Below are 57,064 nucleotides of genomic sequence, written 5' to 3'. Positions count from 1 at the left end.
ACGAAGGCGAGCACCTGTCCGTCTGCCTCGTGCGGACGCGCAAGACCGTTCGCGAGTACTTCGCTTTCCTTCTGTTCGAAGAGCGGCTTCGTCACGGCGAAGCTGTCCTGCATCAGCACGCGGCGACCGACATCGAAGCCGAACGTCTTGGCCGCATCGGGATGAACGAGAAAGTCGCCCCATTCGTTCGCGAGATAAACCTGATAATCGCTCGGCAAATCGCTTTGCAAACGCTTGAGCAGATTCGAGAGATTCACGTCGATCACCACGACGCCGACCACCGCGCCCTGCGCGTTCGCTACCGGCGTGCCGACCCGCAGCGTCGGCTTGCCCTGTGCCGCGTGCGCGCCGTATTCATGATTGACGGAAATCGGCGACGTATAGAGGCGTCCCGGCGAAAAGGCGAGCGGCTCGAACACATACGGAAACTGGCCTTTTTCCTGCAGACTGCCGCCTTGCACGCGTATCAGTCCGTCGGCGTCGCGGTCGAAACGAATGATTTCCAGCCCATGATTCGCGCGGCTGATCAGGCGGATCTGCAGATATTCGGCATGGTGAATCATGAAGCTCGAGTACACCTGCGCGAGCCGTTCGCGGGGCAAGCTCGAGCTTAAACCGTCGTCGGCCGCGACGACTTCCGCCGACGAAGGCAAGCTCGCGAGCACGAGCGCGTCGGCGCCGACGTCGTCGATGGAGGCGGAAAAGCGCTCGCCGAGCAACTCAGTCGACGTCAGCAAGCTGCGCCCCGCTTCCTTCACAAGCATCGTGCGGTTCGAGTGATACGCGTAATAGCCGGTCGCGCCCGAAGCCAGCACGCCGATGCACGCGAGCAGCACAGAGAGTTTGAACGTGAGGCCTGGGCGGATCATCAGAAGCGCTCCGAGCGGTCGCCGGACGCGATTCGGGCCCACAGGTCCTCGCGCTTTTGAATGTTCTCGACCGGCCCGATCCACAGAATGCGGGCGTTGTCGCTATTCGCCGCGGGCGCGGTCAATGTATTGGCAAGCCCCTGACGTTGCGTCAGCAGGCGGCTCACGTCCGGCTCGAGCATGTAATTGATCCAGGCGAGCGCGAGCTGCGGCTCGGCGGCCACGCGCGTCATGGACCAGCAATCGAGCCACGCGAGCACGCCTTCGTCGGGAATCACGTAACCGACGTCGGCGCCCGCGCGGCGCAGCAATTCCACTTGCTGCGTGCCGTAGTTGCCGAACATCAACGCGACGTTATGCTGGACAAAAAATGCGGTGGCCTCTTCGGGCAACGTGTAATAGGTCAGTAAATTGCGGCGCAGTTCGACGAGCTTGTGAGCGATCGCGCGCATCTGCGTGTCGTTCAGATTGAACGGATCGCGATAACCCAATGCAAGCGCGGTAAACGAAAAGTTGTGCTGCGCGCTGTTGAAGTCGAGCACCTTGCCGCGGTATCGCGGGTTCCAGAGTTCGCGCATCGAGCGCGGTGCAACCGGAATCTGCTTGCGGTCGTAAATGAGGCCCATCGACGAATAGGTAAACGGAATTCCGTAGACCTTGCCGTCCGAGACGATTCCTTCAATCGATGCGCGCGCCTGGAACCGCGGCAATTGTCGCGCGGTGTTGGGCAGGCTTTGCAGATCGAGCGGCGCGAGGAGATGGGCGCGCGAATAACGCTGTATCTCCGCGGTGTTCGCGGCGAGCACGTCGAAAGGCGGCGCATTTTTCGCGTGCATTTGCGCCCACAACGCTTCGTCGGAATCGACGAGCGTCACTTCCACCTTCACGTCGTAGCGCAATTCGAAAGTCTTCACGACGTCGGCATCGGCGTAACCAGGCCACGCGAGCACATGCAGGACTTTTTTCGCGGCCTCGGCCGATGCACCCGACAGCATCCCGACGCACAGAAACACGCTCAGCGCGACGCGCAGCAAGACGCCGCAATAGCCGCGCGCAGCTAACCGCGCGCGTGGCAAAGCCGCTGAAATTCGCCGCTGGCCACGCCGCTCGTCATGGCGCTTTTCATCTGCCGTCGAAATCATGTGCATACAACACCGTTAAGCAGAAGGCAGTTCCGGCGAGCCTATGCCCGCGTAATCAATCGCGAATTAAACCGGAGAACATTTCCTCAGACAGGACTGCTCTTTTGGCGCTACATGGCGAGCGAGAGGAGCAACGATGATAGCGCCAAGCAATATCTTTTTGGTTTCCTTACTGCGTAAATGCCGAGAAATAACTCACACTCGGCGGGACACGACGGGCAATCATCCCGTGATAACGGCATATGGCTGACTTTCTTTAATCCTGCGACGAATTAAATTGCCGTGCGATTGACAAATGTCAATTAACGATTCGCATTACCACCGCATTACAGCGACACTACGGCGGTACTACTTCGGCACTCCGCATTCGGCCGCAACGCGGAAATTCCGATGCGGTGTGCATCGTTTTATGATGCAGCGCGGTCCGGAGCGCTTTTATTTTCGGGGCATGCGCGATGCGCTATCCGGTGTTTCACTAACTACCCAATATTTTTGAACTGATAAGCTTGGCGCGCGCTGCTGGCCGCCCCGGCCGGCGGCTTCAACCCAGGCCCGGTCGTAAGTCGCGCCGGGTTTCCCGCGAGCGGCACAACCGCATGCGGGAGTATTTGAACTACACCGAGGAGTTAAACAGTGAAAAAACTGCTAGCGGCATTGACGGTTGCTCTGCTTGCCACCGTCTCGATCGGCGCACACGCTAAAGATTGGACCACCATCCGTTTCGGCGTCGATGCCAGCTATCCCCCGTTCGAGTCCAAGGGCTCCGACGGCAAGCTCGTCGGCTTCGACATCGACCTCGGCAATGAAATCTGCGCGCGCCTGAAGGCCAAGTGCGTGTGGGTCGAAAACGACTTCGACGGCATGATTCCGGCGCTGAAAGCGAAGAAGTTCGACGGCGTGCTGTCGTCGATGTCCATGACGCCGCAACGCGCCGAACAGGTCGCGTTCTCGTCGAAGCTGTTCAACACGCCGACGCGCCTCGTCGCGAAGAAGGGTTCGGGCATCCTGCCGACGGCTGAATCGCTGAAGGGCAAGACGGTCGGCGTCGAACAGGGCACGATCCAGGAAACCTACGCGAAGACGTACTGGGAAGCGAAGGGCACGAAGGTCGTGCCGTATCAGAACCAGGACCAGGTGTACGCCGACTTGCTGTCGGGCCGTCTCGACGCAGCGCTGCAAGATGCCGTGCAAGCTGAAATCGGCTTCCTGAAGACGCCGCGTGGCGCAGGCTTCGACTTCGTCGGCAAGAACCTCGACGATCCGAAGATTCTGGGCAACGGCGCGGGCATCGGCATGCGTAAGGAAGATACGGATCTGAAGGCGAAGGTCGACAAGGCGATTGCCGACATCATCAAGGACGGCACGTACAAGAAGCTCGAGAAGAAGTACTTCGACTTCGACGTGTACGGCAGCTAATACGCGGACTTCCGCGCCGAGGAGCCGCGCCGTGCGCGTTTAGCGGCGCACTCCACGGCTCCGTGAAAACGGGCTCCGCCACACGCGGAGCCCGTTGCGTTTTATGGCAGCAAAACACGCGCGCCGCCGTATCGGCTAAGATCGTGCGATCCGATGCCACCATGCTGGTGCGGCGCGCTTGCCGGATTTGCCGCCAGCAACTGGCCTCATGCAGGCTTCCCCCCTTGTAATCAACGAGATAGCGGTGCGCCGCACTTTCCCCCGCGAATTCGACAACCATGCAAACCCAATCCCATCCGCTGATTGCGCCGACGCTCGGCACCGCCCGCAACCTGACGAGTTTTCATTACGGTCCGAGCGGCGGACAGAAGATTTATATCCAGTCGTCCCTGCATGCCGACGAACTGCCGGGCATGCTCGTCTCCTGGGAATTGCGCCGCAAGCTCGCCGCGCTCGAAGCAGCCGGCAAGCTGCGCGGCGAAGTGGTAATCGTGCCGGTGGCCAATCCCATCGGTCTGAACCAGCACTTCCTCGGCCATCTCACGGGACGCTTCGAAACCAATACCGCGCAGAACTTCAACCGCAATTTCCACGATCTTTCGGCACTCGTGCTGCCGGTCATCGAGGGTCGTCTCAGCGATGACATCGACGCGAATCGCTCCGCCATTCGCAGCGCGATGCGCGAGGCGCTCGACGCGCAACAGCCCGCAACCGAACTCGAATCGCAACGTCTCGCGCTGCAAAAGCTCTCTTACGACGCGGACGTGGTGCTCGATCTGCATTGCGACTGGGAAGCCGCGATGCATCTGTACACGAACCCGGACCTGTGGCCCGACGTCGAGCCGCTGGCGCGTTATCTCGGCGCGAAGGCGTCGCTGCTCGCGCTGAACTCGGTCGGCAATCCGTTCGACGAAATTCACAGCTTCTGCTGGTCCGATCTGCGCGGCCGTTTCGGCGAGCGCTTTCCGATTCCGAACGGCTCCATTTCGGTCACGATCGAATTGCGCGGCCAGCGCGAGGTGTCTTACGAGTACGCGGAGCACGACGCGCAGGCGATCATCGAATATCTGACCGCGCGCGGCGTGATCGCAGGCACGGCGGCCGCGCTGCCGCCGCTCGAATTCGCGGCCACGCCGCTCGCGGGTGCCGAGCCAATCGTGGCGCCGATTAGCGGCGTGCTGGTGTATCGCTGTGAAGTCGGCACGTGGGTCGACGTGGGCCGTGAAATCGCGGACATCGTCGATCCGTTGACAGACCGCGTCGTCACGCTGAAGAGCGGCGTCGCAGGCGTTCTGTATGCGCGGCATTCGACGCGCTTTGCCACCGCGGGCCTCGAATTCGCGCGCATTGCCGGCGCGACAGCGTTTCGAAGCGGCTCGCTGTTGAGTAACTGATTCGCGCGAGCAAAGGCTGAGCGGAAGGCAAACAAAAAGGCGCCGTGAAGGCGCCTTCGCTCCTGGCTTTCCGCTAGAGAACTTTAGAACGCGGGAATAATCGCGCCTTTGAACTGGGTGTCGATGTACTTGCGCACTTCATCGGACTCATACGCCGCAACCAGTTTCTTCACCCAGGGCTGGTTGCGATCCTGCTCGCGCACGGCAATCAGATTCGCGTAAGGGCCTTTCAGATCTTCGATTGCGATGGCGTCTTTAGTCGGCTGCAGGCCGGCCTTCACGGCATAGTCGGTATTGATCGACGCCGCGTCGAGATCGCCCAACGCGCGCGGCAATTGCGCGGCGTCCAGTTCCACCAGTTTGATCTTCTTCGGATTCTCGGCGACGTCGAGCGGCGTTGCATTCACGCCGTTCGTGCCGACGCCCGGCTTCAGTTTGATCACGCCATACTTTTGCAACAGCAGCAACGCGCGATTGCCGTTCGACGGATCGTTCTGAATCCCGACCTTCGCACCTTCCGGCAGATCCTTCAGCGATTTGAGCTTGTTCGAATAGAAGCCCATGGGCGACACATACGTCAGCCCCACGTTGACGATCTTATAGCCGCGCTGCTTGATCTGGCTGTCGAGAAACGGCTGATGCTGAAAACCATTGGCGTCGAGATCGCCGGCATCCAATGCGGCATTCGGCTGCACGTAGTCGTTGAATTCGATCACTTTCACATTCAGCCCCTCGCGCGCCGCTACTTTCGTGACCACCGTCCAGATTTGCGCGTCGGGGCCGCTCATCGTGCCGACCTTGAGTTGCTTGCCGTCGGCGTGCGCAAACGTTGCCGTGAACGAAAGAGCCGCGGCGCTCGCCACAGCAAGCAGATTTTTGATGACGATGCGGCGTTGCATGCAGTTCCCCATAAGCGGTTTGATTGGTAGGCGCGCATCGTCGCATGCGACGGCGGCGGCCTGAAACCAATCGTTTTTCACACGCTTATATCGGCGAACTGGAAAATGCTTATGCCCGCGACGCGTTCCGCCATGCGTCGCTTAATGCTCGACTCTGTCGACTGTGGCGTATGCGCGACAAATTCCAAAATCGATGCACCTGTCACATACCTTACTCAGCGTTCCCTTAAATTTCGGGCCATCGCACGACCTTACCCAAGAAGCAGGGCGTCGCGATCGCTCAATTTTTAATCGGAGAACGTTTTGAACAAAAAACTATTGACCGCCGCTACCCTCGCCGTTTTCGCCAGCGCAGCACACGCACAAAGCAGCGTCACGCTGTATGGCGTGATCGATGCCGGCATCAGCTATGTGAACAACTCGAAGACCGCCACCGGTCACGACAATCTCTTCAAGTACGACGACGGCGTTGCTCAAGGCAGCCGTTGGGGCCTGCGCGGCACCGAAGATCTGGGCAACGGCCTGAAGGCGATCTTCGTGCTCGAAAACGGCTTTAACAGCGGCAACGGCACGCTCGGCCAGGGCGGCGCGATGTTCGGCCGTCAGGCGTATGTCGGTCTGTCGCAGAACAATGTCGGCTCGCTGACGTTCGGTCGCCAGTACTCGTTCTCGACCGATTACCTCGGCGGCAATTACTCGACCGGCGGACAAACGGTTGCAGGCAACTACGCGTATCACATCAACGACGTGGACCAGCTTACGTCGAGCCGTATCAACAACGCGGTCAAGTTCAGCAGCGCGAATTTCGCGGGCCTGACGTTCGGCGCGATGTATGGCTTCTCGAACCAGGCGGGCGCATTCGCAGGCGCGCCGGCAACCGGCACGGCCGCAGCGCCGGTCGCGGGTTCGTCGCGTGCTTACAGCTTCGGCGTGAACTACGCGAACGGTCCGTTCGGCATCGGTGCGGCTTACACGGACATCCGTTATCCGGGCCAGTCGACGCCGTCGTTCTCGACGACGATCGCCAACGTCGCGACCGGCAACGTCCGCGATCTGCGCACGTTCGGCGTGGGCGGCCGTTATTCGATCGGCGCAGCCACGCTGTGGGCGTTGTACACGAACACGCGCTTCGAGCCGATTTCGGGCGGCACGACGACGTTCGCCGCGTATGAGGCAGGCGCGAAGTACGCGTTCACGCCGGCATTGACGGCAGGCGCGGGCTACACGTACATGCACCTGAGCAACGCGAATCGCGGTCACTGGAATCAGGTCGATCTGAGCGTCGACTACGCGCTGAGCAAGCGTACCGACGTGTATGCGCTCGGTATCTATCAGATCGCGGCGGGCCGCAACGGCACGCAGGATCTGCAAGCGCAGATTGGTTCGAGCACGAGCTACTTCAACACGTCGGGCACGGGCGCGGACAACCAGTTGGCGTTCCGCGTGGGCGTTCGCCACAAGTTCTAAAGCGATTTGTACCGTGCGATGAGTTGTTGCTTCGCCGGTGTGAATGTGAAGAAACGCCCCTGTTTTCAGGGGCGTTTCTGTTTGCGACGTGTTTTTCAGCGCACTGAGCGCAGCGTCACACAGCCGGCTCGCGTCTTGCCGAGCGCTGCGGCAACAACACGATACACGCGATGATAAACGCAAGCAGAATGCCGGAGGCGTATAAGCGGCTGATGTGCAATCCGCCTTCCGCAACCGGCTTGTCGAGCAGATCGCCGAGCGTCGCGCCGAGCGGACGCGTGAGGATGAACGCGGCCCAGAAGAGCGCCGTGTGCGATACGCGCGACCAGAAATACAAGGCGGCCACGACGAGCAAGCCCGCGCCGAAGATCATCGCGCCATATTCGTAGCCGACACCGAGACCGCCGCGATCCTCGCCCGCGACCCAGTCGCCGAGAGCCGTGCCGAGTGTCTGCGAGAACAGGATCGTGATCCAGTAGAACCATTCCGCTTTTGCAGTGACGATACTCTGCACGGAGACGGTTCCTTCCGAGCGATACCAGATTGCGAGGCTCGCGGCCAGCAATGCAACGACCAGCGCAACACCGCCTGGATAGCCGATGCCGAGCGACCTGTCCGCGAAATCGGCCATCGTGGTGCCAAGCGTCGTAGTCGCGATGATGGTCGCCCAATAAAGGAACGGACGAAAGTTGCGCGCCTTGATTTGCGCTGAAACGAGCGCGATAAAGAACACCAGAAAAATCGCCGAACCGATCAGGTAGCCGAGCTTCAGCGACATGGACACCCAGTCGCCACCCGTTTCGCCGAGCGTGGTCGCCGCGACCTTGATGATCCAGAAACCCAAGGTCACTTGCGGTACTTTGCTGACAGCCTCTTCGGTAAAGCTGGCGGCGTCGTCTTTCATAACTTGCTCCTTCCTGAGTAGCCTGAACGACCCGCCAATTTAACCTTCGGAGGTTAACGCTTGCTTAAGCGTCGAATAGTGCGTTGCATACATGCCGCATCGGCGCGCTTCAATAAAGCCCCGCGATCACCTTCTCCGGCATTTCCTTGTCGTATTGCGCGCCGTCGAAAGTACCGCCGCTCAAACGCCTATGCATATCTCCCGCGCTCGGCAAACTTGCGCGGTCCACCTGCTTTGCCGGGTCCCAAAGACTCGAGCGCACCAGCGCTTTCGAGCAATGAAAATACGCCGCCTCGACGTGCACGATAATCACTGTGCGCGGCAGTTTCCCGCGAACCTCGAAGCGCGCGAGCAAGTCGGGATCGACGGAAATCTCGGCGCGCCCGTTCACCCGCAACGTTTCGCCGACGCCCGGCACGAGAAACAGCAACGACACGCGCGGGTCGGCCACAATGTTTCTTAGGCTGTCGATGCGGTTATTGCCCGGCCTGTCCGGCAACGCCAATGTGCGCTCGTCGAGTATCTGAACGAATCCGGCGGCGTCGCCTTTCGGCGAGCAGTCCGCTCCGCCCTCACCGACAGAAGACAACACCGCGAACGGAGAAGCGCGCACGAACGCCTGATAGTCGCTATTCAGGCAATCAAGTTCTTTCCACAATGCGCGCTCGTGCGGCGCGCCGTAAATCTGTTCGAGCTGCTCGACGCTTTTAACGGTATGTGTCATGGCGGACGCTCTGCAAGAGAACAATCGGTAGAAATCGGAACATGCAGTATAGGCATTCGGCGCATGTCCGGTAAATCGCTTGCTGCTGTTCCGAGGTCGCGGGAATAAGAAAGCCAGTTCGCCGGTTTAACGATGCAGAGCGCGTCATATCGAACGCAAACCGCTTTCGGACGATCCGCTCGCACATCGAGGAGCAAGCCATGAAAGACCACCATGCACATCGCGCGACAGCCCGCGCGCTATTCGCCATTATTTCCGCCACTGCGCTGGTGGCCACGTCGACATGGGCACGCGCGCAGGCATCGCCCGACGCCGGCCATCCTCTCACGCGCGCCGAAGTCATGCATGAACTCGAAGAACTCGAGGCCGCCGGCTACACGCCGTCGCTCGGCGACGACAGTCAGTATCCATCCGACATTCAGGAAGCCGAAAGAAAAGTGGCCGCGATGCACGCGGCTCAAAAAAGCGCGCAGATGGATCAAGATCCGGCAATGCAAGCCATGCCGATGCAGAAATAACGACTCACGCTCGGCTCATACGTCATACGCTACGGGAAATTCAACAACCGACGCCTCATTCCCCCAACTCGCGCGCGATGAAATCCACGAACGCGCGAATGCGGTTCGACATCTGATGCCGCTGCGAGTACACGGCGAAGATGTCGGCGTTCGGCGTGTCATAACCGGGCAGCACGACCACGAGCGAGCCATCGGCGAGGTACTGCTTGATGTCCCACTCCGCGCGCATCAGAATGCCGTGCCCCTCGAGCGCCCACTTCACCGCGATCTCGCCGTCGTTCGTGGTCAGCGTGCCCTTGATGCGGACGGCTTCCGTCTTCAGCGACGCGCCCTTGCCCGAACTCAAGCGCCACACGCCATAGGCTTCGTCGCCTTGGCGAATGCCGATGCAGTTATGCCGCGTTAGATCATGCGGCGTCATCGGCATGCCGTGCGACGCGATATACGAGGGCGCCGCGCACAGCAGGCGCCGGTTCGCCGCGAGGCGCCGCGCGATCACGCGCGTATCGGGCGGCTCGCCAAAGCGGATGCAGACGTCGAACGTATCGTCGGTGAGCGGCGGCGGCGTGACCGACAACTGAAGCTGCACCGACACCTGCGGATACTTCGCGACAAAGTGGGAGATTGCGGGCGCGACGTGGCTGCGGCCAAACCCAAGCGTCGCATTGACACGCAACAGTCCCTTCGGGCTCTTCTTCGCTGAACCGAGCAACTCGGCGAGTTCGTCGATTTCGTCGAGAATCCTGCGCGCATGCTCCAAGTACAGCTCGCCTTCGGGCGTGAGCATCATCCGGCGCGTGGTGCGGTTGACGAGCGCGACGCCCGCGCGGCTCTCCATCTGCGTGAGCCGCTTGCTGACGGCCGCCGCCGTCAAGCCCAGCTCTCGCGCCGCCGCGCTCAGGCTGCCCGACGCCGCGAGCGTCGAGAAAAAGCTCAGATCGGCTGGCTGAACGGTATCGCGCATCGCTTCCACTTGTGAATTGAAGTTAAAGATGCTTTGAGTTTAGCACCGGTTTTTTCGTGCAGATGTCGATAGAGTCACTGCAACCAACCCAATCAATCAATCATTCGGAGACGCAGCATGAAGACCTATCGCATCGCGACCATTCCCGGCGACGGCATCGGCAAGGAGGTCGTACCGGCCGGCGCCGAGGTGCTCGAAGCGCTCGCCAGAACCACGCAGTCGTTTGCATTCGAGTTCGAAAATTTCGACTGGGGCGGCGACTATCACCGCAAGCATGGCGTGATGATGCCGGCGGACGGACTCGATGCGATCCGCGACAAGGACGCGATTCTGTTCGGTTCCGCAGGCGACCCGGACATTCCCGATCACATCACGCTGTGGGGTCTGCGTCTGAAAATCTGCCAGGGCTTCGACCAGTACGCGAACGTTCGCCCCACGCGCATCCTGCCCGGCATCGACGCACCGTTGAAGCGCTGCAAGCCCGAGGACCTCAACTGGGTGATCGTGCGCGAAAACTCCGAAGGCGAATACTCCGGCGTGGGCGGCCGCGTTCATCAGGGTCATCCGATCGAAGCCGCGACGGACGTGTCGATCATGACGCGCGCCGGCGTTGAGCGCATCATGCGCTTCGCGTTCCGCCTCGCGCAGTCGCGTCCGCGCAAGCTGCTGACCGTCATCACGAAGAGCAACGCGCAACGTCACGCGATGGTGATGTGGGACGAAATCGCGCTGCAGGTCTCGAAGGAATTCCCCGATGTGACGTGGGACAAGGAACTGGTCGACGCGTCGACCGCGCGCATGATCAATCGCCCGGCGAGCCTCGACACGATTGTCGCGACGAACCTGCACGCCGACATTCTCAGCGACCTGGCCGCCGCGCTTGCCGGCAGCCTGGGCATTGCGCCGACCGGCAACATCGACCCCGAACGGCGCTTTCCGTCGATGTTCGAACCGATCCACGGCTCCGCATTCGACATCATGGGCAAGGGTCTCGCGAATCCGGTCGGCACCTTCTGGTCGGTCGTGATGCTGCTCGAACATCTCGGCGAACTCGACGCGGCAAAGCGCGTGATGCAGGCCGTCGAAGCCGTGACTGCGGACAAGTCACTGCACACGGGCGACCTCGGCGGCACGGCGACGACTGCGCAGGTGACGGCCGCGGTGTGCGCGTTCATCGAGCGAGCCGCAAGGCCGGCGGCGAACGCCGCATAAGCCGTGTCAGCCACATAAACCCCCATCGCGCGACAGTTCGCGCCTCACGACGCGCCCACGGACAACAGCCGCATTCGACGGCTGCCGCGCGCCTCGCACCCTGCTGCCTTCGCAGCAGGACACCGCTCAAGCCTCCAAAGGAGGAGACAATGACGACCGACCTCGAAAGCCGGGTGTCCCGCAAGCTGATGCTGCGGATCATCCCGTTCGTGATGCTGCTGTATTTCGTGAGTTTTCTCGACCGCGTCAACGTGGGCTTCGCCGCGCTGACGATGAACAAGGCCATTGGCCTGTCGCCGACCGCGTTCGGATTCGGCGGCGGCCTGTTCTTTATCGGCTATTTTCTGTTCGAAGTTCCGTCGAACCTGATTCTTCACAAGGTCGGCGCGCGCCGCTGGATTGCCCGCGTGATGGTCTCGTGGGGCATCGTCTCGCTGGCCTCCGCGTTCGTCGTCGGGCCAAACAGTTTTTACGCGCTGCGCTTTCTGCTCGGCGTCGCGGAAGCGGGCTTCTTTCCCGGCATCATCCTGTATCTGAGCTTGTGGTTTCCGACCCGTCAGCGCGCCGTGGCCGCCGCGTGGTTCATGGCGGCCGCGCCGATTTCCACCGCGATCGGCTCGCCGATTTCCGGCGCGATCATGAAGCTGCCGCCGATCGCCGGTCTCGCCGACTGGCAAATGCTCTACATTCTCGAAGCGCTGCCCGCGGTCGTACTCGGCTTCTTCGTCCTGAAGTATCTGACCGACACACCGTCGAAAGCGCACTGGCTTGCGCCCGAAGAACGCGAATGGCTGATCGCGAAACTGAAGACGGAAGCCGACGCGCGGCAGTCGCATGCGGGCCACACGGCCGGCGCGTTGAGTGCGCTGCGCGATCCGCGCGTTCTCGCACTGGCGCTGATTTACTTCGGCACGTCCGCGGGTTTGTACACGCTCGGCCTGTGGGCGCCGCTCATCATCAGGCAATACGGCTTCGGCTCGTTTGAGACGGGTCTGCTCGCGGGCATACCGAGCATCGTCGCGGTGATCGCGATGATTCTGTGGGCGAGGCATTCGGATCGCACCGAAGAACGCACGTGGCACGTCGTCATTCCGTGCGCGCTGGCCTGTCTCGGCTTCGTGTTCGCAGGCAACGCGGCGACCGCGCTCATGATCGTGCTGGCGCTCGTGGTCGTGAACGTCGGCATCAGCGCGGCCAAGGCGCCGTTGTGGGCGATGCCGAGCATGTTCCTGTCGGGCGCGGGCGCGGCCGCGGGCATCGCAATGATCAACTCCATCGGCAACCTCGGCGGCTTCGTCGGTCCATTCGCGATCGGCTGGCTCAAGAACGTGACGGGCGGCTATTCGGCGGGGCTGTATGTGGTCGGCGCGACGCTGGCCGTATCGGCGGTCGTCACGCTGATGCTCAGCCGGCAATCCAGGCAGACGCCGGTCGCAGCGGGCGAGCGGCACGGTCACTGAAGCAACGCGCGTCGCGCATCAACTGGGAACAGGATTCTCCGTCGTGACATCCAACGCCGTATGCAACGCAACGTTGGCTAAACGGGAGAATCCGTATGAAACTGATCCGTCCACAATGGTTAGGCGCGCTCGCGCTCGTGAGTCTCGCTAGCTGGGCGCAAAGCGCCGGGCCGAGCGATCCGCAAATCGCGGCTATCGTCGTCACCGCGAACCAGGTCGACATCGACGCGGGCAAACTCGCCGAGTCGCGCTCGAAGTCGGGCGACGTCAAGGCGTTCGCGAAGCAGATGGTCACCGACCACAGCGCCGTCAATCAATCGGCGAGCGACCTCGTGCACAAACTCAACGTCACGCCCGAGGACAACGCGACAAGCCAAAGCCTCAAGCAAGGCGGCGATGCAAACCTCGCGGCGCTCAAGAAACTGAACGGCGCAGCATTCGACCGTGCGTATATCGATCACGAAGTGACCTACCATGAGAATGTGCTCGACGCGCTCGATAAAACGCTGATTCCGTCAGCGAAGAACGATGAGCTGAAAGCGCTGCTCGTGAAGGTCCGGCCGGCTTTCGTCGCGCATCTCGAACATGCGAAGCATGTGCAGGCGTCGCTGGAGAAAAGCAGTGGTTAAGCGGCGGCATGCGTCGGGGAAGAGCACGCGTGCGTGCGCCGCGCTGGTCTGTGCGATGCTCGCGGCAACGTTGAGCGCAGTACCGGCAAGCGCGGCGGCGCCGACAAGCCATGTCGTCACGATCGAGAACATGCAATTCAATCCGCCGAGCTTGACCGTGAAGCGAGGAGACCGCATCGTATGGATCAACAAGGATCTCTTTCCTCATACGGTGACCGGCAACACGCATGCATTCGATTCGCGCAGCATTGCCGCCAACGCGTCATGGTCTTACGCGCCCGCGAAGGCCGGCAGTTATCCGTACGGCTGCACTTTTCATCCGACGATGCACGGCGCGCTAACCGTTCAATGAGAGCCCGCACGCGATGACCGAGACAGCGAAACTGCCGTCCATGTCCGCCGCCGACCACGCCGACAACGCCGACGACGATCATGCGATCGTCCGGCGCATCGTCGCGGGCGATCGTGCAGCGTTCGAGGTGCTGATGCGCCGCCATAACCGGCGCCTGTACCGGCTCGCGCGCGCGACGCTGCGTGACGACGCCGAAGCCGAAGACGCGCTTCAGGACGCGTACCTCCGCGCCTATCGTTCGCTCAGCCAGTTTCGCGGCGACGCCGCTTTGTCGACGTGGCTCTCGCGGCTCGTGCTGAACGAATGCTATGGCCGGCTGCGCCGCCATGCTCGCCGCGAGAACGTCGTGCCGATAGTCAGTTCCAACACCGCCGACATCGATATTGAAGCCATGCACCCGTCCGACTCCGAGCCGCCCGACAGCGCAGTAGCGCGCGCGGAAATGCGCGCGCTAATCGAGCGCAAGCTCGACGAATTGCCGGCATCGTTCCGCACGGTGTTCATTCTGCGATCGGTCGAAGAACTCAGTGTCGAGGAAACCGCGCAATGCCTGGAGATTGCCGAAGCCACCGTGCGTAGCCGGCATTTCCGCGCGAAGAGTCTGTTGCGCGAGTCGCTCGCGCGAGAGATCGACGTCGCCGGAAGCGAACTGTTCGGATTCGCCGGTGCGCGCTGCGACCGCATCGTTGCGAACGTGATGTCGCGAATCGGCAAACGCGACGGGACGGATCGAAGCGATTGAAGCCGTCAAAGCACTGCGCGTAACGAAGACAACCCAGGCCTCAACGGTCTGACATAACATCATGTCATGGCCGCTCCAACAATTGCGGCGTTGCTCCGGTCAAATTGGCTCACTATATTTCCATTCAAGCCTGTGCTGTTTGCCGCTTCGGCTCCGAGCCGCAGCGGCACATAGCGCCGACCTGGATGATGTCTTTTCGCTTCAACCGTATCGAGGAGAAGTCGTGATCAGCATGCCAAGGTTGCGCCCGTTTGCCATGACTCTGCTGTTGAGCGCCGCGAGCATGGCGCCCGCTCTCGCCGCGGGAAAAATCACTTTCGTGTCGCAAGGCGGCACGTATCAGGAGGCTCAGACCAAAGCCATCCTCGACCCGGCGGCGAAGGAGCTGGGCATCACCATCAATCAGGACAGCATTCCCGATGCGTGGCCGCAGATCAAGGCGCAGGCCGCGACCGGCAAGCCGATCTGGGACGTGGTGGACACGCCCACATCGAACTGTCTGCGAGGCGGCCGCGAAGGGCTGCTGGAAAAGCTAGACTTCGCGAAGCTCCCGAACGCCGCGGCGATGCCGGAAAAGTACCGCACGCCCTACTCGGTCGCGTACGAGTTCTATTCGACCGTGATCGGCTACAACAAGAAGACGCTGAAGAAGACGCCGCAAAGCTGGGCCGACTTCTGGAACGTGAAAGCCTTCCCCGGCACGCGTGCATTGCGCAACGATCCGCAAACGGTATTGGAAGCCGCGCTGCTCGCCGACGGCGTGTCGCGCGACAAGCTCTATCCGCTCGACGTCGATCGCGCCTTCAAGAAGTTGCAGCAGATCAAGCCCGACATCACCGTGTGGTGGACTTCGGGTGGCCAGTCCGCGCAATTGCTGCATGACGGCGAAGTCGACATGACGATGATCTGGAACGGCCGCGCAAGCGCCGTGCGCAAGGACAACCCCGACGTCGATTTCACTTTCAACGACGGCATTCTGCAAAACACGCAGCTATGCGTGCTGAAGAACGCGCCGAATCTGAACGACGCTATGCGCTTCCTGAACACCGCGGTCTCGCCCGAGTTGCAAGCGAATCTGCCGCTTTATATCGACTACGGTCCGGGCAATCCGGCTGCGTTCAAGACCGGCAAGATCGCGGCGAAGCGCGCGAGCGAACTGCCGAGTTCGCCCGAGAATGCCGCGAAGCAGGCATTGATGTCCGAAGACTGGTGGGCATCGGATGCAGGCATTCAGGCGAAAGCGCGCTGGCTCAAGTTCATGCAATAACGGGCGGCGTTCGCACTGCCATTCACGCGCCCGCGGGACCACGGTTCATCGCGGGCGTTCTGTTTTCTGGTTTGCGTTGTGCCGCGCGCAGGGCGATGCGGCGCGCGGTCTTCATCCATCCAACGTGATCGACTATCTGATTCTTGGCGGCGGATCGGCCGGCTGCGTGCTTGCCGCGCGGCTCTCCGAAGACGCCGGCAACAACGTGTGTCTCGTCGAGGCAGGCCGCGACATCTCGCAGGCGACCATGCCCGCCGACATCCGCAGCCGCTATCCTGGCCGCGCTTATCTCGACACGGCGAACCTCTGGCGGCAACTGAAAGCGCGCATGAGCGCGCCCGCCGCGCTGCGCCGCTATGAACAGGCGCGGCTTCTCGGCGGCGGCTCGGCGATCAATGCGCTAATGGCCAACCGCGGCTCGCCCGCCGATTACGACGAATGGCAAGCACTCGGCGCACAAGGCTGGAACTGGCAAGCGTGTCTGCCCTACTTCCGCAAGCTCGAAACCGATTGCGACTTCAACGGCCCGGACGATAGCGGCCTGCATGGCGCGCATGGCCCGCTGCGTATCCAGCGAACCGGACCGCAACGCATCTCCCCATTCGTAAAGGCCGTGCTCAATACGTTGAAGCACGACTATCCGCTGCACGCGGATCAAAATGGTCTGTGGCAAGACGGCACTTTCATCGGCGCGATTGCGGTGAGCGCCCAGGGCGAGCGCATCCCCACATCCGTTTGTTATCTCGACGAGGCCGTGCGGGCGCGGCCCAACCTCACGATTCGCACGAACGAGATCGCTGAGCGCATTCTGTTCGACGCAAAGCGCGCAATCGGCGCGCGCGTGATCCGGCCCGACGGCACCCGTGATGACTTGCGGGCGCGCTGCGTGATCGTCTGCTCAGGGGCGATCCACTCGCCCGCGCTGCTGCTGAGAAGCGGCATTGGCCCCGCGAATGAACTTGCCGCGCTCGGCATCGACGTGCTCGCGGATCGCCAGGGCGTAGGCCGCAATCTGATGGAGCATCCGTCTATCGCGGTGTCCGCGTTTCTGCCTCGCGCCGCGCGCACGCCGTTTCCCGACGAGCATCACGAGCAGGCCATCGTGCGCTTTTCGTCGGGCCTGGCCGGCACGGTGCCGGGCGACATGCACGGCGCGATACTGTCGCGCTCGGGCTGGCATTCGGTCGGCTATCGTCTCGGCACGATGTTCTTCTGGGTCAACAAATCGTATTCGCGCGGACGTCTCACACTCAAATCCGCTAGCGCATTGGATGAACCCAACGTCGATTTTGCAATGCTCTCCGACGCGCGCGATCTCGAACGGCTGAAGCTCGCGCTGCGCTTCGGCGCGCAGACACTCGCCGCACCGGCGATGGCCGCGCATCGCGGCACGGTGTTTCCGTCGAGCTATTCGCCGCGCGTCGCGGCCGTCGCGGTGCCTGGCGCATGGAACGGGCTGCAGCGCGGTGCGCTCGCCGCGCTGCTGGACATCGCGGGGCCGTTGCGGGCATCACTGGTGCGCCGCGTCATCACGCAAGGCGCGACACTCGACGAACTGCTCGCCGACGATGCCGCGCTCACGCAGTTCGTCACACGTTCGGTGGGCGGTACGTGGCACCCGTCGGGCACCTGCCGCATGGGCGCCGCCGACGACCCGCTCGCGGTCACCGATGCGCGCGGCGCCGTGTATGGCGTCGAAGGACTGCATGTGTGCGATGCGTCGTTGATGCCGTCGATTCCATGCGCGAATACGAATGTGCCGACCATCATGATCGCCGAGCGCATTGCCGATCTGCTGCGTGGGCGTTCGAGCGTGGCTTAATCGTGCCCTGATCGCAACCTACTCGCCGTACCCAACAATACCCTTCACTTCGAGAAACGCTTCGAGTCCCCACTCGCCGTATTCGCGTCCGTTGCCTGACTGCTTGTAGCCGCCGAACGGCGAGCCCGCGTCCCAGGCCGGATAGTTCAGATACACGCTGCCCGCGCGCAAGCGCAATGCAATGCGCCTCGCGCGCGCCTGATCCGCGGACTGAACATATGCGGCAAGTCCAAACGGTGTGTCGTTAGCAATGGCGATGGCGTCTTCTTCGTCGCGATACGGCATGATCGCTAGCACCGGGCCGAAGATTTCTTCGCGCGCGATCGTCATCGACGGAGCGACGTTTGCGAATACCGTGGGCCGCACGTAATAGCCGCGCGTCAAACCGTCGGGACGTCCTGGCCCGCCCGCCGCGAGCAGCGCGCCTTCCTCGACGCCCATTTCGATCAGCCGTTGCACGCGTGCGTATTGCACGTCGCTAACGACGGGGCCCATCGTCGTTTCGTCGTCGTCAGCGGGACCGATGCGGTGCGCGGCCGCCGCGCGCTGTGCAATGGCCACGGCCTCGTCGTGCCGCGCTGCCGGCACCAGCATGCGTGTCGGCGCATTGCACGACTGCCCGCTGTTGCTGAAGCACGAGTTCACGCCCGACGTGACCGCGGCTTCTAGGTCCGCGTCGTCGAGAAGAATGTTGGCCGACTTGCCGCCCAGTTCCTGATGCACACGCTTGACGGTCGGCGCGGCCAGCTTCGCGATTTCCACGCCCGCGCGCGTCGATCCGGTGAACGACACCATGTCGACATCCGGATGACTGCATAGCGCGGCGCCGACAGTCGGGCCGTCGCCGTTCAACAGATTGAACACGCCTGGCGGCACGCCCGCCGCGTCGAGAATTTCAGCGAACAGCACAGCGTTCAGCGGAGACACCTCGCTCGGCTTGAGCACCATCGTGCAGCCGGCGGCAATCGCGGGCGCGACCTTGCAGACAATCTGATTGATCGGCCAGTTCCACGGCGTAATCAGCGCGACCACGCCGACGGGCTCATGATTGACGAGCGTCGCGCCCTTCTTGCGCTGCCACGCGAAGCTCTCGCAGGTACGCAGCAGTTCTTCCAGATGACGCTTGCCGAGCGCGGCCTGCCACGCATGCGAGAGCTTTTTCGGCGCGCCGATCTCACGCGAGATCACAGCGGCCATCTCGTCATAGCGCGCCATATAGGCGTCGAGTATGCGGCGGATCAGCGCGATGCGTTCAGCCGGCTGCGTCAGCGAGAACGACGCGAACGCGCGTCTCGCCGCGGCGACCGCGCGCTCGACATCTTCCGCATTGCCCAGCGCGATCTCGGCGAACGCTTCTTCGGTGCAGGGATCGACCACGGCAAGGCGCGTGTTGCCGGACGGCGCAACCCATGCGCCGTCGATATAAAACTTCAGTGCATTCGACATCCGCTTCCCAGTCAGAGGAAATGAAAAGGCATCACGCGCGCGCGCCGGCCGAACGCCGGCTCACGACGACGATCATCACGAGACACAAGGTCAACGCCGTGAGCATGGTGCTGATCGCGGCGATGGTCGGATCGATCTCGTCGCGCAGCGTGACGAACATGCGGCGCGTGAGCGTCTGATTCGCTCCGCCCGATATGAACAGCGCGACGACGGTTTCATCGAGCGCCTGAATGAACACGAACACCGCGCCGGAAATCACGCTCGCCTTGATCTGCGGCAGCGTCACCGTGAGAAAGCTGCGCAGCCGATTCATGCCGAGACTGCGCGCGACCATTTCCTGCGTGCGGTCGAACGTGCGCAAATCCGCGCCGACGGAAATCAGCACGTACGGCAGCCCAAGCATCGTATCCGCGACGATCAGCCCGCCGAGCGTATTCACGTAACCCGCCTGCGTGAACACGAAGAACACGCCCACCGCGACGATGATGATCGGCACCATCAGCGGCAACATCAGCAGCGTGCGCAAATAGCGCATCGACCAATGCGTGCCGTGCTGGATCGCGTAGGCCGCGGCAACGCCGAGCGGCGTCGCGACGAGCGCGGCGCAAACGGATGCCGTCAGCGTCACGCGAGCGGCGTCGATCCATGCGGGGTTGTCGAAGAACGCGTGATACCAGCGCAACGAGTACGCGGGCGGCGGGAACGTCATGAAGCGCGTGTCGGAGAACGATAGCGGCACGACGATCAGCACCGGCAGCATCAGGAACACGAGGATCAGCACGACGAACGCGCCGAGCACCACTCTGCCTAACGGAATCCTGTTCATTTTGCGCCCAGGGTCTTTTCAAGTGGAATCACGCGGCTCGCGGCATAGAAGATCGCGAACACGCAAACCAGCAGCACGACGCTGACCGCGCTCGCCGCTCCCCAACTGTTGTAGATTTCCACGTTGCGGCTCACCACCATCGACACCATGATCGACTTGCCGCCGCCCATCAGTTCGGGCGTGATGTAAAAACCGAGGCACAGCACGAAGACGAGCGTGACGCCCGCGACGACACCGCTCATCGACAGCGGCAGAAACACGCGCCAGAAAACATGCAGCGGCGAGCCGCCGAGGCTCGCGCCGGCCTGCGAGAGGTTCGCTGGAATCTTCTGCATGGCCGAATAAAGCGGCAGCACCATGAACGGCAACAGAATATGCACCATCGCGAGGATCGTGCCGAACTGGTTGTAGGCGAGTTGTATCGGCCGATCCACCAGGCCCATTTCGAGCAGCGCCTTGTTGATGAGCCCGGTGCGCTGCAACAGCACGAGCCATGCGTACGTGCGCACGAGCACGCTGGTCCAGAACGGCAATATGACCATGCCGAGTATCAGCGCGCTCCATCGCGGCGACACCGAGGCCGCGAAATACGCCACGGGATACCCGAGCAGAAGCGTGACGCCGGTCACGATCGCGCTGAGCCTGAACGTGAGCAGGAACGTATCCAGATAGGTGCCCGTGAAGATGCGCCGATAGTTGACGAGCGTGAAGCCGCCGTCATGCCAGATGGACTGCCACGAGAGCCACGCGAGCGGCACCACCAGCAGCACGACGACGACGAAAAGCGCGGGCGCGAGCAACAGCAGCATCGCGCGGTCCTCGCGTTGCCGATGGCGCTCCGACGGGTCCATCGCGGTCGTCTGCATCAAGCTGGGTCCCTGAAAAATCCGTTTGGCTGTCGTCATCATGCACCCACGGCGTCAAGAAACTGATACCACGCAGCGACGACGCGAACGCCCGGCGCGCGCAGCGAATGAAACGGCACGGGCCGCAAGCCTTGCTGGCCTAGCAATGCGAGCTCAGGCGTTTCGCCGAGCGCGAGCGCCGCGGCATGCTGGCCGAGCAGGCTCGCCATTGCGACACCTGCTCCGTTATACCCGAGACAAAACGTCGTGACGTCGTCGCTTCGGCCAACATGCGGCAGCGAGTTGAAGGTCATGCCGACATAGCCCGACCATTGGTACTCGATCTGCACGTCCGCGAGATCGGGAAACAGCGCGACCATCGCGCGGCGCAGCGCGTCGAAACCGGTGGACTGCCCTTCCTTGCCGAACGCGTCGCGTCCGCCGAACAGCATGCGGCCGTCAACCTTGCGAAACCACTTCATCATGCGACGCGTTTCCGTATAGCTGCGGCGCTGCACCATCAGGCGCGCGTCGAGTTCCGCGGGCAGACGCTCCGTTGCGATCATCGCGCTGCGAAACGGCACGAGCTCGCGTTGATAGGCGGCGGTCGCGGCCGTGAGGTCGGAATAGGCATTCGTCGCGACGATCACCTGCTTCGCGCGCACCGTGCCGTGAGGCGTGCGCAGCACGGCGCCGCCGGAGCCACCCACGCCGCGCTCAGCACGCGTCATCTCGACGATCGGCGTTGCTTCGTAAATCGGCACGCCGCGCGCGGTCAGTCCGCGCGCGATGCCGTACACGTATTCGAGCGGCAGGATCGTGCCGGCATCGGCGCTCAATACGCCGCCGACAAATTCCGCCGATCCCGTCTCGCGAGTTATTTCCGCGGCCGATTGCACGGTCATCGACGTATCGCCCAGTTGCGTGCGCACCCAGTCCGCTTCGGCACGAATCGCTTCGAACGCTCGCTCGGTATGCGCGCAACGCAGGCTGCCCGTATGCTCGAAACGCGCGCGCTCGAGCTTGAATTCGTCGACGAACGATTCGACCACGCGCACGCCTTCATGTGCGAGCCGGTGCATGCGCTTGGCGGTATCGAGTCCATGCAGCTTGTCGATCTGCGGAAACGACAAGCGGAATTTCGACGACACCACGCCGCCATTGCGCCCACTCGCGCCCCAACCCACCGGGTTTGCATCGAACACCGCGCAGTCGACGCCGCGTTTTTGCAGCGCATACGCGGCGGCGAGGCCCGAGTAGCCCGCGCCGATCACGGCCACATCGACGATGAGATCGCGAGCGAGCGGCGCGCCCGTGCTGACGGGCGCCTGCTTTTCGGCAGTGCGCGCCGCCATCGCGCGCCATAACGAATCGGGCTGCGGGCGTTGCGAGGCGTTGTGAATCGCGGGCGCGAGCATGACTTTAAGCGGCGCGCGCTTCGGCTTCGACCGCGTCGGCGAGCGCGCCGAGCGTCGCGAATTTGAAGGTCGGCGTCGTGACGGCTTCCGGAACCGGCGTCGCGCCGAAACCCTTCATGCCCTGACGGCGCTCGATCCAGCAGGTCGCGTAACCGAGCTTCGTCGCGATGCCGATGTCGTGATACTGGCTCTGCGCGGTGTGCAGGATTTCGTCGAACTTGAAGCCGAACGCGGCCTGACGTCCACGGTTATAGGCGAAGAATTGCGGGTCCGGCTTCGCGACGCCGGTTTCGTCGCAGCACACGGTGTCGTCGAACGGATCGCCGAGGGTGTGCGCGTACGCCGACAACGCGACGCGGTCCGCGTTCGTCATCGCAACGAGCCGGTAGTGTTTGCGCAGGCGCTTCAAGGCTTCCACCGAATCTTCGAACGCGGGCCATTCGAGCACGTCGCGCTGGAATGCGGCGGCGGATTGCGCGTCGTCGGGCAGGCCGAGTTCCTTCGCGAGATACAGATAGACGTTCGCCATCTCGTGACTGGAGCGCCCCGGATATTGCGCGCGTCCGCGCATATACGGTTCGAAGATCTGATCGTCGGTGAGGTCTTTCGCCGCCGCGCCGCCCAGGCGCCGCACGGACGCGAGCACGCCCTGTTCGAAGTTGATCAGCGTGCCGACGACATCGAACGTCAGGACCTTGAAATCGGTGAGCTTCATTGCATCATCCTTTGCGGGTTGTGAGGGTTGCGTGAATTGCGCAAGAGGTAAGCCCGGGCGGGCGCGAGAAGAATCAGGCGGGCACGACGATGGTGTCCTGCGGATCGAGCAACACCGTCATAGGCTCGCCCGGCGATGGAATGCGGCGACGCGCGTCGTGATTGCCGGGTTGGCGCAAGCTGATCGACGTGCCGTCGGCGAGCGCGGCGAACACGCGCAAACTCTCGCCCTGATACAGCACTTCGGTCACGCGGCACGACAGCCGGTTGGCGCCTTCGGCGGAACCGCCGTCGATCACGAGCTTTTCGGTTTGCACGGCAAGCAGCAGACGCTCGCCGCGCGGCAACGGATGCGCGGTGCGCAGCAGCGCGTCGCCGAGCCGCACGGCGTCGTCGCCGGCGCGGCTCACGTCGAGCAGCGTCGCCTCGCCGATGAAGCTCGCGACGAACGCATCGCAAGGCCGGTCGTACAGACGCTCCGGCGTATCGATCTGCACGAGCTTGCCGTTCTTCAGCACCGCGACGCGGTCGCTCATGGTGAGCGCCTCGCGCTGATCGTGCGTCACGTAGACGATCGTCGCGCCGAGCTTGCGGTGCAAACGCCGCAGCTCGATCTGCATCGTCTCGCGCAATTGCTTGTCGAGCGCGGACAGCGGTTCGTCCATCAGGATGAGTTGCGGCTCGAACACCATCGCTCTGGCGAGCGCGACGCGCTGACGCTGGCCGCCCGAAAGCTGGCTGATGTTGCGCGCCTCGAAGCCGCTCAGTTCGACCATCGCGAGTGCGTCGGCTACTTTTTTCGCCCAGCCCGCTTTCGGCTCGCGGCGCGCGCGCAGCGGGAACGCCACGTTCTCGCCGACCGTCATGTGCGGAAACAGCGCGTAGTTCTGGAACACGATGCCGATATTGCGTTTATGCGGCGGCGCAAATGTAATGTCATTCTCGCCGACCCAGACCGCGCCCGAACTCGGCTGAACAAAGCCGCCGAGGATGCCGAGCAGCGTCGTCTTGCCCGAGCCCGACGGCCCTAGCAGCGACACGAACTCGCCGGGCGCGATGTCGAGCGAAACGTCGTCCAGCGCGACCACCGGACCGTAGCGCTTGCCTGCCGACCGGATCGAGACTCCTGTTTTCGCTCGTGCGTCCATTGCGTTTTTTCTCGCTAAAGGGGCTGCGTTAGGGAAAATATAGGTGGCAAACTTTTTGGCGGCAATTCCCAAATTGTTGGATCGGGCATAACATGAAGTCATGCCGAATCTACGCAAGAAATTGCCGAGCGCGAATGCGCTGTTCGTCTTCGAAGCCGCCGCGCGCTGCGGCAACTTCACGCGCGCCGCGCAGGAACTCTATGTGAGCCAACCCGCCGTGAGCCGCATGCTCGCGCGCATGGAAGACCACATCGGAGTGCGCCTTTTCGAGCGCGTACGCGGCGGCATCGAGTTGACGGAGAACGGGCGCATTCTCTATCGCAAGATCTCCGAAGGATTCAATGGCATAGAGAGCGCGATACGCGAAATCGAGGCGCGCGCCACGGGCGTCGAGTCGGTCACACTCTCGGTGTCGACCGGCTTTACGACGCATTGGCTGATGCCGCGCATGAGTCGCCTGAACCAGGCGTTTCCGTCGATTGATCTGAGGTTTCAGCTCATTTCGGGGCGCATCGGCGGGCCGCTGGTCGACGTCGATCTCGGCATGCGGTTCTTGCACGCCGACGAAATCGACGACAACAGCGTGCTCGTCATGCCCGAAACGCTGATGCCCGTATGCAACCCGCGCTACCAGGAAACGGCGCAAACGGAGGCGGGCCGCGAGCATGGCGATACGGTCATCGTGATGGACGACGAGGAGCGCGGCTGGCATCACCGCTTTGGCGCGTTCGAGCAGCATGGCCGGCGCGTCGCGGGCATGCTCAGCTTCAACGACTACGCGATCGTCGTGCAGGCCGCGCTGCTCGGCCAGGGCATCGCGCTTGGCTGGTTGAACGTGGTGTCGCACTGGCTATCGCAGCGCGCGCTGGTCCCCGCCGAGGAGCAGATCATCGTGACGAGTCGGCGCTGCTGCCTGGTGTCGCCGGCGAACCGGCCATTGCGGCCGATTGTTGCGGATGTGCGCGACTGGATCGTCGAAGAGATGCGTGCCGATTTGCGCACGTTGGAGAGTGCGTATCCGCAGTTGGGGTTGCGGGGGGCATTGAAGGAGTGCGGCGTGACTATCGGCTGAGGGCCGCTCGCTCAAAGTCCCTGTTTCATCGTATTGAGCGTGGAGCCGAAAGACTGATGCGCGTTGACCGCATTGATGATATCCGCGAGGAACCACGGGAGAATCAATTGAGTATTGGGATCGGTCACGCCGACGCTTAGTACGGGCGGCTTCGGTTTGGACTTAGACGCGTGCTGATCGGTGCGCGCGGTGGGCGTGGTGGAGGTTGCGGCAGTGGGTGGCACTTGTCGCGTGTCTCGCTCAGCGGACGGCGGCCATGTCGATGAACAGCCGGCCGCGAAGATCGCAGTGATAGCCACAGTAGCGCTGACGTAAAACCGCTTCATGATGTGAACTCCCGCTATATTGCTTCGACAGAAACGGCAGGCGCGAAGTTCGTCGGAAGGCGTTGCAGCGCTCTGGGCCGGGCCTTTTCCGAACCAAGCCAGCATCTCGCGCAAGCCCTGCGCACGCGAACTCTGGTACGCTGCGCCCTTTGCAACAGCTTGCATTCGACTCGATGGAAACTCCTTTCAACGATCGCGGCGTGTCGGTCACCCGCAATGCGCTTTCATCCGCCGGCCAGGTTTTCCCGCTGCGCGACATCGTCAGCGTGAAGGTCGTCACCGTGCAGAAGAATAAGGTATTGCCCATTACGATTTCGGTCGTGGGACTCGTCGGCGCAATTGTCGGCGGCGTGCTTCGCGCGCCGGTGGGAATCGTGTGCGGCGTGATGCTGGCGGTCGTCGGCTGGCTCACGTGGGCGACGCAGGATGTCACGCACCGTCTGATGGTGCAAACGGCCAATGGCGAACGCGAGGCGCTGTCGAGCGTCGATCGCGACTTCGTCGAGCGCGTCGGCGCGGCCGTGAACGAAGCCAAGGGCGCAGCCGCTTCGGCTTCCGCCACGCAGAAAGTTTGAGTAAGCCGATGTTAGGCCCGCGCTCGCGGGCTTGTTAAAGCGGCCGACGGCATAGGTAGATGTGCGCGTCGGCGTCACGCTAAACGCAAATCGCCGCGGCATCGAGCCGCGCTTCCCTTCACACATCTTTGCAAGTGCTCGCCGGTGGCCGGTTAGAGTCGCCGCTCCTGTTATCGCGCGTTCACTTTCGCAGGCCTCGCGATGCGTCGCTCTCTGTGCGTAGCAGCCGCATGCATCGCCTTCGCAAGGGACCGCCTTTTTGCGAGCGTGTCTCATGTCCCTGCTTACTGTCACTGGTTATGCCGCGCGCCGGCATCTGCACCTGCATCTGCATCTTCGTCTGCATCGTCATTGGCGCCGTTTGACGGCCGCCGCGCTGTTTGCGACCGGCGCGCTCACCGCGCTCAGCGGCTGCTCGACCACTTTTCCGACGCCCACGCCGCCCGCCTCGAGCGTTTCGCTGATCAACGGCGGCAAGGACGGCGTGCTGATTCCGCTACACGTCGAACGTGCCGATGAAGACCACGCGCGTCTGGGCCTGCCCGTTCAACTCGACGGCAAGCCGGTCTACGTGGCGCTCGATACGGGCACGCAAGGCGTGCGCGTGTTGAAGTCGGTGCTGCCCGGTTCGGACTATCCGAGCGCCGCGCCGGCGAGCACGCTGCTGCTCGCGAACGGCGCGCAAATTTCGGGCGCCACGGTGAAAGTGCCGATGAGCGTCGCGGGATCGAACGCAGTAAAGGTCGACGCGCAGGCCGTGGACGCCGTCAGTTGCCAGGCCAACGCCAAACGCTGCGTCGCGATGGACGGCTACACCGGCGAATTCGGCTGGGCTTTCTCCGGACTGTTCGGCGTGGGCGCCGCGCAACCGGACGACACCTGTTGCACGCAACCGCTGCGCGCGCTCGTCGGCCACATCGGCGAACGCTATGTGGTGCATGCCAGTTTCGCGAAACCGTACTTGCTGCTGAGCCCGTCGAGCGCGATCACGAAGGACTACACGATGGTGCCGATGACGGTATCGAAGGACGGCGCGTTGCAGTGGCCGCGAGGCTGCGTCAATGTCGGCGACAAGACGACGTTTTGCGCGCCGCTGGTGTTTGCCACGGCAACCACTGGCATGATCCGCGTCGAAACCGATACGGCGCCGAACTGGACCGGCGACGACAGCGCCGGCAAGGTGCTCATTCAAGGCAACTACAACGCGGCCATTGGTTCGGGCAAGTGGGTGCATCGCTACGACGACGCGCAAGTCACCATCGTCAAGGCGCAACCGGGGGCAAACCGCATCGTGATCGGTCTGATGGGCATGCAGAACATCGACGTGCTGTTCGATTTTCCGCACGCTCAGTTGGGGCTTTATGCGCGGGATACGGTTGAGAAGTTGACGCCTTGAGGGTGGTGTTTTAAGTAAAAGAAAGGCCGTGCGTCGGTGGATGTGGTGGGTTGTTATTCACCGACGTAATGCCGTGCGCTCTTTCCATAGCGTCGTAAAAGTAGCGTCGTACTGGCCGCTCCGGCTACGTACTGATTCGCCATCCTTACTTCTAGGTATTGGGTGCGCTTGGTCATGAAAGACACCCCAACGTCGGATCGGTTTCCGACCTTTGGGGAGTACCGCGCGAGCATGGTCAATCAGGGCCAAAACATCGCCCTGTCGTAGCCGGTAGCCGCACGGCCGGCGTCTTCGTTGGTTTCGGATGTATGGGAATGTCGAATCAGGAAGATCGCAAGGGGAACGACGTATGCATTCGCGACGATCGGTGCGCGCACGGAGCGCGGCGGATGCGTTACTAGTGGTTCGGAGGTTTGCATCGACGGCTTTCCGCTAGCGTGCGTTGGCGATGTCGTGACGTATAGCGATGGTAGTCAAGCGGTGATGGACGAGAGAGAGCCAACAACTAGGGCTTGAAGTAGCGCACCGAACAGGAGACAAGCATGTTTGATCGACTTGTAGCAGATGGAGACCGCACCACGACAGGCGGAGAAGTTATTGGCCGTAGTGACTTCTATAACGAACAAGGCAGGATGTACGCGCGCAAGGAAAACCATGCGACGTGCGGAAACTGCAAAGGCGGATGGCCAATCTACGGCACTGCAAGCAACTGGATGGATGACGGCTCCCCATATGTGAAGGACCTGGACCGCGTTCTATGCCCATGCGGTAGGAATTTTGTTCTTGCCGCAGGTTCGTCCAATGCGTTCTATTCCGACAGCAAAGGTGAGGCCCCGGCCGCGCCGACGCTAGCTCCAACGACTTCTATCTATGACCAGCAATACACACTCAGGAATAGCGCCGGTGAACCGTTCGAGAACGTGCCCTATCGCGTCCGTATTGGTTCCGAGGTCATAGCGAGTGGAGTAACGGACTCACGCGGAATGACGCAACGAATCGCCACCGAAGACGCGCGCCGGCTAACACTCGAAATTATCCTGAGCCTCTAACGCGACTTCCGGTCGGTATCCCCGCCCGATTGGGAGCATGCCATATCGGATCGTCGTTGATGGAGACCGCGTCATAGCGGCAACCACGAACCGTAACGGCCAAACGGATCACATAGAAACGCAGAAGATTTCGCCCCGCAATTTCAAGTGGAGAAGCAAGCATGTCCGATGATGCAGAGTGGGTAACGGTCCACGATACAGCAATCGCCAATACGAATCCGGATTCGATGGTTCATGTCACGATCAATACAGTGCCCATATGCTCGAACATGACGAATAAGCAATTCGCCGAAACCGTTATGCGAGCGCGCGATGCAGGGCTCACATTAATCAAGGATCGTATTGCGGCGGTAGCACAATGGGATGCGAACGAGCAGGCCCGCGCTAAAACCTATTTCGGTCGTGCAGACGATGAAATTCGAAGCACCCTGGCCGCCAGACTCCCGCGCTTGCTCGCGGCAATGCAAGAGCTAGTGCCCGAGAAAATTGTCCGCTGGGATGACGCCTCAAACAGAAATCTTACCTGCTCCGTTGTACCTGATAACGGACAGAATCGGGCCGGCGTGTGTAAGCCCGATTCAGAGAAGCGCGTTATTGCGATCTATAGTGCTTTCTGCACGGATTCCAACGGCGAGTTGTGGCACGGTGCGAAGGTCAAGACGCTGATACACGAATGCACGCACTTCACCGACACGTTCAACTCCGACGATATCATGTACGGCAACACTGAAAGCGGGATGCATGCTTTCGCATTGGGGAACCGCGACAAGGCGATACGGAACGCCGATAGTATTGCGGGCTATATTGCGACCTTTGACAAGACAGTAGCGCGATGAAAAAACTAATATCCACATGTTTTATCTCCATTGCAGTGGCTACGACTTTCCTGTCGATGCAAGCACGGGCATGCACGATCAGCGAGTCAATGGAAACACGACTTCCCTTTAACGCCGTCGAGCTAACGAACAGAGATAGATTATCAATTGCCAACATCGTACTGGAAGCAAAAAAATGGCCTGACGTCGACATCCAGGCCGTAATCATTGCGGGTGCATACGTTGGAGAGAAGGATCGCGAAAGATTAAAAAGCGAGCGCGGCGAACTCGTGAAATCTTATTTAGTCCAGTTAGGGATTAATCCACAGAACGTTCTGATTGAGCCAAAGGTCTTTACCAACGAAATGGTAAAAAACGAGGACGGCACTTTGAACCTGCATCAAATCTCAATTGAGCTTGTGCCTTTGTGTAAAGGTGGTTGCGAACGGCTTTGCGACGATCCACGGATCACACCGCATAGCCGATCTATCAAGTAAATGTTGGCCCCGCTTCGGCGGGGCTCTTCACGTGAGCTTCAACCGCGCGTGGTCATGCGTGGTGTCGGTATGCCTTTAGCTGCTCGCTGTGCCTCCTCACGAAAAGCACCCCAAAGCTCAGTTCGCTGTCCAACCTTGGGGGTGCAGTTCAGCCTCGTTCTTTCCCGCACGCGCAACCCACAACCCGCGCCCAACCAACCCCCCCTCACCCCAAACTAAGCGGATTCACCCGCCATATCTCCCGAGCATACTCAGCGATCGTCCGATCCGACGAAAACTGCCCCATGCCCGCGACATTCTCAATCGCGCTTTCCGTCCACGCGCGCTTGTCGACGAAACGCGCGTCCACTTCGTTTTGCGCCTTCGCGAACGCCGCGAAATCGGCGAGCACCATGTAGTGATCGCCCCAATCCACCAGCGTGTGGAAAATATCGGAGAAACGCAGCGGGTCGTCGGGTGAGAAGTAGCCGCCGCGAATCTGGTCGAGCGCCATGCGCAATTCGGCGTTCTGCTCGTACACTTCGCGCGGACGGTAGCCGCTCGCGCGCAGATCGTCCACCTCGTCCGCGGTATGGCCGAAGATGAAAATATTCTCGCGGCCCACCGCATCGCAGATCTCGATGTTCGCGCCATCCATCGTGCCGATCGTCAATGCCCCGTTGAGCGCGAGCTTCATGTTGCCGGTGCCCGATGCTTCCGTGCCGGCCATCGAAATCTGCTCGGACAAATCGGCGGCCGGAATGATCAGTTCCGCCACGCTCACGCCGTAGTTCGGCACGAACACCACCTTGAGACGGTCGCCAATCAGCGGATCGTGATTGACCTTCTGACTCACATCGCCGATCAGTTTGATGATCGTCTTCGCCATCCGGTAAGCGGACGCGGCCTTGCCCGCGAACATCACCACGCGCGGCACCCAGTCGCGCTCCGGGTTCGCGCGAATCTGGTTGTAGCGTACGATCACATGCAGCACGTTCAGCAATTGCCGCTTGTATTCGTGGATGCGCTTCACCTGCAAATCGAACAGCGCGTCGGGATTGAAATGCAGCTTCGTATGATGCGCGAGCCGCTGCACGAGCCGCAACTTGTTCTGCCGCTTGGCCTCGCGAAATGCTTCGATGAACTCACTATCGCTACGCAGTTCGCGCAATTGCGCGAGTTCGAACAGATTGCCGCGCCAATGCGTGCCGATCTTCTGATCGATCAGCGACGACAGCGACGGACTCGCCTGCGATAACCAGCGCCGCGGCGTAATGCCGTTCGTCACATTCGTGAAGCGGTCTGGATAAATGCGCGCGAAGTCGGCGAAGATGTCGCGCGTCATCAGTTGCGAATGCAGCTTCGACACGCCATTCACCTTGTGGCTCGCGACAATCGCCAGATACGCCATGCGCACGCGCCGCTGTCCGTATTCATCGACAAGAGAAATGCGGCGGATCATCTCCGCGTCGTGACCCGACTGCTCGCTCACATGCTTGAGAAAACCGGCATTGATCTCGAAGATGATCTCGAGATGCCGCGGCAACAAACGCGACAGCATTTCGACGTCCCACGTTTCGAGCGCCTCGGGCATCAGCGTGTGATTCGTGTACGAGAAAATCTGCGTGACGTGTTTCCACGCCTTGTCCCACGGCAGATGATGCACGTCCACGAGCAAGCGCATCAGTTCGGGAATCGCCAGCACCGGGTGCGTATCGTTCAGATGCACCGCGACCTTTTCGGAGAAGCGCCCGAACGTGCTGTGCGTGCGCTGATAGCGGCGGATCAGATCCTGCATGGTCGCCGAAACGAAGAAGTACTCCTGCCGCAAACGCAGTTCGCGGCCGGCCGGCGTGGAGTCGTCCGGATACAGCAGCCGCGATACGTTCTCCGACATGTTCTTCGTGTCCACCGCATTGCGATAATCGCCGCGGTTGAACGCGCCGAGATCGAGCTCGTCGGTGGCGCGCGCGGACCACAGGCGCAGCGTGTTGGTCGCGTCGGTCGCGTAGCCTGGAATCACCGTGTCATACGCGGTGGCGTTCACATGCTCGGTGTCGATCCATTCGACCTGATCGCCGCGCTGCACGGTGCGTCCGCCGAAATGCACGGTGTACTTGATCTCGGGCCGCGGAAATTCCCACGGATTGCCTGCGCGCAGCCAGTAATCCGGCGCCTCGACCTGCTCTCCGTCGACGATCTCCTGACGGAACATCCCGTATTCATAACGGATGCCGTAACCGAAGCCCGGAATACCGAGCGTGGCCATCGAATCGAGAAAGCATGCGGCAAGGCGGCCGAGGCCGCCGTTGCCGAGCGCGGCGTCGGGCTCGATGTCGGTCAGCGCGTCCATGTCGACGCCGAGACTCGCGAGCGCTTCCTTCATCTGATCGTGGATGCCGAGCGCGAGCAACGCATTCGTGAAGGTCCGGCCGATCAGGAATTCCATCGACAGGTAGTAGACGCGCTTCACGTCCTGTTCGTATTGCAGGCGCGTGGTTTTCATCCAGCGCGCGACGAGCCGGTCGCGCACGGCAAGCGCCGCGGCATGCAGCCAGTCATGCGGATGCGCGGTGACGGCGTCCTTGCCGACGCCGTACATCATGCGATTGGAAATTGAGCGCCGTAGCGCGTCGACGGTACTGTTGAGCTGGTCGAATTCCAGATCGACGGCTGTCATCGAAGCCTCCGGTAAAAGCGCTGCGACATGCGCGAACCGCACAGATGACGGACGGGAGGCGCGTGCCGGTCAGGCGGGTTAAGAATCAGAGTAGGACATTTTACGACTCCCGGATGCCGGCGAGCGCGGGTGCGGGTCACGCACATGCCATGCCCGCCTGCGCGCGCGGCTATCAGCCGGAACGCCCGCTTGGACGCACGGGCGCGGTGCAACGCGCGCGTGATTGGGCACTGTGCGCGTGCATCGGGCTGTTATCGACGGTGATGTCAAAGTGTGAAGGCGGGCAACGCGAGCGTGACATCATGCGACGTGGATCGCGTGACACTTGCGATTATTTTTTTGGCGCTGGCACGAGGGCGCGAGCACGCGAGGATCCGAAGTGGCAATGTGATCGAATCGCGGCTTCATCTGCCAGGCGATGTGACTGTCAAGCGATCGCGCGCATCAACATTCTTCGCCGTGCGTAACGCGTGAGTGCGAGCGCTCACCGATTCGAAGACGCCCGACGGGGCTGACAGTTAGTTGCGTCCGCACGGGATTTCATACGGCTTACGACCCATGAGCGGCTCTGCACGATTTCCGCGTCTCTGTAACAATCGCTACATTCGCCGCGCGGTGCCTTGGTCCCGTTTGGTCGTTCCTCCGGCCGGCCCGCGCTCCTGCTGTTCACCTGGTCTTGCCCCTCGCGCGCCGCATCGCCGATATGCGGCGCGTCGACGTGCCTATCTCCGACGAGCAACCCGTGTCCGATAGACTCAGCGCCGCATCCGCACCGCCCTTTCCCGCGGATGCCCCCATGTCCGCCGCCAACCGCCGCGCGATGGCCGCGATCATGCTCGCCGTCGCGCTCGCCACGCTCGACACCGCGATCGCCAACACGGCGCTGCCCGCGATCGCCGCGGATCTGCACGCGGCGCCCGCGGCATCGGTGTGGATCATCAACGCGTATCAGCTCGCGATGGTCGCGACGCTGCTGCCGCTCGCCGCGCTTGGGGACATCGTCGGGCATCGGCGGATTTATATCGGCGGCATTGCGCTGTTCACGCTGGCTTCGCTCGCATGCTCGCTGGCGCCGACCCTCCCCATGCTCGCCGGCGCGCGCGTGCTGCAAGGCCTCGGCGCGAGCGCGATCATGAGCGTGAACACCGCGCTGATCCGCTTCCTGTATCCGCCGCATCGGCTCGGACGCGGCCTCGGCACCAATGCGCTGATCGTCGGCGTATCGTTCGCGGTCGGGCCGACGGTGGCGTCGCTGATCCTGTCGGTTGCCTCGTGGCCGTGGCTGTTCGCGGTCAACGTGCCGCTCGGCGTGCTCGCGCTGGCTTTCGCGTGGCCCGCGCTGCCGCACACTGAGCGCGGCACGCACGGTTTCGATCCGGTCGCCGCGCTACTGAACGTCATCACGTTCGCCGCCCTGATCTTCGCGCTCGGCGAAGGCGCGCAGCGCGCGTCGACGCAACTCGTGCTGGGCGCCGCGGTGATCGCACTCGTCTTCGGCGCGCTGCTGATTCGCCGCGAAGCCGGCCACCCCGCGCCGATGCTTCCCGTCGATCTGTTCAAGCGGCCGGTGTTCGCGCTGTCGGCGGTGACGGCGGTCTGTTCGTTCGCCGCGCAAGGGCTCGCGTTCGTGTCGCTGCCGTTTTATTTCGAGGATGTGCTGCATCGCAGCCAGGTGGAAACCGGCTTTCTGATGACGCCGTGGCCGGTTGTCGTCGCGTTGGCCGCGCCGCTCGCGGGCAGTCTGTCGGATCGCTATCCGCCCGGCCTGCTGGGCGCGATCGGGCTCGCGGTGATGTCGGCGGGCATGGCGTCGCTCGCGCTCTTGCCGGTGCATCCGCACGTGTTCGATATCGGCATCCGCATGGCGATTTGCGGCGCGGGTTTCGGCTTTTTCCAATCGCCGAATCTGAAAGCGCTGATGGCGAGCGCGCCGCCCGAGCGCAGCGGCGGCGCGAGCGGCATCGTCGCGACCGCGCGGCTGCTCGGGCAGACCACGGGCGCGGCGCTAGTCGCGTTGAGCTTCAGCGTGGCGGGCCGGCATGGCCCGACGCTCGCGCTCGGCGCCGGCGCTTTCTTTGCTGGCGCGGCGAGCCTCGCGAGCGGTTTGCGGCTTCTGGCGCCGTCGCATCGCGCGGGCGTGCATGTGAAAACGTCGGCGAAATAGAAACGGGCGCGCGGCAGGCGTTCAGCCTAAGCGCGCCCCGGCACAATCAACGCGCGGCGAAATAGTCCTTCACCGCCGCGATAAACGTGTCGATGTCGGCGCGCGACACGTCCTTGTGCGTGACGAAGCGCGATGCGTAGAGCATCTGCGTGAGGATGCCGCGCTCCTTGAGCCACGCTTCGAGCGGCGCGCAATGCTGCTGCGGCAACTGCGCGAACACCATGTTGGTCGCCACCGACTGCACCTTCACCTGACCGATCGTTTCGAGCCCCGCCGCCAGATGCGCGGCGTTCGCGTGGTCGTCGGCGAGACGCTCGACGTTGTGATCGAGCGCGTACAGGCAGGCCGCCGCGAGCACGCCGGCCTGACGCATGCCGCCGCCGAGCACCTTGCGCCAGCGGTGCGCGACGTCAATGAGCGCGCGGCTGCCGACCAGCACCGAGCCGACCGGCGCGCCCAGTCCCTTCGAAAAACAGATCGACACCGAATCGAACGGCTCGCACAAAGCCGCGACCGGCTTGCCCGACGCAACCGCCGCGTTGAACACGCGCGCGCCGTCGAGATGAGCCGACAAACCATGTTGGCGCGCGAGCTGAACGGCTTGCGCGACGTAGCTCTCGGGCAACACCTTTCCGCCGATCGTGTTTTCCAGCGCCAGCAACCGCGTACGCGCGAAGTGGTTGTCGATCGGCTTGATCGCGGCCGCGATTTTTTCGAGCGGAATGGTGCCGTCAGGGGCATTTTCGAGCGGCTGCGGCTGGATGCTGCCGAGCACCGCCGCGCCGCCGCCTTCGTATTTGTACGTGTGCGCCAACTGGCCGACGATGTATTCGTCGCCGCGCGCGCAATGCGCCATCAACGCCGCGAGGTTGCTTTGCGTGCCGCTCGGGAAGAACAGGCCCGCTTCCTTGCCAGTGCGTTCGGCGAGGGTGGCTTGCAGACGCAGCACGGTGGGGTCGTCGCCCCAGACGTCGTCGCCTGTTTCGGCGGCCGACATGGCCGCGAGCATCGCCGGAGTCGGACGGGTTACGGTATCGCTGCGCAGATCGATCATTGTGTGTCCCAGTGCGTCTTTCGAGTGAGAAGCCATGACGGGCGGCCGGCGCCGCTCGTATTGCTCATGCTGCTCGCCGTGGCGAGAAGCACGGATCGGGCGCCGGCTTGTGAGCCACACAGTGTATTCAATTTGCACGGCGCTCGCAGAGCCGCGTGAGCGTGAGCGCGCGCCGCCGCAGGTCAGCCCGGCCCGGGCTTGCTCAGCCGCCCGGCTTCGGCAGCCACGCGAGCGGATCGACCGGCTGCCCGTTCTGGCGAACCTCGAACTGGACGGAGCCGACGCCGCGGCCGTCCACCCCGACTTCGCCGATGGTCTGCCCTTGCGCGACCGCATCGCCTTCCTTCACGAGCAGCGTGCTGTTCTGCCCATACGCGGTGATCAGCGAGTCGTCATGCTTGATGATGATGAGCGGGCCATACGCCTCGATGCCCGAACCCGCGTAGACCACGCGGCCGGTGGCGGCCGCCTTGACCGGATCGCCGGGGCGTCCGCCGATCACGATGCCGTTCGACTTGCCCGGCGCAAACGTCTTCAGAACCGGGCCGCGCAGCGGCCATTGCAGCACGCCTTGCTGCGGTCCGGCGGAGGCAGTCGCACCCGGCGCCGTCTGGCCGCCTGGACCCGTCGCAGCATTCGGCGCGACGCTCGCGGGCGGCGCCACGACGCTGCCGGAGGCCATCGGCGGAGCGACGCGCAGCACCTGTCCGGGCGCGACAGCCGCGTTCACCGGCAGGCCGTTCCAGGTCGCGAGGTCCTGCGGCCTATGCCCGTATGCCGATGCGATGCCGGCGAGCGTATCGCCCTGATTGACGCGGTAGAAACCGGCCGGCACGGGCACCGTGCTGAGCGTGGTCGGCCGCGCCTGGTTATTGCCGTAGAACGGCGTGCTGTCCCACGGCATGCTGGTGCAGCCGTTGAGTATCACGGCCAGCCCGGCGGCCGCCAGCAGACGGGTCGCGACCGATGAAGTCCCCGTCGATTGCCTTGGTCTCGTCATGTGATTTTCCTCGACATTTTTTGATTCAATCTTGTGATTCGATCGACTTCAATCGATGCCTCTAGCATTCCGCGTGCCGCTGATCCCGCGGCACTCAAACGCTGCCCTCGGCCTCGACCACGAGAATCCGCGCGGCGCCAAGCGGATGCGCGACATGCTCGGTGCCGACCGATGCGTAGAACACATCGCCCGTTTCCAGAATCGCCGCCTGTTCGACGCCATCTTCGCGATAGCGCATCTCGACGCGGCCGTCCAGCACGGCGAACACTTCCTCGCCGTCGTTGACGTGCCACTTGTACGGCTGATCGGTCCAATGCAGACGCGTGGTGATGCCGCCCATATTGGCGATGTCGAGCGCGCCCCAGGCGCGCGTCGCGGTGAAGCTCCTGCTGCGAATGATCTTCATGGTCCCAAGGGCACGGGTTAAAGGACGGCGCGGATTCAGCCGCTGTTGGGCCGCGGTTCGATGTTCGAGCCCGAAGCGGCAGCCGTCCGAGCCGCCCGAGCCGCTGTGAGCCACTGCCAGCGCCGCGATTTCGAACGGCCATTATAAGTCGCGTCGCGCACGCGTCTCGCCGATACCGCGCCCCGTTCGGCGCAATCGTGTGAGCATTGAAACCTTTGGACCCTCATCTATACTCAACTTTGCTGCGCCTGCGTGGCGCAGGCGCAAACGACCGGGTCCCGCAAGGAGTTGAGGATGAACAACGCCACCTTTCTGGCCGTGCAACTCAGCGTCGACGACGTCGCCGCGTCGCCGGGACTGGCCGAGTTGCTGAACATGCATCTGATTTTCGCCGCCGACGTCGCCGAAGCGGCCGACGCGCTCGTACAGCTTGCGAGCATCGCCGGACTCGCGAGCGGCGTCGAGGCGCGCGTCGAGATTCCCGCCGTCGCGATCGAGCGGCTGCGCGAGGCGCTCGACAATCTCAGCGGCTACGACGAATCATGGCTGCTCGCGCTCGAACCGAGCCGCGCGCTATTCGACGACATCGGCCGGCAACGCACGCTGCATTGAGGCTGCGCTCGCACGCGAAGTCCGCGTCGACGCGCAGCCCGGCGAGCCCGATGGAACCTGCGTCATCCATCGGCCTACGCTACCGGGCTTCCGCATTTCGCTCACCGCCCAATCCGCCAGTTAGCCGGAACGCTTGATTGCCGGCGTCGTCTGGTCGTTTCGGGCGAGTCAACTGGAGGAACCGCCGTGAAAAGTCTCCTGAACCGCCGTAGCGTGCTGACCGGTCCGTCGCATGTCGTGAGGGTCCCGCAGAGCCATCCCGCCGCATCCGATTCGCCCACTGACGCGCACGACGACGCATCGCCGAATCTGGCGTCCGCGGAGTCGTCCCCGGATGACGGTCTTGCGCCGAATCCTGGCTCCGGCGCGGGTTCCAATGCGGCACACGCCGCCGTGGCCCGCAGCGGGCCGCGCCCGGTGCTGGCCTTGCGGCCCGTGCAGACGGTGCCCTCGCAGGTCAGCGCGCGCGGCGTGCAGATGGCCAATACCGCCGAAGTCGAATGGCTCGCCGAAGAAGAAGCGCTCACGCCGTTTCGCGTGTTCCGCAGCTTTGCCTACTCGGTCAGCCTGCTGTTTCACGGGAAGGAACTGGTGTACTACGTCGCGCTGTATCAGGACGGCGCGTTGTGGCGCGCGCTGAAAGCGGCGGATCTCGAAGCCGCCGAAGCCGCGTTCCGTCATTTCGAGGACCAGGCGACCCGGCTGTCCGATTGCGAAACCCGCCGCGCGCAACTCGAGGCGCAAAACGAGCAGTTGGCCCGCATGATCGCGCGCTCGGAGGCCGAAGCGGAGCGGCTGCGCAGCGATCTGCAGCGACGCAGCGTGCAGGAACAGGCGGCGTCGAACCGGCAGCATCAGGTGCGCAAGGAAGTGTCGCAGCTCGAGGCCCAACGTGTTGCGGCGCAGGCGCATCTGAACAAGGCGCATCGGCAGATGCACCAACTCAACCTGACGAGCAACGAAGCGATTCCGCACTTGCCGACTCGTTGAATCGGCGGATTGGGTGGTTTTGGTCTTAGCGGTTTACCAAGCGCCCACGCGGATCGCGCGCTGAGGAACCGGTAAACGGCAAACGCCGCCAGGCGAAAACCTGGCGGCGTTTTTTTGCTTAAGCGCCTCTACAGCCGGCGGCGCTTCGTCCAACCCGGCAATTAGTTGCCGAAATAAACCGAGCTGCGATCCGTCGTGACTGCGCGGCCTGCTTGCGAGCTGCCGGCGATCGGTGCGCCGTAGCCGCTGTCGGCGACTTGAGCCGAAGCTTGGGCGGTGCCGTTCGCAGCGTTCACACGCGTTTGAGCAGCTTGCAGGTTTGCCGGGTAGTCGACATGATCGCCGACCGGGTTGTAGCCTGCCTTTTCGAGCTGGACCAGTTCGGCGCGGACTTGAGCGCGCGTGACCGGCTGGTTCGATTGAGCAAACGAAGCAACGGGAGCGGCCAGAGCGGCGGCGATAACAGCGGCAGAGATGATCGTCTTCATGATGTAAAACCTCCAGAACTTGTTGTGATGCGCTTCCGGGTTTGTTGTCCCTTGCGCTTGAACAGAAGTTTAGGAGGCCGGTCATCTAGGGGAAACCCCTAAAACGACGAAACTCTATTCCGCAAATTGCAATAGTCCGCGTCTGAAATTGCCGCTGATCTATCCCGTCGATAGCCTGCGGCAACAATAGCGGCACAGCGAATTCAAACGCTGCGCCGCCGCGTGTGCCCTTACAGCAAGCGCGCGCGGCGGCGCGTTTCAAGCGATTCAAGCCGTCCGCGCCGTTCCATCGGCCCGCAGCTTCAGCTCCAGTTCGCGTGGAAGCTACCCGGCTTGTCGACGCGCTCGAACGTATGCGCGCCGAAGAAGTCGCGCTGCGCCTGGACGAGGTTCGCGGGCAGACGCTCCGAGCGATAAGCGTCGAAATACGCAATCGCCGACGCGAAAGCCGGCACCGGCACGCCCGCATTGATCGCCGCGACCACCACTTCGCGCAACGCCGTCTGGTAGTTGCTCGCGATGTCGCGGAAGTACGGATCGAGCAGCAGATTGGCGATCGCCTTGTCTTTCGTGTAGGCGTCTGTGATCTTCTGCAGGAAGCGGGCGCGGATGATACAGCCGGCGCGGAAAATTTTCGCGATCGTGCCGAAGTCCAGGTCCCACTTGTACTCTTCCGACGCCGCGCGCAGTTGCGCGAAACCTTGCGCGTACGAAATGACCTTGCTGAAGTAGAGCGCACGGCGCACTGACTCGATGAACGCCTCGCGCTCCGCGCCGAGCGGCTTCGCCTTCGGGCCGTCCAGCACCTTGCTCGCGGCCACGCGCTGACTTTTCAGCGACGACAGCACGCGCGCGAACACCGCTTCGGTGATCAGCGGCAGCGGCGCGCCGAGGTCGAGCGCGTTTTGGCTCGTCCACTTGCCGGTGCCCTTCTGCGCCGCGCGATCCAGAATCACGTCGACCAGATCCTTGCCGGTTTCTTCGTCCTTCTTGCTGAAGATCTTCGACGTGATTTCGATCAGATAGCTGTCTAGCTCGCCCTGATTCCATTCGGTATAGACCTTGCCGAGTTCTTCGTTCGACAGGCCGGCCACCTGCTTGAGCACCGCGTAGCTTTCCGCGATCAGCTGCATGTCGCCGTATTCGATGCCGTTGTGCACCATCTTCACGAAGTGGCCGGCGCCGTCCGGGCCCATGTAGGCGACGCACGGCTCGCCGTCCGGCGCTTTCGCGGCGATTTCGGTGAGGATCGGCGCGACCAGATCGTAGGCGTCGCGCTGACCGCCCGGCATGATCGACGGGCCTTTCAGCGCGCCTTCCTCGCCGCCCGACACGCCGGTGCCGATGAAATGCAGACCGGCCTTCGCCAGTTCCTGATTGCGGCGAATTGTGTCCGTGAAATGCGTATTGCCGCCGTCGATCAGAATGTCGCCCTTCTCCAGCAGCGGCTTGAGCGATGCGATGGTGGCGTCGGTCGGCTCGCCGGCCTTCACCATGAGCAGAATGCGGCGCGGCTTTTCGAGCGATTCGACGAACTCTTCGAGCGTGAACGCCGGCACCAGCTTCTTGTCCGGATATTCGGCGATGAGTTCGTCGGTCTTTTCACGGCTACGGTTGTAGACCGACACCGCGTGGCCGCGGCTCTCGATGTTGAGCGCCAGGTTGCGGCCCATGACCGCTAGCCCCACTACGCCGATTGCCTGTTTGCCCATGTGAATTCTCCAGTGTCCAAAAAGTGTCGTGACGCCGCGCCGGAATGAACGTCGGCCGAACGTCGAGGGTGAAAGCATAAAAGAAATGCCGGTTCGCCGCTTGTTATCGGGCAAGCAAAGGCGCGCTTTGGGTTCGCTTTGGCCGCGCTTTTGGCCGCTCCCGCCGCTCTCGCCGCTGTCACGGATCGCGCCGATTGCGCGCAGTCACCGTGTCTGGCCGGCTTGCGCGGCGCGCTTCCTGAATACAAGGCTGAAATTATTGGCCGGCATCGCGATCGGCTCGTCGCATTCAAATCCCGCCGATGCCCCGAGCGCCACGACCGCCTCCATATCGCGCACGCCCCACGAAGGATCGCGGCTTCGCAATTGGCGATCGAAAGCTTCGTTGCTCGGGGCCGTGTGCGCGCCGCCGCGTTTGTATGGGCCGTACAGATACAGTACACCGCCATCCACGAGATAGCGGCTCGCGCCTGCGAATAACGCCTGCGCCGCGCTCCACGGCGAAATGTGGATCATGTTGATGCACACGACGGCGTCCAGCGCGCCGACGTCCCACTCCGGCTGATGCACGTCGAGCGCGAGCGGCGCGCGCAGGTTGGGCGGCGCGTCCTCTGCGATCCATGCGGCAATCGACTCGCGCGCTTCCGCGTCGGCGTCGCTCGGTTGCCAGTCGAGGCCGGGCAGCGCGCGGGCAAAGCAGAGCGCGTGCTGACCGGTGCCGCTCGCGATTTCGAGCACGCGGCCGGTGGCGGGCAGCACCGTGCGCAACACCGCGAGTATCGGTTCGCGGTTGCGTTCGGCGGACGGCGAATGTTGCCGCATCGACGGAAGAGGTTCGGTCATGAGGATGGCGTTTCCATTGAATGAATGGCGTTGGCTCGATAGCGTAGGCGTTGGCGTGCGCCGCTCAATCTACCGCGAGACGGCCGGCCAGAGCGGTCAGCATATCGGCGCACGGCGCCGCGATTTTCAGCGACAAAAGCGGATCGGCGCGCGTGCGCCCGAGGTTGATCGCCGCGATCGGCTTGCGCTGCTTTTGCGCCCATACGCAAAAGCGATAACCGGAATAGACCATGAGCGACGAGCCGACCACGAGCACCGCGTCCGCGGCATCGAGCGCATGCGACGCCGCTTCCACGCGCTCGCGCGGCACGCTTTCGCCGAAGAACACCACCGCCGGTTTCAGCAAACCGCCGCAATTCGCGCACGCCGGCACGCGAAACGTTTCGAGCGCGTGCCATTCGAGATGCGCGTCGCCATCGGCGGCGGCTTCGGCGGTGACGCTGCGCAACGCGGGGTTGTCCGCTTCCAGCGTCTGCTGGATCGACGCACGCGAATGCTGCGTTCCGCAATCCAGGCAGATAACGCCGTCGATTCCGCCATGCAACTCGATCACCTGGCGGCTGCCTGCGCGCTGATGCAAGCCGTCGACGTTTTGCGTGACGAGCGTCGGCACATGACCGGCGGCTTCGAGACGCGCGAGCGCCGTATGCGCGGCGTTCGGCTGCGCCTGCGCGACGACCGGCCAGCCGACCATGCTGCGCGCCCAGTAGCGCCGGCGCATCGCGTCGCCGCCGAGAAACTCTTGCAGCGTGATGGGCGGCGAGCGCTTCCATTCGCCGTTGTCGTCGCGATAGCCCGGAATGCCGGAGTCCGTGCTGATGCCCGCGCCGGTCAGCACGAACAGGCGCGGGTAACGTTGCACGAAGTCGTGAAGGTCGTCGAGCGTGTGCGATGCGCTAACGGCTTCGAGCGCTTCAAGCGCTTGGGACGACTCAACAGGCGCGGAACGAAGATCGGGCATGACGCCTTCAACCGCGTCCGACGAACGGCATCTTGCTCGCCATGATCGTCATGAACTGCACGTTCACGGACAGCGGCAACTGCGCCATATGCAGCACGGCGTCGGCGACATGCTGGACGTCCATCAACGGTTCGACCGCGATCTCGCCGTTCGCCTGCGGGATGCCGCGCGCCATGCGCTCGGCCATCTCCGTTGCCGCATTGCCGATGTCGATCTGACCGCAGACGATGTCGTACTTGCGGCCGTCGAGCGACACGGCTTTGGTGAGGCCGGTGATCGCGTGCTTGGTCGCCGTGTAGGCAATGCTGTTGGGCCGCGGCGCATGCGCCGAAATCGAACCGTTATTGACGATGCGCCCGCCGCGCGGATTCTGCGTTTTCATCAGACCGAACGCGGCGCGCGTGCACAGAAACACGCCGGTCAGATTCGTGTCGACCACCGAGCGCCATTCATCGATCGCGAGTTCGTCGATGTCCACCGGCGAGCCGTTGCGGCCCGCGTTGTTGAACAGCACGTCGAGCCGGCCATAGCGCTCGCGGATCGTGTCGAACAAGGCGGCGACGCTGTCCGCGTCGGTCACATCGCAGGGCACGGCCAGCGCTTCGCCGCCGAGCGCGTGCGCCGCTTCGACCACGGCTTCGAGCGCCGCCCGTCGACGGCCCGCGAGCACCACGCTATAGCCGTGCTCCGCGAGGCGCAGCGCGCATGCGCGGCCAATGCCGCTGCCCGCGCCCGTTACCAAAGCTACCTTTCTGATTCCCGTCACTGTCACAACATGTCTCCCTGTTTGCCGGCGGCGAGGCGCCACTGCCTCGTACGTTACCGCAGCGCAGGGTCGATCACAAATGCCCGCGACGCGAGCGCATAGCCCTGACGCCGCGCTTTCATTGCCGTTCCTGTCCGCGGTCGCGGCGGCTCGCGCATCAATGGTATCGTTCGACGTTGCGCGCGGCGCCTTCGCGGCGCCTGATCAAGCCGCGCAATTACCGGAAGCACGTTTTATGAATCCACTCTCCACGCCCCACGACACGCCGCATGACGCTCGCGCGGCACGGCTGCGCCGCTGGCCCGAAACCGGCTATCCCGCGATGCTCACCGCGACCGCCGCATGGCACGTGCTGGTGCTGGCCGCGTGGCTCGTCGCGCCGCGCGCATGGCCGTGGTGGCTCGCAGCGATCTTCGCGAATCACGCTGTTTTCACGGTGGCCGGTCTGCTGCCGCGCACGTCGCTGCTCGGTCCGAACTGGACGCGCCTGCCCGCCGGCGCGCGCAACGCGGACGCCATCGCCTTGACCATCGACGATGGCCCCGATCCGGTCGTCACGCCGCAAGTGCTCGATCTGCTCGACGCGTTAGGCGTGCACGCAACCTTCTTTTGCATCGGAGAGAAGGCGCGGCGTTATCCGCAACTCGCACGCGAGATCGTCGCGCGCGGTCATGCGCTGGAAAATCATTCGCAGGTCCACGTGCATACGTTTTCCATCACGCTGCCTGGCGCGCTGTTGCGCGAGATCGACGCCGCGCAACGCACGTTCGAAGAACTCAGCGGCGAACGTCCGATGTTTTTTCGCGCGCCGGCCGGCTTGCGCAACATCTTTCTCGAACCGGTGCTGCGCAAGCTCGATCTGCGGCTCGCGGCGTGGACGCGGCGCGGCTACGACACGCGCGAACGCGATCCGCAAGTGGTCGCGAGGCGGCTGCTCGACGGCCTCGCGGCACGCGACATTCTGCTGCTGCACGACGGCAACGCCGCGCTCACCGTCGACGGCAAACCGCTGATTCTTGCGGTGCTGCCGGGTGTCGCCGAAGCCGCGCGCAAACAGAAACTGCGCTTCGTCACGCTGCGCGAAGCGCGCATCGACGGTTGATACGCGGCATCACCGCGATCAGCATCACATGCGGAAATCCGCCGCCATGTCTTCGTCCGAACGTGCTTGCAGTACGCCGCTGCGGCACGCCTTGATGAAAGCGTCGTAGTCGCGCTCAACCTGGTCCGCGTACGTCGTTGCATACGTTGTCAGCGCCTCTGCGAACTGATCGCCGCGACCGATATACGCGCTGACTTCGACCGCCTGGCCGCTCGCCTTTGCGTGCGCTCGCGCCATCACCCAGCCGCACAGTTGCGCGTAACCGGTCAGCAGATCGCTATCGAATAGTTCGATGCTCGCCGACAGCTTCATGTCGCGCAATTGACGGAAGTAGTAATGCCGCCCGAGCGGACTCGTCGCCCAGCCGAGAAAGATGTCGCTTGCGGCCTGCAACATGCGCTGGCCTTGCACGACGCGCTCGCCCTGATGCCTGGCCGGCGGCGACTTGAAATAGCGCGCGACGACCGACGGCCTCGCTTCCTTGATCTGCATGAAGAGCGGCTTGCTCATCGGGTCGACGAGCAGCACGGCCGTGCAGCGTGTGCCGACGCTGCCCACGCCCACCACCTTGAACACGATGTCCTGCACGCTGAAATGAGCGAGCAGTTCGCGCCGATCGTGCGACATCGTCTTCAGGTAGTCGCTCCACATGCCGTCCAGCATGTTGCCTCCGCGCGGGCCTTTTAGCTCTTCGGTTTCCTCGGCGGTGAAGAGCGTGTTCGCGCCGAGCACATGAAAGAGCGCGGGCGGCGCATCGCGAATCACCCAGCGCTCGCCGTCATGCCCGGCCATTCTTTCGAACAGACTTTCGTGCGTGCGGCTCGCCGCCTTCTCCATGCCGCGGCGCACGGCGCGACGCCGTTCCGGCGTGAGCGCCGTCTCGGCCATGCGCTCGAATGTGATGCGCTCGTACCAGAGTTCGAGCGCGCCGCACTGTGCGTATTGCGCCATGCGATTGCGATATTCGTTGACCGCCGTCATCACCAGATCTTCCGCCGCGCCGCGGCTCAGGCGCATATGACGCGCCGCGATCACGAGACTCGCGGTGAGGCGTTTCAGATCCCATTCGAATGGGCCGACCGACACTTCATCGAAATCGTTCAGGTCGAACACAAGCTGCCGCTCGGGCGTCGCGAAGCCGCCGAAGTTCATCAAGTGCCCGTCTCCGCAGATGGGCATCGTCAAGCCCGTGTCGTGAACCTTGCTGAGATCGTGAGCCTGCAACAGCGCGGTGCCGCGAAAGAACGTGAACGGCGATGCAGCCATGCGCCCATAACGCAGCGGCACGAGATTGCGCACGCGGCCTTCGCTGCTCTCCTTCAGCAACTCGATCGGATCGCGGCGCAACTCGCCTACTGTCCTGTGACTCGAGCGCTTCGATTTTTCGCGGGCGGCACGGCCACGCGCCTCACGGTCGGCAATGGTGCTGGCTTTCATGCTCATCTCCGTTCTTCTTGTGAAGGTTCACTTCCGTTCGAGAGACCTGACGCCGGTCGCATTGCATGCTAGCAGAGCAATCGGTAAAAAAGTGAGGGCGCTTTTTACCGATGCCGCATACGCGACTCGCACGCCCTTCTATTTTTCCGCTTTGATTCGTTCGAACACTTCAGCAATAGCCTTTCGAGCCGTTTACCAGTACATGCGGAAATTCAGTGACGCACGCAGCGTCCTTGAAAAAGGACGTCTTCCGGTACGACGTGCGGCGCGCAAGATAACGGAGAGAATATGTTTGTCGCAATTGGCTGGTTATTGGTGATCGGCTCCGTCATAGGGAGCTTCATTGGCGTGGGCGGCCATTTGCCGGCGCTGATTCAACCGTTTGAATTGCTGTGCATTTTCGGCGCGGCGATTGGCGCGTTTGTCGTCAGTAATCCGACCTCGACGTTGAAGAAGACGCTGAAGGCGATTCCGTCATGCTTCAAAGGCGGCGGCTATACGAAAGAAAAGTATCTGGAACTGATCGCGCTGCTTTACGAGCTGCTTCAGAAAGCACGCAAGGAAGGCATGATGTCGCTCGAAGCGGACGTCTTCGCGCCCGAAGAAAGCGTGATTTTCCAGAAGTATCCGCATGTGCTCTCCGATCATCATCTGCTCGATTTCATCGTCGACTATTTGCGCATGATGTCGGGCGGCAACGTCAACGTGCTCGAAGTGCAGGACCTGATGGATGAAGAACTGGCCACGCATCACGCGGAAGCGTCGGTGGCCGCGAACGCGATTCAGAAGATGGCCGACGGCCTGCCCGCATTCGGCATCGTCGCCGCGGTGATGGGCGTGGTCCACACGATGGGTTCGGTCGGCGCGCCGCCCGCGGTGCTCGGCGAGATGATCGCCGGCGCGCTGGTCGGCACGTTCCTCGGCATTCTTCTCGCGTATGGCTTTATCGGGCCGCTCGCCGATCTGCTGAACGCGAAAGGCCGCGCCGAAGCGAAGCCGTTTCAATGCGTGAAGGCCGTGCTGCTCGCGTCGTTGTCCGGCTATGCGCCGCCCATCGCCGTGGAATTCGGACGCAAGGTGCTGTTCACCGCCGACCGCCCGAGCTTCCAGGAACTCGACGACGCGGTGCGCGCCACCAAGACGCCGAAGCCGGCCGCAAGCGGAGCAGCGTAATGACGCAACGACGTTCACGCGGCTCGGAAGACGAGGCGCCGCCGCCGATCATCGTGCGTCGCTCGAAGAAGAGTGACGACCACGGCGGCCATCACGGCGGCGCATGGAAGATCGCGTATGCCGACTTCGTCACCGCGATGATGGCGTTCTTCCTGCTCATGTGGCTGCTCGGCTCCACGTCGAAGTTCGACAAGCAAGGCATCGAGGATTACTTCAACACGCCGCTTTCGAGCCTGCTCGGCGGCAGTGAAGGCACGGCCGCCGCGCGACCGAGCGTGGTGCAAGGCGGCGGACGCGACATCTCCGATACGCGTCCCGGCGACGGCAAGAAGACCCAGATCGAAGCGGCCACGCCTGTCAACGTCGTGCCGACGGTGGCGCCCGCGGACGCGGCACGCTTGCAGCAACTCAAGGAAAAGCTCATTTCGCTGATCGAGCAAAGCCCAACGCTAAAGGCGTTCAAGGATCAGATCCGCATCTCGATCACGAACGAAGGCTTGCGCATCGAGATCGTCGATTCGCAGAACCGGCCGATGTTCGCGTCCGGCAGTCCGCGTCTGCAAACTTACGCGGTCGCGATACTCACGCAGATCGGCGCGGCGCTCAACGACGTCGAGAACCGCATTTCGATTGCGGGCCATACGGATGCCGTGCCGTACACCGGCGGCCCCGTCGGCTATTCGAACTGGGAGTTGTCGTCCGAACGCGCGAACGCGGCGCGCCGCGCGCTCGTTTTGGGCGGCATGCATGGCGAAAAGTTATTGCAGGTGCGCGGCCTCGCGGACGTGCTGCCGCTTAACAGCAATGTCGTCGATGAACCGACCAATCGGCGCATCAGCATTCTCGTGATGAACAAGGCCGCGGAGCAGGCGTTTTTCCACGATGGCGGCCGTACGTCGATTGACGAAAGCACGCCGGCCAGCTCGGCGATTCCCGCAGTCGCGGCGCGCACGCATGCGGCACCGGGCGCGACGATCGTTCGCTAACGCGTTTTACGCCGCCTGGCGCTCATATCCAGTTCGACCCATGTCGGCGCGTGGTCGCTCGCGTGCGGCTCGCCGCGCACCCAGCGATCCACGCCCGCGTCGCGCAAACGCGGTGCGAGGTCCGGGCTCAGCAAGATGTGATCGATGCGCAAGCCCGAGTTGGTGTCCCAGTGGCGGCGAAAATAATCCCAGAAGGTATAGACGCGCTCGTCGCCAAAGTGCGTGCGCAACGAATCTGTCCAGCCTTGCGCGAGCAGGCGCCGATAACGTTCGCGGCTTTCCGGCTGCAATAGCGCGTCTTTCAGCCATGAGCGCGGATTGTAGATGTCCTCATCGGTGGGCACGACGTTGAAGTCGCCGGCCAGCACGACCGGATGCCCGCTCTTGAGCAGATTCGCCGCGTGGTCGATCAGATGGTCGAACCACTTCAGCTTGTATTCGAACTTGGGACCGGGCTGCGGATTCCCGTTCGGCAGATAGAGACAGCACACGAGCAATCCGTCGACGGCCACTTCGAGATAGCGGCTATGCGTGTCGGCCTCGAAGCCCGGCAAGCCGCGGCGGCTTTCGAGCGGCGCTTCGCCCTTCGACAGGATCGCCACGCCGTTCCACGCGCTCTGGCCATGCCAGATCGCGTGATATCCGGCGTCGCGCACGGCATCGGCGGGGAACGCGCTGTCCGCCGCCTTCAATTCCTGCAGACAGACAATGTCCGGCGCCTCGCGCTCGAGCCATTGCAGCAACGCGGCCTGACGCGAGCGGATTCCATTGATGTTGAACGTCGCAATGCGCAGCGTCGCCACAGTATGTCCTCCCTGCACGCAAGTTATTCCGACGAGGCCTCGCTCGACACCTGCGACGCCGCTTCATCGCACCATTCGATCGCCCACGATCGCGCGCACGAGATCGCATCCGCTTCGTTCGAGAAGGCGTCGATGTCGCCGGAATCGTGCGAACGGAAATGCTCGTTTTTCCGCGGGATATGCGTGATTCTGGCGCGCGCGTAGTAGACGCCTTCGTCCGCATGGCGAGCCCGGCAATCGATATGAAAATGCCTGTAGTCGAACTGCATCGGTTGTCCTCTGAACGCTTGATGCCGATCACCCGTAGCATCGCCCGTACCCGCTGCGGATTCAATGCGGCGCCCACACGCGCGACGCGGGGCCGCGCCGCGTCACGCGAGTGAGTGGACCCGCATCAGTTGGGCACGTTCACCGCGCCGTTTGCGACCGTGATCGCATTGCCGCCAGGGCTCGTCGCGATTGCCGGCAAGTTCGCGGTCGTCAATGCGGGCGCGGCGCCCGGCGTGCCGCCGCGCGGCACCGTGTGAACCACTTGCGAAGGCGGCAGCGGCGTGCCGTTCTTCAGGTGGCTCCACATCAGGTTGAGCGCCTGAACGTTGTAGTAATGCAGCGGCACGAAGCGCGTATCGAAACCGGCCACGCCGAGGAACGCGTCGAAGTGCTGACCGTTCGTGATTTCATAGAACGACAGCTTGCTCGCCCCGCCTTCGACCAGCCGGTTCGTCGCCACGTACGGCCGCGAAGCATGGTTGATCGGCACCAATGCATCGGCGCGTCCTTGCACGATGATGGCCGGCTTGCCATGCAGATTCGCATTCACCCTGACTGCTTCGACATTCGTGGTCAACGTGCCGTTGGTCCACAGCGTGCGCAGACACGCAGCGCCGACGTAACTTGCATCGACCGTGGCGAGCCGGTGATCGAATGCGCCCAGCGTGCCCGCGTTGTAGACCAGGTTGATGCCGTTGGTCGGCGGCACACCATTGCCGTTGCCGAACACTGTCAGCATCGGCGAGACGGCGGGCGTGACGCCGGCCGCGCCCGTCGAACTCGTCGTGCCGAAGCTGAAGTTGCACAGGTTGTCGGTCACGCTCGCTTTGGCATAGGCGTTCGCGTACGTCACCGCGACCGCCGGCACCGCTTGCGAATCCCACATCGGCGCATGCAGCAGATCGGAGTCGGTCTGGTAGCCGTTCTGATGCAGAAGCGCGAGCGCGTTGATCGCCTGCGTCGTGGTGTCGCCTCCCGTGATTACGCCATTGTTCGCGAGCGTCGTGCATCGCGCGGTGCGAATCGCGGTGGTGGTCGCGAGCGGCAGCGCGGTCAGATACGGCGACCCGGTCGCGGCAGGCGCAAGCGCCGCGCAAGGTTCGAGCAGGTTCGCGAGCGTCATGTAATCGGCAAGCGGCTTGCCGAATGCGCCGACGGGCACGCCGCCTTGCGACACCGACACTTGCGACGGCACACGAATGTTGATTTGCGGCTCGCCGACCACGACTGCGGTGATGAGGCCCGAAGTGTCCTGCTCCGCCGCCGCCAACGACGCACCGCCGCCATTGCTCACCGATGCCGCGATCGTCAGAATGACGCCCGGTTTATAGCGCACGGTGCGGGTCGAGCCGTTCAACGTGCCGTATGAATCGTTGAGCGCCCAATACGCGAACTGGATCGCCTGCAACGTGTTTTTGCCCCAGTCCTGCTCCGGGTTCTGCTGCGAGTGTGCGTGCTTGAACGCATAGCGGTTCGGGAACTGGGTGTTGTAGGTGCCGAGATCCGTGTTGCCGAGGTTCGCCGTGAAGAGACTCGCCTTGCCCGCGGCGTTCGCGTCCTGCAACGTGCCGTCGATCAGCGTCACGCGATTCGTCGACAGTTCATGTGCGCCGTTGCCCGAGCCCTTGTCGGTGTACGCGACCGCACAGCCGCGCTTGAGGCCCCACTCGCCCGCTGCGGAAATCGCGCCGTACACACCGCGCGAACCCGATGACGTTGCCGTGACAATGCACGGTTGATCCGCATTGAAGCTCGCGGGAATCTGCACGAGCACGCTGACGTTCTGCTTACCGCTGCCGTCGTCGGCGAAAGCCAGATATTCCTTGCCGGCGATCTTGCCTTCGCCGAGCGTGTCGTTGCCGTTCAGATCGACATTGGGCCCCCAGAAGCGTCCATAGCCGCCATTGCTCGTCATATCGACGAGCGCGCGATAGTTCGACCAGATCGCGAGCCGCCGCAGTTCGGCGGCCGTGGGTTGCGCGGCGTTGGCAATCGCGGGCGCCGTGGCTAAAGCAAGGCCAGTTTTACCGAGTCCGGCCGTGAGCAGGTCGTCACTATTGCCGTCATAAGACTGCGTCTTGACCGTGCCGACGATGAAGTTCGGCAACGTGTTCGTTTGCGGTGGCGGCGGCCCGTCGTCGTCGCCCCCGTGGCAAGCGCTCATGGCGAGCGCGACGACGATTGCAATGGGAAGCGTGGACGTGCTTCGAATGGCTGATGTCATCTGTGCTTGTCTCCGTTATTGTGCAATACCGTTTTGCGTAACCGTTGTACACGCAAGCGCGCCGGATTTGCTACGCTGAACTTCTGAGCGCGACGCCTCGGATACCGACGCATCGTCAGCCTGCATTGACCTTTCAGCGGAGTCAATAGACCGTCATGGCAAGAGATAACGAATGTGAACATTCGGGTGACGAAGCCGCCTTGCGTGAGCCCTTGAGTCAACCTTCACGGCGCCGTTTTCTACAATCGGCCGCGGCCGCCGCCACTGTCGGTGCGGCACCGCACCTTCGCGCGCAAACCCAGGCACCCGTCGCCCCGGCCGCAGGGACTGCGCAAACTGTCCCGCCGCGGCCCCTCACCTTGAACGTGAATGGCCGCAGCTATGCGTTGCAACTCGAGCCGCGCGTCACCCTGCTCGATGCCTTGCGCGAGTACGCGGGTCTGATGGGCACGAAGAAAGGCTGCGACCGCGGACAATGCGGCGCGTGCACGGTGATCGCCAACGGACGCCGCATCAACTCGTGTCTGACGCTTGCCGTGATGCACGAAGGCGAGACGATCACCACGGTCGAAGGGCTCGCGAGCAACGGCGCGTTGAGCCCGTTGCAACGCGCGTTCATCGAACACGATGCGTTTCAGTGCGGCTACTGCACGCCCGGACAGTTATGCTCGGCGACTGCGCTGCTCGAAGAGTTTCGCAACGGCACGGCGAGCGTCGTCACCGCGGATATTCGTAGACGTCCTACCAAATTTTCCGACGACGAAATTCGCGAGCGCATGAGCGGCAATATTTGCCGTTGCGGCGCATACGCGAACATCGTGGCCGCGATCCGCGCCGCGCATGACGGCAGCGGCCAGAACGCGAGCGCCGCCGACGTCGACCACGATCACCACGACCACCACGACCACCACGATCACGCGTGAGGCAAGCACGAGCATGGATGCGATCTCCTACGAACGCGCCGCCGATGTCGCCGGCGCAGTGCGAGCGGCGCAGCAACCGGGCGCGGTATTCATCGGCGGCGGCACGAATCTGCTCGATCTGATGAAGGGCGGTGTCGAACGGCCGGTGCGGCTCATCGACATCACGCATATCGGCGGACTCGACGACATCACGACGTTGCCCGGCGGCGGCATTTGCATTGGCGCGCTGGTGCGCAATAGCGATGCCGCGAATCATGCGCTGGTGCGCGAACAATATCCGCTGCTCTCGCAGGCGTTTCTATCGGGCGCATCGGCGCAATTGCGCAATATGGCGACCGTCGGCGGAAATCTGCTGCAACGTACGCGCTGCGGCTACTTTTACGACACTGCGTTTTCACAGTGCAACAAGCGCACGCCGGGCAGCGGCTGTGCCGCGCTCGAAGGCCACAACCGCATGCACGCGATCCTCGGCGCGAGTCCGCAGTGCGTCGCGGTGAATCCGTCGGATATGAGCGTCGCGCTCGCGGCACTCGACGCTGTCGTGCGCGTAAGTGGGCCGACTGGAGAGCGAAGCATTCCGTTCGCGGAATTTCATCGGCTTCCGGGCGACAGGCCCGATGTCGATACCACGCTGCGCCCAGGCGAACTGATCACCGCGGTCGATCTTCCGCCACCGCTTTTCAGCGCGCATTCGCACTATCTGAAAGTGCGTGACCGCGCCAGTTACGCATTTGCATTGGTGTCGGTCGCCGCCGCATTGCAGATGGATGGCGAGCGCGTGCAGACCGCGCGCATCGCACTCGGCGGCGTCGCGCACAAGCCCTGGCGAGCGAGCGCCGCCGAGCAGCTACTAAACGGCCAGCCGCTCACGCAAGCCACGCTGAACCGCGCCGCTGCGGCCGCGTTGAACGATGCCAGGCCGCTGCGCGATAACCGCTTCAAGGTGCACCTCGCGCAACGCGCGATCGTGCGCGCCGTGAACGAAGCAGCGGGCCGGCCGGGAGGTCTTGCATGAATCTGATCGGTCAACCGTTCGACCGTACCGACGGTCTGCTGAAAGTAACCGGCGAAGCGCGCTATGCGGCGGAGTTTCCGGAGGCGCGTCTCGCGCATGCGGTGCTCGTCACGAGCACGATTGCACGCGGCACGATTGCATCGATCGATGCCAGCCGCGCGCAAGCCGTGCCCGGCGTGTTGCTGGTGATGACGCATGAGAACGCGCCACGTCTGCCGAACGGCGGCAAGGCGCAATTGGCGCCGCCCGCGGGGCGTCGGCTGTCGCTGTTGCAGGACAACGAAGTGCATTACAACAACGAGCCGGTTGCGGTGGTCGTCGCGGACACGCTCGAGCATGCGACCGACGCCGCGCGTCAGTTGCGCATCACGTATCGGGCGAGCGCGGCCACGCTCGACTTTGCGCAGGCGAAGGCCAACGCGCATGCGCCCGACAAACCGCAGGGACGTCAAACGGATACGCAGCGCGGCAGTTTCGACGACGGCATGCGAAGCGCCGCCGTGCATATCGACGCGACCTACACGACGCCGATCGAGCATCACAATCCGATGGAGCCGCACGCGACGATGGCGCGTTGGGACGGCCCGCAACTCACGCTCTACGATTCGACGCAAGGCGTGAGCGGCGAAGCGCAAGCCGTGGCGAAGACGCTCGGCATTTCGCCCGGCGACGTGCGCGTGATTTCGCCGTTCGTCGGCGGCGGCTTTGGGTGCAAGGGCTCGTCGTGGTCGCATGTGTCGTTGTGCGCGATGGCGGCGAAACAGACGGGACGTCCGGTGCGGCTCGTGCTCGAGCGGCCGCAGATGTTCGGTCCGGTCGGCGCGCGCCCGCACACGGAACAGCACCTCGTGCTGGCCGCGCGGCGCGACGGCACGCTCACCGCGATACGCCACGACAGCATTTCGAATACGTCGATGATCGAAGACTGGACCGAGACCTGCTGCATGGTCACGCGCATGCTGTATGCGGTGCCCAATCAGGTGACCACGCACCGGCTCGTGCCGCTGAACGTCGGCACGCCGACCTTCATGCGCGCGCCCGGCGAGACGACCGGCTCGTTCGCGCTCGAATCGGCAATGGACGAGTTGGCCGTCGCGCTCAGGATGGACCCGCTCGCTTTGCGCCTGAAGAATTACGCGGAGGCCGATCCGCAGGAAAACAAGCCGTGGTCGGGCAAATCGTTGCGCGAGTGCTATCAGGTCGGCGCGGAAAAATTCGGCTGGTCGCGGCGCAATCCCACGCCTCGTTCGATGCGCGACGGCAACACGCTGATCGGCATGGGCATGGCGACATGCACGTATCCGGCCAATCGCAGCGAAGCCGGCGCAATCGCGCGAATCCTGCCGGACGGCACGGCGATGGTGGCGTCGGGCACGCAGGACATCGGCACGGGCACTTACACGGTGATGACCCAGGTTGCCGCCGATGCGCTCGGCTTCGCGCCGGAGAACATCCACTTCGCGCTCGGCGACTCGTCGTTGCCGAAGGCGCCGGTGTCGGGCGGATCGCAGTCGGCGGCGAGCGTTGCGCCGGCCGTGCGGGACGCCGCCAACGCGGCGCGCGCGCAACTGATCGCGCTTGCGTTGGCGGACCCGGCGTCGCCGGTGCACGGCATCGCGCCCGACGACATCACCGTGGAAAACGGCTGGGTGACGAGCCGCTCGCAACCGGCGAAGCGCGATCCGGCCGCGGCGATCATCGCGCGTGCGGGCGGCAAGCCGATCGAGGCGACGTCCACCGTCAAACCGGGCGACGAAAAGCAGAAGTACTCGTTTCACTCGTTCGGCGCGGTGTTCGTCGAAGTGCGCGTGGATGCGGACCTCGGCACGATTCGCGTGCCGCGCGTCGTCGCCGTGTATGACGTTGGGCGCGTGCTCAACGAGAAGACGGCGCGCAGCCAGATGCTCGGCGGCATTGTGTGGGGCGTGGGCGCGGCGTTGCAGGAAGAGTCGTCGCTCGACACGCGCTACGGGCGCTTCACGAACGCGAACCTCGCGGAATATCACGTGCCGGTGAACGCGGACATCGGCTCGCTCGACATCACGTTTCTCGACCGGCCGGACCCGTATATCAATTCGCTCGGCGTGCGCGGCATCGGCGAAATCGGGATTACGGGCGTATGCGCGGCGCTCGCGAACGCGGTGTATCACGCGACCGGTGTGCGCGTGCGCGATCTGCCGGTGACGCTCGATAAGGTGATGCAGCCGACGCGCGTCTGAACGCATGGCGGGCGCTTGCCTCGGGTTGCATTGCGCCGCACAATCGGAGGCACTTTCATTCTCCGGTGCCCGCTCATGGCTTACTCGTCGCTTGCCACTGGCATTTTGCTCGCCGCAGGCGTCGGCTCGCGCTTCGATCCGCAGGGCGTGCAAAACAAGCTGCTCGCGCGACTGCCCGACGGCACGCCGCTCGCCCACGAAGCCGCGCGCCGGCTGTTGCTGGTCGTGCCGACGGTGCTGGCCGTCGTGCGGCCGGGCGCCGAAGCGCTCGCGCGTCTGCTGAACGAGGCCGGCTGCGACGTGGTGTTCGCGGCCGCCGCCGAACGCGGCATGGGCGCGAGCCTCGCCGCGGGCATCGAGGCCAGCGACGACGCCGAAGGGTGGATCGTCGCGCTCGCCGACATGCCGCGCATCCAGCCGTCGACGATCGAAGCCGTTGCGCGGACGCTCGACGGCGGGGCGTCTATCGTCGCGCCGTTTTATGAAGGGCAGCGTGGGCATCCGGTGGGGTTTGGCGCGGAACATCGCGAGGCGCTGATGTCGCTCGATGGGGACAGCGGCGCGCGTTCGTTGCTGATGTCTGGGCGCGTGGTGCGGCTGGATGTCGACGATGCGGGGGTTTTGCGGGATGTGGATACGCCGGGGGATTTGCGGGGGGTGGGGGCGGGTTAGCGGGGCTGAAGTGGTGGTTGGGACCGGTCTCGTTTGGCCGGCAACCACGGGTAGTGTGGAGTCGGCGGGTAGCGTGGAGTCGGCGGTGCGGAGTCGGGCGGTTGTGCGGAGCCGGGCGGTTGACTTCGGAGCTGCGTTGGGCGTTGGGCATTGGGCGTTGGGCGTTGGGCGTTTGGCGTGCGACGTACGGCGTACGGCGTACGGCGTTGGGGTTCGGCGTTCGGCGCAGGGCGTTGGCCCCTGCCCGCTGTGCGCTGGCCGTGAGCCTTGGCGTGCAGCAAACCGCAGGCTTGCGCCGACGCCAAGCTTGGGCGCATACTGTATATCCATACAGTATTTTAACGCACCGCTAGCTGCCGCTCGCCGCGTGCCCCCGGCCGCAACCCTTCGCATGAACCGCATTTCCATTTACCCGTCTTTCAGCGCCTGGCGCGACGCCGCACGCTTGCTGTTGCGGCATGGCGTGCAGCCGGAGCGGATCGAATGGATTGAGTGCCCGGAGACGGCGCAGGAGCCTGCGAGCACCATCGGTTGCAATGGCGCAGGCGCGGCGCTAAATCAGCCGCTTGCCGATGCGTCGGGTGCATCGGGTGCATCGGGTGCGTCGGGTGCATCGGGTGCATCGGGTGCATCGGGTGCATCGGGTGCATCGGGTGCATCGGGTGCATCGGGTGCAT

Annotated in this window: 53 protein-coding genes and 1 pseudogene (1 of these 54 cut by a window edge); 28 read left to right on the top strand and 26 right to left on the bottom strand. The window is 63.3% G+C overall.

What is annotated here, in order from left to right; genetic code table 11:
* Positions 1–869, bottom strand: the start of a protein-coding gene (locus tag P0D87_RS24365; protein WP_053859526.1) for a diguanylate cyclase domain-containing protein. The gene continues 955 nt to the left of window position 1, outside the view; the window shows 869 of its 1,824 coding nt (coding positions 1–869); it begins with the start codon at positions 867–869; its stop codon lies beyond the left edge, outside the window.
* Entirely contained in the window at positions 869–2,017 is a 1,149-nt protein-coding gene (locus P0D87_RS24360) for an extracellular solute-binding protein (protein WP_053859527.1), read from the bottom strand. The genes P0D87_RS24365 and P0D87_RS24360 overlap by 1 nt, the downstream gene beginning before the upstream one ends.
* A gap of 627 nt (positions 2,018–2,644) precedes the next feature.
* On the opposite strand from P0D87_RS24360, the gene P0D87_RS24355 reads away from it, so the two are divergent.
* Together P0D87_RS24355 and P0D87_RS24350 are read left to right on the top strand one after the other, a co-directional pair.
* The gene (locus P0D87_RS24355) at positions 2,645–3,427 is read left to right on the top strand and encodes an ABC transporter substrate-binding protein (RefSeq protein ID WP_006049253.1); all 783 of its coding nucleotides are present in this window, start codon (positions 2,645–2,647) and stop codon (positions 3,425–3,427) included.
* Positions 3,428–3,705: 278 nt separating this feature from the next.
* Entirely contained in the window at positions 3,706–4,821 is a 1,116-nt protein-coding gene (locus P0D87_RS24350) for a succinylglutamate desuccinylase/aspartoacylase family protein (protein WP_053859528.1), read from the top strand.
* An 83-nt stretch (positions 4,822–4,904) separates the two neighbouring features.
* On the opposite strand, the gene P0D87_RS24345 is transcribed toward P0D87_RS24350, so the two are convergent.
* Complete coding sequence (locus P0D87_RS24345) at positions 4,905–5,720, bottom strand: MetQ/NlpA family ABC transporter substrate-binding protein (RefSeq protein WP_006049251.1); 816 nt, start codon at positions 5,718–5,720, stop codon at positions 4,905–4,907.
* A 303-nt stretch (positions 5,721–6,023) separates the two neighbouring features.
* Between P0D87_RS24345 and P0D87_RS24340 the strand changes: the two genes are divergently transcribed.
* The gene (locus P0D87_RS24340) at positions 6,024–7,187 is read left to right on the top strand and encodes a porin (RefSeq protein WP_006049250.1); all 1,164 of its coding nucleotides are present in this window, start codon (positions 6,024–6,026) and stop codon (positions 7,185–7,187) included.
* Positions 7,188–7,302: 115 nt separating this feature from the next.
* Here the strand turns inward: P0D87_RS24340 and P0D87_RS24335 are convergent, their stop codons facing one another.
* Complete coding sequence (locus P0D87_RS24335) at positions 7,303–8,091, bottom strand: COG4705 family protein (RefSeq protein ID WP_006049249.1); 789 nt, start codon at positions 8,089–8,091, stop codon at positions 7,303–7,305.
* A gap of 109 nt (positions 8,092–8,200) precedes the next feature.
* The gene (locus P0D87_RS24330) at positions 8,201–8,815 is read right to left on the bottom strand and encodes a pyridoxamine 5'-phosphate oxidase family protein (RefSeq protein ID WP_053859529.1); all 615 of its coding nucleotides are present in this window, start codon (positions 8,813–8,815) and stop codon (positions 8,201–8,203) included.
* Between the two features lie 200 nt (positions 8,816–9,015).
* Between P0D87_RS24330 and P0D87_RS24325 the strand changes: the two genes are divergently transcribed.
* Entirely contained in the window at positions 9,016–9,333 is a 318-nt protein-coding gene (locus P0D87_RS24325; protein WP_053859530.1) for a DUF4148 domain-containing protein, read from the top strand.
* A 55-nt stretch (positions 9,334–9,388) separates the two neighbouring features.
* Here P0D87_RS24325 and P0D87_RS24320 read toward each other — a convergent pair whose 3' ends face one another.
* Positions 9,389–10,297, bottom strand: coding sequence for a LysR family transcriptional regulator (locus tag P0D87_RS24320; protein ID WP_006049246.1), 909 nt, complete (start codon positions 10,295–10,297; stop codon positions 9,389–9,391).
* A 117-nt stretch (positions 10,298–10,414) separates the two neighbouring features.
* Between P0D87_RS24320 and P0D87_RS24315 the strand changes: the two genes are divergently transcribed.
* From P0D87_RS24315 to P0D87_RS24285, 7 genes are all read left to right on the top strand, one after another.
* Positions 10,415–11,509: a tartrate dehydrogenase gene (locus P0D87_RS24315; protein WP_053859531.1), complete on the top strand. Its 1,095-nt coding sequence runs from the start codon at positions 10,415–10,417 to the stop codon at positions 11,507–11,509.
* 149 nt (positions 11,510–11,658) lie between these two features.
* Complete coding sequence (locus P0D87_RS24310; RefSeq protein ID WP_006049244.1) at positions 11,659–12,969, top strand: MFS transporter; 1,311 nt, start codon at positions 11,659–11,661, stop codon at positions 12,967–12,969.
* A gap of 95 nt (positions 12,970–13,064) precedes the next feature.
* Positions 13,065–13,598 carry a DUF4142 domain-containing protein gene (locus P0D87_RS24305; RefSeq protein WP_006049243.1) on the top strand — a complete coding sequence of 178 codons (534 nt, stop codon included), beginning with the start codon at positions 13,065–13,067 and terminating at the stop codon, positions 13,596–13,598.
* The gene (locus P0D87_RS24300; RefSeq protein WP_171800000.1) at positions 13,591–13,950 is read left to right on the top strand and encodes a cupredoxin domain-containing protein; all 360 of its coding nucleotides are present in this window, start codon (positions 13,591–13,593) and stop codon (positions 13,948–13,950) included. Before P0D87_RS24305 ends, P0D87_RS24300 begins: the two co-directional genes overlap by 8 nt.
* A 13-nt stretch (positions 13,951–13,963) precedes the next feature.
* Positions 13,964–14,692 carry an RNA polymerase sigma factor gene (locus tag P0D87_RS24295; RefSeq protein ID WP_006049241.1) on the top strand — a complete coding sequence of 243 codons (729 nt, stop codon included), beginning with the start codon at positions 13,964–13,966 and terminating at the stop codon, positions 14,690–14,692.
* Between the two features lie 256 nt (positions 14,693–14,948).
* Positions 14,949–15,959: an ABC transporter substrate-binding protein gene (locus tag P0D87_RS24290; protein ID WP_053860759.1), complete on the top strand. Its 1,011-nt coding sequence runs from the start codon at positions 14,949–14,951 to the stop codon at positions 15,957–15,959.
* A 124-nt stretch (positions 15,960–16,083) separates the two neighbouring features.
* Positions 16,084–17,781: a GMC family oxidoreductase gene (locus P0D87_RS24285; protein ID WP_053860760.1), complete on the top strand. Its 1,698-nt coding sequence runs from the start codon at positions 16,084–16,086 to the stop codon at positions 17,779–17,781.
* Positions 17,782–17,799: 18 nt separating this feature from the next.
* On the opposite strand, the gene P0D87_RS24280 is transcribed toward P0D87_RS24285, so the two are convergent.
* The 6 genes from P0D87_RS24280 to P0D87_RS24255 form a co-directional block, all read right to left on the bottom strand.
* The gene (locus tag P0D87_RS24280; RefSeq protein WP_053859532.1) at positions 17,800–19,227 is read right to left on the bottom strand and encodes an aldehyde dehydrogenase family protein; all 1,428 of its coding nucleotides are present in this window, start codon (positions 19,225–19,227) and stop codon (positions 17,800–17,802) included.
* A 31-nt stretch (positions 19,228–19,258) separates the two neighbouring features.
* Complete coding sequence (locus tag P0D87_RS24275; protein ID WP_006049237.1) at positions 19,259–20,053, bottom strand: ABC transporter permease; 795 nt, start codon at positions 20,051–20,053, stop codon at positions 19,259–19,261.
* On the bottom strand, positions 20,050–20,961 hold the full coding sequence (locus P0D87_RS24270; RefSeq protein WP_053859533.1) for an ABC transporter permease: 912 nt from the start codon (positions 20,959–20,961) through the stop codon (positions 20,050–20,052). Before P0D87_RS24270 ends, P0D87_RS24275 begins: the two co-directional genes overlap by 4 nt.
* Positions 20,958–22,316: an NAD(P)/FAD-dependent oxidoreductase gene (locus P0D87_RS24265; RefSeq protein WP_053859534.1), complete on the bottom strand. Its 1,359-nt coding sequence runs from the start codon at positions 22,314–22,316 to the stop codon at positions 20,958–20,960. Before P0D87_RS24265 ends, P0D87_RS24270 begins: the two co-directional genes overlap by 4 nt.
* Before the next feature lie 4 nt (positions 22,317–22,320).
* Complete coding sequence (locus P0D87_RS24260; RefSeq protein ID WP_053859535.1) at positions 22,321–23,031, bottom strand: HAD-IA family hydrolase; 711 nt, start codon at positions 23,029–23,031, stop codon at positions 22,321–22,323.
* 73 nt (positions 23,032–23,104) lie between these two features.
* Entirely contained in the window at positions 23,105–24,178 is a 1,074-nt protein-coding gene (locus tag P0D87_RS24255) for an ABC transporter ATP-binding protein (RefSeq protein WP_029966427.1), read from the bottom strand.
* 100 nt (positions 24,179–24,278) lie between these two features.
* Here P0D87_RS24255 and P0D87_RS24250 point away from each other — a divergent pair, with 100 nt between their 5' ends.
* Positions 24,279–25,250: a LysR family transcriptional regulator gene (locus P0D87_RS24250; RefSeq protein ID WP_029966428.1), complete on the top strand. Its 972-nt coding sequence runs from the start codon at positions 24,279–24,281 to the stop codon at positions 25,248–25,250.
* An 11-nt stretch (positions 25,251–25,261) separates the two neighbouring features.
* Here P0D87_RS24250 and P0D87_RS24245 read toward each other — a convergent pair whose 3' ends face one another.
* Positions 25,262–25,741 (bottom strand): hypothetical protein, encoded by a 480-nt coding sequence (locus P0D87_RS24245; RefSeq protein WP_321175871.1) that lies wholly within the window; start codon positions 25,739–25,741, stop codon positions 25,262–25,264.
* A gap of 8 nt (positions 25,742–25,749) precedes the next feature.
* Here P0D87_RS24245 and P0D87_RS24240 point away from each other — a divergent pair, with 8 nt between their 5' ends.
* From P0D87_RS24240 to P0D87_RS24220, 5 genes are all read left to right on the top strand, one after another.
* Positions 25,750–26,151 (top strand): DUF6232 family protein, encoded by a 402-nt coding sequence (locus P0D87_RS24240; RefSeq protein WP_006049230.1) that lies wholly within the window; start codon positions 25,750–25,752, stop codon positions 26,149–26,151.
* Positions 26,152–26,425: 274 nt separating this feature from the next.
* Positions 26,426–27,547, top strand: coding sequence for a hypothetical protein (locus P0D87_RS24235; protein WP_053859536.1), 1,122 nt, complete (start codon positions 26,426–26,428; stop codon positions 27,545–27,547).
* A 542-nt stretch (positions 27,548–28,089) separates the two neighbouring features.
* Complete coding sequence (locus P0D87_RS24230) at positions 28,090–28,596, top strand: PAAR domain-containing protein (protein ID WP_132384586.1); 507 nt, start codon at positions 28,090–28,092, stop codon at positions 28,594–28,596.
* A 161-nt stretch (positions 28,597–28,757) separates the two neighbouring features.
* Positions 28,758–29,432, top strand: coding sequence for a M35 family metalloendopeptidase (locus tag P0D87_RS24225; RefSeq protein ID WP_107708972.1), 675 nt, complete (start codon positions 28,758–28,760; stop codon positions 29,430–29,432).
* Positions 29,429–29,908 (top strand): hypothetical protein, encoded by a 480-nt coding sequence (locus P0D87_RS24220; RefSeq protein WP_053859537.1) that lies wholly within the window; start codon positions 29,429–29,431, stop codon positions 29,906–29,908. The genes P0D87_RS24225 and P0D87_RS24220 overlap by 4 nt, the downstream gene beginning before the upstream one ends.
* Before the next feature lie 205 nt (positions 29,909–30,113).
* On the opposite strand, the gene P0D87_RS24215 is transcribed toward P0D87_RS24220, so the two are convergent.
* Positions 30,114–32,567, bottom strand: coding sequence for a glycogen/starch/alpha-glucan phosphorylase (locus P0D87_RS24215; RefSeq protein ID WP_029966441.1), 2,454 nt, complete (start codon positions 32,565–32,567; stop codon positions 30,114–30,116).
* Between the two features lie 796 nt (positions 32,568–33,363).
* On the opposite strand from P0D87_RS24215, the gene P0D87_RS24210 reads away from it, so the two are divergent.
* On the top strand, positions 33,364–34,731 hold the full coding sequence (locus tag P0D87_RS24210; RefSeq protein WP_029966445.1) for an MFS transporter: 1,368 nt from the start codon (positions 33,364–33,366) through the stop codon (positions 34,729–34,731).
* 46 nt (positions 34,732–34,777) lie between these two features.
* On the opposite strand, the gene ltaE is transcribed toward P0D87_RS24210, so the two are convergent.
* The 3 genes from ltaE to P0D87_RS24195 all read right to left on the bottom strand — a co-directional run bounded on the left by ltaE (position 34,778) and on the right by P0D87_RS24195 (position 37,191).
* Positions 34,778–35,785, bottom strand: coding sequence for a low-specificity L-threonine aldolase (gene ltaE, locus P0D87_RS24205; protein ID WP_053859538.1), 1,008 nt, complete (start codon positions 35,783–35,785; stop codon positions 34,778–34,780).
* 202 nt (positions 35,786–35,987) lie between these two features.
* Positions 35,988–36,785 (bottom strand): peptidoglycan DD-metalloendopeptidase family protein, encoded by a 798-nt coding sequence (locus P0D87_RS24200; protein ID WP_053859539.1) that lies wholly within the window; start codon positions 36,783–36,785, stop codon positions 35,988–35,990.
* Between the two features lie 94 nt (positions 36,786–36,879).
* Positions 36,880–37,191: a cupin domain-containing protein gene (locus P0D87_RS24195; protein WP_053859540.1), complete on the bottom strand. Its 312-nt coding sequence runs from the start codon at positions 37,189–37,191 to the stop codon at positions 36,880–36,882.
* A 294-nt stretch (positions 37,192–37,485) separates the two neighbouring features.
* On the opposite strand from P0D87_RS24195, the gene P0D87_RS24190 reads away from it, so the two are divergent.
* Positions 37,486–37,803 (top strand): hypothetical protein, encoded by a 318-nt coding sequence (locus P0D87_RS24190; protein WP_029966453.1) that lies wholly within the window; start codon positions 37,486–37,488, stop codon positions 37,801–37,803.
* 186 nt (positions 37,804–37,989) lie between these two features.
* Positions 37,990–38,793: a DUF2968 domain-containing protein gene (locus P0D87_RS24185; protein ID WP_082367113.1), complete on the top strand. Its 804-nt coding sequence runs from the start codon at positions 37,990–37,992 to the stop codon at positions 38,791–38,793.
* Positions 38,794–38,954: 161 nt separating this feature from the next.
* Here the strand turns inward: P0D87_RS24185 and P0D87_RS24180 are convergent, their stop codons facing one another.
* The 5 genes from P0D87_RS24180 to P0D87_RS24160 form a co-directional block, all read right to left on the bottom strand.
* A complete protein-coding gene (locus tag P0D87_RS24180; protein WP_006049215.1) occupies positions 38,955–39,281 on the bottom strand; it encodes a DUF4148 domain-containing protein in 327 nt (108 codons plus the stop codon).
* Positions 39,282–39,583: 302 nt separating this feature from the next.
* The gene (gene gnd, locus P0D87_RS24175; RefSeq protein WP_053859541.1) at positions 39,584–40,993 is read right to left on the bottom strand and encodes an NADP-dependent phosphogluconate dehydrogenase; all 1,410 of its coding nucleotides are present in this window, start codon (positions 40,991–40,993) and stop codon (positions 39,584–39,586) included.
* A 204-nt stretch (positions 40,994–41,197) separates the two neighbouring features.
* Positions 41,198–41,836, bottom strand: coding sequence for a DUF938 domain-containing protein (locus tag P0D87_RS24170; protein WP_053859542.1), 639 nt, complete (start codon positions 41,834–41,836; stop codon positions 41,198–41,200).
* 64 nt (positions 41,837–41,900) lie between these two features.
* Complete coding sequence (locus tag P0D87_RS24165) at positions 41,901–42,797, bottom strand: NAD-dependent protein deacetylase (RefSeq protein ID WP_053859543.1); 897 nt, start codon at positions 42,795–42,797, stop codon at positions 41,901–41,903.
* 7 nt (positions 42,798–42,804) lie between these two features.
* Positions 42,805–43,569, bottom strand: coding sequence for an SDR family oxidoreductase (locus P0D87_RS24160; RefSeq protein ID WP_006049211.1), 765 nt, complete (start codon positions 43,567–43,569; stop codon positions 42,805–42,807).
* A gap of 229 nt (positions 43,570–43,798) precedes the next feature.
* On the opposite strand from P0D87_RS24160, the gene P0D87_RS24155 reads away from it, so the two are divergent.
* Positions 43,799–44,665 (top strand): polysaccharide deacetylase family protein, encoded by an 867-nt coding sequence (locus tag P0D87_RS24155; RefSeq protein ID WP_053860763.1) that lies wholly within the window; start codon positions 43,799–43,801, stop codon positions 44,663–44,665.
* Between the two features lie 24 nt (positions 44,666–44,689).
* Here P0D87_RS24155 and P0D87_RS24150 read toward each other — a convergent pair whose 3' ends face one another.
* Positions 44,690–46,102 carry a DUF2252 domain-containing protein gene (locus tag P0D87_RS24150; RefSeq protein WP_053859544.1) on the bottom strand — a complete coding sequence of 471 codons (1,413 nt, stop codon included), beginning with the start codon at positions 46,100–46,102 and terminating at the stop codon, positions 44,690–44,692.
* Positions 46,103–46,390: 288 nt separating this feature from the next.
* On the opposite strand from P0D87_RS24150, the gene motA reads away from it, so the two are divergent.
* Together motA and motB are read left to right on the top strand one after the other, a co-directional pair.
* Positions 46,391–47,275: a flagellar motor stator protein MotA gene (gene motA / locus P0D87_RS24145; protein ID WP_029966464.1), complete on the top strand. Its 885-nt coding sequence runs from the start codon at positions 46,391–46,393 to the stop codon at positions 47,273–47,275.
* Entirely contained in the window at positions 47,275–48,261 is a 987-nt protein-coding gene (motB, locus tag P0D87_RS24140; RefSeq protein WP_053859545.1) for a flagellar motor protein MotB, read from the top strand. Before motA ends, motB begins: the two co-directional genes overlap by 1 nt.
* On the opposite strand, the gene P0D87_RS24135 is transcribed toward motB, so the two are convergent.
* From P0D87_RS24135 to P0D87_RS24125, 3 genes are all read right to left on the bottom strand, one after another.
* On the bottom strand, positions 48,258–49,064 hold the full coding sequence (locus tag P0D87_RS24135) for an exodeoxyribonuclease III (RefSeq protein ID WP_029966467.1): 807 nt from the start codon (positions 49,062–49,064) through the stop codon (positions 48,258–48,260). The genes motB and P0D87_RS24135 overlap by 4 nt on opposite strands.
* Before the next feature lie 23 nt (positions 49,065–49,087).
* The gene (locus tag P0D87_RS24130; protein WP_006049205.1) at positions 49,088–49,333 is read right to left on the bottom strand and encodes a hypothetical protein; all 246 of its coding nucleotides are present in this window, start codon (positions 49,331–49,333) and stop codon (positions 49,088–49,090) included.
* A 125-nt stretch (positions 49,334–49,458) separates the two neighbouring features.
* The gene (locus P0D87_RS24125) at positions 49,459–51,558 is read right to left on the bottom strand and encodes a D-(-)-3-hydroxybutyrate oligomer hydrolase (RefSeq protein ID WP_053859546.1); all 2,100 of its coding nucleotides are present in this window, start codon (positions 51,556–51,558) and stop codon (positions 49,459–49,461) included.
* A gap of 155 nt (positions 51,559–51,713) precedes the next feature.
* Between P0D87_RS24125 and P0D87_RS24120 the strand changes: the two genes are divergently transcribed.
* The 5 genes and pseudogenes from P0D87_RS24120 to P0D87_RS24100 form a co-directional block, all read left to right on the top strand.
* Positions 51,714–52,481 (top strand): 2Fe-2S iron-sulfur cluster-binding protein, encoded by a 768-nt coding sequence (locus tag P0D87_RS24120; RefSeq protein ID WP_053859547.1) that lies wholly within the window; start codon positions 51,714–51,716, stop codon positions 52,479–52,481.
* Positions 52,482–52,494: 13 nt separating this feature from the next.
* On the top strand, positions 52,495–53,496 hold the full coding sequence (locus tag P0D87_RS24115; protein ID WP_053859548.1) for an FAD binding domain-containing protein: 1,002 nt from the start codon (positions 52,495–52,497) through the stop codon (positions 53,494–53,496).
* Complete coding sequence (locus P0D87_RS24110; protein ID WP_029966472.1) at positions 53,493–55,715, top strand: xanthine dehydrogenase family protein molybdopterin-binding subunit; 2,223 nt, start codon at positions 53,493–53,495, stop codon at positions 55,713–55,715. Before P0D87_RS24115 ends, P0D87_RS24110 begins: the two co-directional genes overlap by 4 nt.
* Before the next feature lie 75 nt (positions 55,716–55,790).
* The gene (locus P0D87_RS24105) at positions 55,791–56,387 is read left to right on the top strand and encodes a nucleotidyltransferase family protein (RefSeq protein WP_053859549.1); all 597 of its coding nucleotides are present in this window, start codon (positions 55,791–55,793) and stop codon (positions 56,385–56,387) included.
* A 391-nt stretch (positions 56,388–56,778) separates the two neighbouring features.
* Positions 56,779–57,064: pseudogene (locus P0D87_RS24100) on the top strand (uracil-DNA glycosylase); the annotation flags it as partial.

Source organism: Paraburkholderia sp. RL17-368-BIF-A (genome assembly GCF_046054045.1).
GTDB classification, from domain to species: domain Bacteria; phylum Pseudomonadota; class Gammaproteobacteria; order Burkholderiales; family Burkholderiaceae; genus Paraburkholderia; species Paraburkholderia graminis.
Note: the sequence above shows the minus strand (reverse complement) of the source record. Positions and strands in the feature narration are given on the sequence as shown.

Coding starts and splice junctions, on each gene's coding strand:
- P0D87_RS24350 (WP_053859528.1), top strand. CDS start 3,706: ATGCAAACCCAATCCCATCCGCTGATTGCGCCGACGCTCGGCACCGCC.
- P0D87_RS24295 (WP_006049241.1), top strand. CDS start 13,964: ATGACCGAGACAGCGAAACTGCCGTCCATGTCCGCCGCCGACCACGCC.
- P0D87_RS24315 (WP_053859531.1), top strand. CDS start 10,415: ATGAAGACCTATCGCATCGCGACCATTCCCGGCGACGGCATCGGCAAG.
- P0D87_RS24170 (WP_053859542.1), bottom strand. CDS start 41,836: ATGACCGAACCTCTTCCGTCGATGCGGCAACATTCGCCGTCCGCCGAA.
- P0D87_RS24235 (WP_053859536.1), top strand. CDS start 26,426: ATGTCCCTGCTTACTGTCACTGGTTATGCCGCGCGCCGGCATCTGCAC.
- P0D87_RS24240 (WP_006049230.1), top strand. CDS start 25,750: ATGGAAACTCCTTTCAACGATCGCGGCGTGTCGGTCACCCGCAATGCG.
- P0D87_RS24275 (WP_006049237.1), bottom strand. CDS start 20,053: ATGAACAGGATTCCGTTAGGCAGAGTGGTGCTCGGCGCGTTCGTCGTG.
- P0D87_RS24110 (WP_029966472.1), top strand. CDS start 53,493: ATGAATCTGATCGGTCAACCGTTCGACCGTACCGACGGTCTGCTGAAA.
- P0D87_RS24220 (WP_053859537.1), top strand. CDS start 29,429: ATGAAAAAACTAATATCCACATGTTTTATCTCCATTGCAGTGGCTACG.
- P0D87_RS24180 (WP_006049215.1), bottom strand. CDS start 39,281: ATGAAGACGATCATCTCTGCCGCTGTTATCGCCGCCGCTCTGGCCGCT.
- gnd (WP_053859541.1), bottom strand. CDS start 40,993: ATGGGCAAACAGGCAATCGGCGTAGTGGGGCTAGCGGTCATGGGCCGC.
- P0D87_RS24225 (WP_107708972.1), top strand. CDS start 28,758: ATGTCCGATGATGCAGAGTGGGTAACGGTCCACGATACAGCAATCGCC.
- P0D87_RS24120 (WP_053859547.1), top strand. CDS start 51,714: ATGGCAAGAGATAACGAATGTGAACATTCGGGTGACGAAGCCGCCTTG.
- P0D87_RS24155 (WP_053860763.1), top strand. CDS start 43,799: ATGAATCCACTCTCCACGCCCCACGACACGCCGCATGACGCTCGCGCG.
- P0D87_RS24230 (WP_132384586.1), top strand. CDS start 28,090: ATGTTTGATCGACTTGTAGCAGATGGAGACCGCACCACGACAGGCGGA.
- P0D87_RS24265 (WP_053859534.1), bottom strand. CDS start 22,316: ATGCTCGCGCCCGCGATTCACAACGCCTCGCAACGCCCGCAGCCCGAT.
- P0D87_RS24245 (WP_321175871.1), bottom strand. CDS start 25,741: ATGCAAGCTGTTGCAAAGGGCGCAGCGTACCAGAGTTCGCGTGCGCAG.
- P0D87_RS24255 (WP_029966427.1), bottom strand. CDS start 24,178: ATGGACGCACGAGCGAAAACAGGAGTCTCGATCCGGTCGGCAGGCAAG.
- P0D87_RS24210 (WP_029966445.1), top strand. CDS start 33,364: ATGTCCGCCGCCAACCGCCGCGCGATGGCCGCGATCATGCTCGCCGTC.
- P0D87_RS24325 (WP_053859530.1), top strand. CDS start 9,016: ATGAAAGACCACCATGCACATCGCGCGACAGCCCGCGCGCTATTCGCC.
- P0D87_RS24125 (WP_053859546.1), bottom strand. CDS start 51,558: ATGACATCAGCCATTCGAAGCACGTCCACGCTTCCCATTGCAATCGTC.
- P0D87_RS24270 (WP_053859533.1), bottom strand. CDS start 20,961: ATGATGACGACAGCCAAACGGATTTTTCAGGGACCCAGCTTGATGCAG.
- P0D87_RS24150 (WP_053859544.1), bottom strand. CDS start 46,102: ATGAAAGCCAGCACCATTGCCGACCGTGAGGCGCGTGGCCGTGCCGCC.
- P0D87_RS24165 (WP_053859543.1), bottom strand. CDS start 42,797: ATGCCCGATCTTCGTTCCGCGCCTGTTGAGTCGTCCCAAGCGCTTGAA.
- P0D87_RS24330 (WP_053859529.1), bottom strand. CDS start 8,815: ATGACACATACCGTTAAAAGCGTCGAGCAGCTCGAACAGATTTACGGC.
- P0D87_RS24260 (WP_053859535.1), bottom strand. CDS start 23,031: ATGAAGCTCACCGATTTCAAGGTCCTGACGTTCGATGTCGTCGGCACG.
- P0D87_RS24105 (WP_053859549.1), top strand. CDS start 55,791: ATGGCTTACTCGTCGCTTGCCACTGGCATTTTGCTCGCCGCAGGCGTC.
- P0D87_RS24310 (WP_006049244.1), top strand. CDS start 11,659: ATGACGACCGACCTCGAAAGCCGGGTGTCCCGCAAGCTGATGCTGCGG.
- P0D87_RS24305 (WP_006049243.1), top strand. CDS start 13,065: ATGAAACTGATCCGTCCACAATGGTTAGGCGCGCTCGCGCTCGTGAGT.
- P0D87_RS24280 (WP_053859532.1), bottom strand. CDS start 19,227: ATGTCGAATGCACTGAAGTTTTATATCGACGGCGCATGGGTTGCGCCG.
- P0D87_RS24250 (WP_029966428.1), top strand. CDS start 24,279: ATGCCGAATCTACGCAAGAAATTGCCGAGCGCGAATGCGCTGTTCGTC.
- motB (WP_053859545.1), top strand. CDS start 47,275: ATGACGCAACGACGTTCACGCGGCTCGGAAGACGAGGCGCCGCCGCCG.
- P0D87_RS24200 (WP_053859539.1), bottom strand. CDS start 36,785: ATGACGAGACCAAGGCAATCGACGGGGACTTCATCGGTCGCGACCCGT.
- P0D87_RS24195 (WP_053859540.1), bottom strand. CDS start 37,191: ATGAAGATCATTCGCAGCAGGAGCTTCACCGCGACGCGCGCCTGGGGC.
- P0D87_RS24130 (WP_006049205.1), bottom strand. CDS start 49,333: ATGCAGTTCGACTACAGGCATTTTCATATCGATTGCCGGGCTCGCCAT.
- P0D87_RS24345 (WP_006049251.1), bottom strand. CDS start 5,720: ATGCAACGCCGCATCGTCATCAAAAATCTGCTTGCTGTGGCGAGCGCC.
- P0D87_RS24290 (WP_053860759.1), top strand. CDS start 14,949: ATGACTCTGCTGTTGAGCGCCGCGAGCATGGCGCCCGCTCTCGCCGCG.
- ltaE (WP_053859538.1), bottom strand. CDS start 35,785: ATGATCGATCTGCGCAGCGATACCGTAACCCGTCCGACTCCGGCGATG.
- P0D87_RS24320 (WP_006049246.1), bottom strand. CDS start 10,297: ATGCGCGATACCGTTCAGCCAGCCGATCTGAGCTTTTTCTCGACGCTC.
- P0D87_RS24360 (WP_053859527.1), bottom strand. CDS start 2,017: ATGCACATGATTTCGACGGCAGATGAAAAGCGCCATGACGAGCGGCGT.
- motA (WP_029966464.1), top strand. CDS start 46,391: ATGTTTGTCGCAATTGGCTGGTTATTGGTGATCGGCTCCGTCATAGGG.
- P0D87_RS24115 (WP_053859548.1), top strand. CDS start 52,495: ATGGATGCGATCTCCTACGAACGCGCCGCCGATGTCGCCGGCGCAGTG.
- P0D87_RS24335 (WP_006049249.1), bottom strand. CDS start 8,091: ATGAAAGACGACGCCGCCAGCTTTACCGAAGAGGCTGTCAGCAAAGTA.
- P0D87_RS24190 (WP_029966453.1), top strand. CDS start 37,486: ATGAACAACGCCACCTTTCTGGCCGTGCAACTCAGCGTCGACGACGTC.
- P0D87_RS24215 (WP_029966441.1), bottom strand. CDS start 32,567: ATGACAGCCGTCGATCTGGAATTCGACCAGCTCAACAGTACCGTCGAC.